A 57,671-nucleotide genomic window follows, 5' to 3' on the forward strand; every position below is an offset into this window, starting at 1 on the left:
CCCGGTAATTTGGGAACAATTATCCGCACAGCGGCGGCGGCTGGTGCATCGGGATTGTGGCTGAGTGACGATAGTGTAGATTTAGATAACCCAAAAGTTCTGCGTGCTAGTGCGGGACAATGGTTTCGCTTAGATATGGCGGTAAGCGAAGATTTAACAGCGACAGTCCAACAAAGTCAGCAAGGGGGAATGCAAGTTATAGCTACCTTACCGACAGCAACTTTAACTTATTGGCAAATAGACTGGCGCAAACCCAGTTTGATTTTATTGGGAAATGAAGGGGCTGGTTTATCAGCAGACTTAGCAAAAATGGCAGATCAACAAGTCAACATTCCCCTAAGTCCAGGAGTGGAGTCTTTGAATGTGGCGATCGCAGCTGCTTTAATGTTGTATGAAGCTCGGCGGCAAATAACAGCAAGCTAAAGCAGTATTACTTGGTCTTTTCTTCTAGATATTTCTCAATATCAGCAACCGCGTCCTCAAAGGCTGCTAAGTCAATATCAGTCAAATCATCTGCTAGTTCGAGTTCAACTGGCTCCTCAATCTGGGTTTCAGCGTTCTCAGTCAGACTGTCTTGTAAAATACCTTCCAATTGGTTAAGCGATTGGTGAAACTCCTGATCCGCGGCGCGGCGCTGTTGATGCTGATTTTGCTCCATAATTCTGACTGAAAAATAGGATTTATTAAGTTAGTTTTAAATTGTAGTTCCTACGGATTTCTATTTTGCATATATCAGAGCTTGATGGCTATCTACTGTATTAACTTTACACACTCAACGGCTGAATAGCAAAATTAGCGAGAAAGGCATGAAATCATTTGTGAATAACTAAAGATCCCCGACTTTTTTGAAAAGTCGGGGATCTGAGCAAGGGGGATTTTCACAAGATTTTTTGACGCTTACTCAAACAGATGCTATTGTGCGATCGCTATAAGTAAATGGTGATTTCATTTAATTTAACGGCTCAATAACAGTTCGTAAACCATTACCTGTAAGAGTTTTTAACATTTCATCGGCGTTAAACCGATTGCTAAATACTCCTACTTGCATAACTTTACGCCCTTGCCGGATTGTCGAAAATGCACCAGGGGCAACAAATCGCACTAATTCCTGTTCTCTTTCGTTGGCTACTTCTACAATAACGCGGTAACGTGTGCCTCTGGCAGGCTGTACATAACTTACACTGTCAGCAGTTTTGTTAGTTTGTGGAACTGGTACTTTTTGCAGATTGCGAGTATTACCGAGGGGAACATTACCGTTGGGAACCGGTAAAGGTGCTGCACTGGGTATAGTCAATGCTGGTGCTTGATTTTGACTGGGTAGTGTTGTCACCGAATTGGGTGCGACAAATTCAATGGTATTAGTGTCAATCTGCACATAATTTAACTGTGGTGACGCTGGTTGTAAAACTGGTAGTGATGTGACTTTAGCTGTGGGAGTAACTTGAGTGTTTGTTGGTGGTTGTTTTGCTGCTAAACTGCTGGGGATCGGGAATCCGCCAGTAGGAGGAGTGAGTGGTTGTTGATGAGATTTCGAGGGAATGGGGTTCTTGGGTAATGTTGCTACTGGTTTAGTAGGATTAGGAACTTCAGGTGCAGAAAAGGTGATTTCTTGATTAGCCAGAATTGCTGAGATTGTAGTAGGTGAAGAATTATCAGTAATAGAGACGGCTTGAGCGTTAAAATCTACTTTGCCTATGACACGATTGCCAGTCAAGTTATTCCCCGCAGCAGCAATGATTTCCTTGGCAGTACTGGCATTAATGTCATAGCGAGCATTATTGCGAAATTCGTTACCTCCTGATTCCGTAATAGTACCTAAATCTGGCATTGCTTGGGCGATCGCTACTAAACCATCTTCTTTACTACCTGCAATTAAATTATTTCGCAAAGTCGGACGCGCTTTGCCTTGGACGATAATTCCTGAGCGATTATTCTGAATTTGATTACCTACAACTACAGGAGCCGCATTTTGGGTGATATTTACCCCAAAACCTGTTTCTTGAAAAATATTTTCCTGCACCTGCGCCTGAGAAGTTCCGCTGAGAGTGATACCGTTAGCACCATTTCGATAAAAATAATTTTTATTAATTGTTGGTGCGCCGTTACCGCTAACAGCAACACCATCTTGGGTATTTCCGGTAAATGTATTCTCAGAAATTACGGGATGGCTCGATTCAATCCACAAACCATAACCACGGGGATTGGAATTGGTGAGCGTCACTCCTGTTAACACAGCCTGAGTTGCTCCAACAATCGTAACATTCTGCCCACCAAAGCTGCGACTGAGGTATGTACCACCTCCTTGAATCGTAATCCCACTGCCTTTGTTACTTGCATCTCCTTGGATGGAAATGCCTGGTCGCAGTATTAATGGAAATATTTCTCCAGTGTCTGTACTGTAATTACCCGGAGCCAACATAATCACTGTATTATCTACGGCAACTTGCAAAGCTTGGGTAATGGTTTTTAAAGGCGTGCGATCGCTTCCATTACCCGTGGTGTCATCTCCGATACTTGGGTTGACAAACAGTACATTAACCTGAGAGAGTGTTCTGTCACCCAGGGGCATCTGAGCAACGGCGCTACTGTTGATCGCCAGGAAAGTTAAACCTGCCACTCCCATACCAAGCGTACAAAGCAAAAGTGAGTAACCAAAAGCTATGGGCCTAGCTAAATCCAGAGATGGATATAGTGGATTAAAGGCTATTAGCTTAAGCGCCAGTCTACGATTTTGACTAGACACAATGGGGGAAATCATTTTTACAACACTCCTGAGAAATAACAATAAAGTCTTATACCCTTAGACACTAATATGTCGATAATGTTACCCACAATATTGACCTATTGGCTATTTTGAAGACAAAGTAATTAATAAGGATGAAGAGTAAAGGCTGAAAGATGAAATTACCCTCCGGGAAGCCACCCAAAGGGTGTCTACATACTTCACACTTTTCTCTTCTCGATATCTCTTGCCTAGTAAATTAACGATGCTAAAAACATTGCACATATGAAAGAGGCTGGCTGTTACGATGAAAGCACTAATGGAGTTGTGGTAATGGTCGAGCCGTATAGCCAAAAAGAGCAAATACAGCAAGTGGTTTACCGCATATTGGATGCTAATTTAGACCGCGCTCGTGAAGGTTTGCGAATTATCGAGGAGTGGTGTCGCTTTGGTTTGAATAATCTCCAGTTAGCTGGGGAATGTAAATATCTGCGACAAGAGCTTGCTAAATGGCATACGGCGGAAATACGAGCGGCACGAGATACACTAGGGGATGTTGGCACTGATTTGTCGCACCCTCAAGAAGAACAACGCTCTAGCATTAAGTTGTTGTTACAAGCTAACTTTTGCCGTGTTCAAGAAGCATTGCGGGTGCTGGAAGAATACGGTAAGCTGTATCACCCAAATATGGGAAAAGCTTTTAAGCAAATGCGCTATCGGGTTTACACCCTAGAAAGTAATTTGATGGGTTATCAGCGTCATCAATTGTTGTGGCGATCGCATTTATATTTAGTAACATCCTCAGCAGAAAATTTGTTGGGTACTGTAGAATCTGCACTTAAAGGCGGATTGACTCTAGTGCAGTATCGCGATAAAAATGCTGATGATACTGTGCGGCTAGAACAAGCAACAAAACTACGGCAGTTATGTCATGCTTACGGCGCTCTGTTTATGATGAATGATCGCGTAGACTTAGCCTTAGCTGTGGATGCTGACGGCGTACATCTAGGACAACAGGATATGCCAATTGCTGCTGCTCGGCAATTATTGGGGACACAGCGCATAATTGGTCGTTCTACCACTAATGCGGAAGAAATGCAAAAGGCCATTACCGAAGGAGCAGACTACATAGGTGTTGGCCCTGTTTACGAAACTCCAACAAAAGTAGGTAAACCTGCTGCTGGCTTAGAATATGTCCGGTACGCCGCCCAAAATAGTGCTGTACCCTGGTTTGCTATTGGCGGCATTGATGCCAATAATATCAATGATGTCATAGATGCAGGAGCAGAACGGGTGGCGGTGGTGCGATCGCTGATGCAAGCGGAACAACCTACTCTCGTCACCCAATACCTACTGTCGCAACTCAAACGCGTCAAACCTCAAGCAGAGACAATACAAAATTAAGTGCTGAGTCATTTGTCATTTGACAAAATGCAGGAGGATAAGACTTCAGACTAGCCTGCGGCAAGCCGCTGCGCGTCTACACATTTCACACTTCATACTTTATTTTATGTCCGAACAAATTACCCTTCAGGTGAATGGGGAACCCCGCAATTGCTCATCCCCATCTTTGTTACCCGATTTACTGCAACAATTGGGTTTCAATCCGCGCTTAGTGGCGGTGGAGTATAACGGGGAAATTTTACATCGCCAATTTTGGTCACAAACTATAGTACAACCAGGCGATCGCTTGGAAGTAGTCACTATTGTCGGCGGTGGTTAATTTTCTTGATAAAGCATCCGGTGAAGAGTTTTGCGCCTAGCTAATTCTTTACCTTTGCGACCAAGTTGTTCACGCAATTGCTGGTTTTGACACAAGCGCTTAAAGGCTTGAAAAACTTCGTACCCAGATTTAGGATTCACTAGTATGCCATTTTCTTCATGGCTTACTACCTCAATAACAGAACCTAAACGCGAGGCAATTACGGGTTTACCAAAGTAACTTGCTTCTAAATATGCAACACTAAAACCATCGATAAATCTAGCGCTGGTATTGTTCAAGGTCAGCATAGCAAAGATATCACAAGCAGCATAGTAGCCTGCTAACTCACTATCAGGTATGTAGCCAGCAAAGTGTACCCTCTGGTTTACTCGTAAGCGCTGCGCTAGAGTTTGCAGTTCTGATTCACAATCACCTTGACCACAAAGTATGTAGTGAACGTCTATCCCAATAGTCAGCAATAATGGGAGATTTTCAATGATGCGTTCAAAGCTTTTATGCTTTACCAATTGTCCTACAGAAAGAATAACAACTGCTGTTTCTGGGATATTGTAAGCCTGACGCACCTGCACCCTTAAATCATCGAGATTAATGTGGTTTGTACCTAAACTAAATTTCTCTGGTCTGACTACAGGATGAATTACATGGGTAGGGGTTTGTAAGCGGAAAGAATTTCTGAGATAATCTCTTGTAAAGGAACTGTTACAAACAATGCCTGTGGCGCGTGTCAGTGTTAATTTAAATAGTGATCGCCACACCGGGTTGCCTAACGCACTACGAATATCATTACCGTGCAAATAAATAAAAAAGCGGATGGGTAACAGATAGCTCAATAATAACAAGGAAGGAAATTCGTAGCCGTGTCCCCATTCAATATAACGATAGTGATAGCGAAAATAGAGTTTGATCGCCAGCACAAATGACCAGACTAGATTAATTAACGGCTTGAGGAGATTGCCAAAAAAACCACCCAGCCAGTGTGGAGAACTTGGCCAGCGATAGATAGGAAACTGTTGAACTTGGTCAAATCTTTGATCACCTGCACAACTAGCAGCTAAAACAATTATCCGCTCTGGATCTTGAAGACAACGATTATAGAGATATTCGCCAATAACAGCCTCTTTTGGTAAAAAGAGACGCGATATCACTAAAATATCTGGACATGCGGTTTTTTCTCTAATATTTGTTGCTAATTGAGAAATATGTTCCATGTTAACTTCGGTCACTTTAACTCAAAAAATTTGTAATTGTGCATACTAAAGTTAAGTGAAAGTGCAGCTTGTAAGTTAGCTGTGATCAATCATCGTAACTAACTCGTTAGCGCCCTTGCTTTTTGATGTTGTTATCAGCCAAAGTTTGCCCTTAGTCTTAATATTCTAGCCGAATCGAATGATCACTTAATGGTAGTTCTCTCATCAATAAATTACTAAGATTTGATGAGGTAAATACCACTATTTTAAGTTGTTGTGGTAATAGATTTTCTTTTCTAGTTCTGGTTAATATTGGTGCTATTTCCACTATATGTTGAACAGCAATTTATTTCTATCTTGCCATTGGGTAATTTATGAGCTATGTATCTAAAGTTTTCCCTCTGAGAATATTTTAACTCATCGAGATTGTGAGAAAAGTGAAGCGGAATTTACATACAGCCAGTTTTACTTGGTGGTAGCTAAAAAAATTTTGGCATTCTAGAACAGAACTGTTGCTCATTTCTCATTCACACAAATTCAAAATTTGAATTTCACTCAACGTTAAAACGCTATATTTTTGTCAGATTTTTTCACAAACTGTAATTATTTTAGACCTAGGAAAGATATTTACATTCATAATTACCATTCTGTAGCAGTAGTCTGTGAGAAACATCATTCTCAATCCTTCAATTTAAATGAATGTATTACCAAGCTTTAAGAAATATTATAAAACATTAAAATTAGTGATTTGATGATTGTTTGTGTGAAGTGTTTATTAATTATATATTTTAGTAACAATTGACTCACTTTTAAAAATTTATGTAGAAAAATAATCAAAATTACAGTCTGGTAATTATAGCTAAAAAACTGATTGTAAAAGCTATAAAAAATCCTAAAAATGGCTAGATACTAAAGCTTAACTTCCATCATGCGGCATATGCCGCCAAAATGCCAAAAAATTTTCAATAAAGCTAAAGAACAGGTAGTGTTTGCTACAAGAATCTAAGTAAAAAAATAATAGCGATCGCTATAGTTTATCCTTTTGCCTTCCACCTTTCGCCTGATTTTACAGAAATCATTAATTTATCCCAAAGTTCCTACGCTCAAGCATAAGTTCCAAGGTACGGTTATCTACAACAGAAATCCCCCCTCCGTCCGCTGTTTACCTAAGATAAGACGCGGTACATTGAAGAAGTAGCAACAACAATTGATGTTACAAAAAGCTACTGCCAATTAAATACTCGCTTACTAGTCGCGGGCTGGCATCAGCTACATACCGCAAAAATCCTAACAGTATTAGGATGCAATCATCAGCAATACAATTTTTCAAGCGACTGTGTTATGCGTAAAAAACTACAACAAACAATCAAACCACTCTTAAAAACCTTTTTTGTACTGAGTCTGGTGTTAACTTTAGCACTGGGAAATGCTGACGGAGCATTAGCAGCCCGCAGTGGTGGTCGTATTGGTGGCGGTTCTTTTAGAGTACCTTCCAACCGCACCTACACACCACGAACTTACGCACCTCCCGGTGGTGGCGGATACTATGCTCCTTATCCTGGCGGTGGTTTTGGTTTTCCATTCCTGATTCCTTTTTGGGGAATTGGTGGAGGATTTGGCGGTCTGTTTACAATTTTGATTTTTATTGCGATCGCTAACTTTTTAGTTCAAAGTTTCCGCCGCGCCAGCAGTGGCGGAGTTGAAGAAGTCGGTTACAGCAGCAACCCAAACGTTTCTGTAACTCGTTTGCAAGTAGGTTTGTTAGCTCAAGCCCGTAATTTGCAACCAGAACTCAACAAAATTGCTGAAATTGCTGACACCAACTCTCCCGAAGGAAGAGCAGCCGTTTTACAAGAAACCAGCTTGGCTTTACTCCGCCATCCAGAATACTGGGTTTATGCAGGCGGTGGCACACAACAAGCTAAGTTAAATTCTGCTGAAGGTCAGTTCAACCGTTTAGCGTTAGCCGAACGCAGCAAATTTAGCGAAGAAACTCTTTCTAATGTCAATAACCAATTAAAAGAGGCTCTATCTCAAAAAGCCTTGCCTTCTACTGGTGAACTTGACAACCCAACTCGTCTAATTAGCGAAGGCCCTGGGGAATATATTATCGTTACCTTGTTAGCAGCAACCCTCGGCAAATTTGAAATCCCAGCTATCAATAATACAGATGATTTACGTCAAGCATTGCGCCAAATTGGTAGCATTCCGGGTGAGCAACTTTTAGCGATCGAAGTGCTATGGACTCCCCAAGCTGAAGGCGATACCCTAACTTCTGATGATTTGTTAGCAGAGTATCCCGATTTGAAACTTGTTTAACTCCCTTGGGTGGGTAATAGATGATCAGGCTTTTAAATACTATATTATCCACCCTACGGAATTAGATTTTTATACCCGCCGACGATGCGGGTTTTTCAATTTATTTAGCAGAACGGGTTTTGCCTGTGTAGATATTCCTCACAAAAAACTATGAGTCAAGCTTTAACCAAACCTGTAACATTTGATGAATTCATTGAATGGTATCCCGAAGATTCTGAAGTGCGCTACGAATTACACGATGGAGTGATTGTTGAGATGCCAAAACCAAGAGGGAAACATTCAAGAGTAACAGGCTTTGGGATTAACCATCTCAATATAGCTATTGGAAATTTGCAGAAGGAAGATATTTGGTTTATTCCTAGAGAATCGATAGTAAAAACTTCAGAAGGAAAATCTGGATATGAACCAGATATTATCGTTTTAGATGAAACATCTCTCGTCAACGAAACAAGATGGGAAAGTCAATCAATTATCGAACTCGCTGATTCAATCAAGTTAATTGTTGAAGTTGTCAGCACAAACTGGCGAGATGATTACTGTAAAAAATCTGCTGACTATGAACAGATGGGGATTCAGGAATATTGGATAATTGACCACGAAGCTCTAGGCGGAAAGCGGTTTATTGGCAACCCAAAGCAACCAACTATTTCAGTTTATCAACTCATTGATGACGAATATCAGATTAGTCAATTTAGAGATAATGACCAAATTATTTCACCAACATTCCCTACTTTTAATTTAACTGCCAAACAAATTTTTAATGCTCATTTATAATTGAAGCAAAATGTAGAATTCAGCATGAATGAGTGGGGATAAAGACCCGCGACTATCTTGATGAAATATCAAAGATTTTCTTGAAATACATCTAATATTCCCCGATCGCCATCTAAGATTACTTTTAAACCCACTGGTAAAGCGGCATTTTGTTCGCCGTGACCAAAAGGTAAATCTGAGACAATGGGAATTCCTAAATCACCCAAGCGATCGCGCAACACTTCCTCTACACTAAAGCTAAGTACGTTTGCTGGGGGTTCGCAACGGGTAAAACCTCCTAAAGCTATCCCTCGCACTTGTGATAAAATGCCACTCAAACGCCACTGCGTCAGCATCCTGTCAATTCGGTAAGGTGCTTCTGTCACATCTTCAAAAGCCAAAATCACATCTGCAAGATCAGGTTGCAGCGGTGTGCCTAAAAGATGAGTAGCTACCGTAAGATTACCGGGAAGCAAAATCCCAGTCCCAACACCACCTCCCCAGCCACAACCTTTGAGAGGTTCTACAAGCCGTCCTTCTACCAAATTGAATAATCGTGTAATTGACCAATCTGGCTCATTAGCAAAAGTCGTCAGCACAGGCCCATGAACACTAGCAATTCCCTCATTGTAAAGGCTCCACAACAGGGCAGTAATATCAGAAAAACCAATCAGCCACTTGGGATCTGTAGAATTGCTGTGCCAATCCCAACTTTCTAAAATGCGGGTGCTGCCAAAACCGCCTCTGGCACAGAGGATACCACGGCAATCGGAATCACGCCAGGCTGCGGCTAATTGATGGCGGCGAATTTCGTCTTTGTTGGCTAAATAGCCCCAGTTTTGTGCAATGTTAGGGCTAATCTCGACGCGATAACCGCGCGATCGCCAAATTTCTATACTCCGCTCAAAAGCATCAAATTCTCGCAAAGCACCACTGGGGGCGATGACTCGTAATAAATCTCCAGGTTTTAGGGGTGCAGGTAAAATTGTCGATTTCATCAATAAATTTTTTTGGCAGTCAAAATTCAATAATCAGCAGAACTCCAAATATATACTGTATTTTGACTTTCCCATCATTGCTTTTGCTAAAAAAGCGATCGCACTGCAACACCAGATGAAATTTATAACTTTGCCTAAGCTAAAATTTGTGACCTAGCTTTGGGAAAACTAAATATGACAATAAGTAGGTAGGTGTTAAAAATTGTCGTTATGACAAGGCAGGAGGCAGAGGGCAGAAGGCAGAAGGGAAGAGGTTTTCAACCTACTTTACTTTCCGTTACATAGTTCGGTTTATTTGCACCTTTCTACTTACTGTTGTTTTCCTACTTTACTTTGCAGCTATTGTCCAGAGCAAAGATTTCAAACATAACCTAGAACAAACAGGATTGATATTATGCTTGCGATGCCTAGCATGACACATGCTAATGAGCTTAACCTGCGATTAGAGTCAACTCTGCAAGAAATACCTATGTGGGAGATTCAGGTTGAGTTAGATTGTCCAGGCGGTGACTTAATTACACTCTTTGGTCGAGAACCTTTACTTCCAGGAATTATCTTGAATAGGAAAGAATGTTTTGTGGGGATGATTTCACGGCAAAAGTTTTTTGAACATATGAGTCGCCCCTATAGTTTTGGATTATTTTCTCGGCGACCTATTGAAAATATATATAACTTCCTCCAGTCAGATTTATTCATCCTTTCTGGAGAATTACCTATTATAGAAGCCACTCAGAAAGCATTACAAAGGTCATTCCATCTGGTTTACGAGCCAATTATAGTAGCAACTCAATCAGGAAAGTATGGGCTAGTTGATTTCCATCAATTACTTTTAGCTTACTCCCAAATTTATGCCTTCACCTTAGCTCATCTACAGCTGGTTGAGGAACAATCACAAATTGCTAAAGCAGGATTTCAAGATTTACAACACAACTATACCCGTTTAGTACAAAATGAAAAAATGGCTGCTTTAGGGCAATTAGTTGCTGGTATTGCCCACGAAATAAACAATCCGATCAATTTTATTGCAGGTAATCTTGTTCATGCTATTGATTACACTCAAAACTTACTTGAACTAATTAGTTTATATCAACAAAAGTATCCAACTCCGGGTAAAAAGATTAAAACTAAGAGTTCGGAGATTGAGCTAGATTATGTCACCTCCGATTTTCCTAATCTGCTGGCATCGATGAAGCTTGGTTGCGATCGCATTGAGCAGATTGTTCAATCCTTGCGAAATTTTTCTCGCCTCGATGAAGCAGAGAAAAAAATGGTTGATATCCATGAAGGTATTGATAGCACTCTGCTAATTTTACGCAGTCGTCTTCAAGAAAAAATCAACGGTAAAAGAATCACTATTATCAAAGAATATGGAAATATCCCGGCAATAGAGTGCTACGCTGGGCTACTAAATCAGGTATTTATGAACATTCTGGCAAATGCTATTGATGCGTTGGAAGAGTTCATCATCAAAAGTCAAGAATTAAATACTCTGAACTCGGAATTATTAACTAACCCAGAAATTCGGATTCGTACTGAACTCATTGATAACGAACAAGTCAATATTTGCATCAGGGATAATGGAGTGGGAATTCCAGAAAACATCCAAAAGCATTTATTTGACCCATTTTTTACTACTAAACCAGTCGGCAAAGGCACAGGATTAGGATTATCTATTAGCTATCAAATTATTGTTGAAAAACATGGTGGACAATTACAATGCTTATCTACTGTAGGAAAAGGAACTGAATTTATCATTAAAATTCCAGTAGAACTGCCTATTTTTTAATACAGTATGGCGGAAATAAAGGTAAAATTCCCAATAGAGAAAAAGTTTAAGATGTCAGTATTTTGTCTTTGATCTTTTGTCTTGCGTGCAGTTAAACTTTCTACTTTCACATAATACTTGCAAATCTTGACCAAATCATGTCAGGATAACTCTGCACCTACCAATCAAGTGCAAATTGAGTATCAACAATATTTGTTTTCGCCAATAGAAATTTTATGAGCAAAAGATTGAGAGTTAGCGTAATCCTGCTTGCAGCTTTAGGAAATTTTGCCTCGCCATTGATTGCTAGGGCTAATTTCGATGGGAACCTCACTGTAGAAATTGATGGCTTTAAAAATACAGAGGGACAAGTCTGTGCCAGCATATTTGGTAGCAGTCAAGGATTTCCGGCCGATCGCGATCGTGTATTAGAGAGGCAGTGTACTAAAATTACCGACATGCCTGTAAAACTTACCTTTAATAAATTAAAAGTAGGTAACTACGCCGTAGCCGTAATGCACGATGAAAATAATGACTTCACCGTTAATCGTACTGACCTAGGTTTTCCCCTTGAAGGCTTTGGATTTTCCCAAAACCCAGAAATTCGTGATAGAGCGCCTAAATTTGATGAGGCCGCTGTTCTAGTTGTAGGTGCGAATACAGAAATCAAAATTCAGCTGCAATATTTATAAGGCTGATTGTCCTGAATCTTGATTAATATCCTCTGGTAGATTTAGTTGAACTGGTAAGCCACGCATTTTCTTCATCTGAGTTAAAGCATACTTTGCTGTTGCCTGTACTTCTGCATCTGGGTCTTCTACTGCGTGGCCCAACATCTGGCTCATTTGTGCCATCATGTCATAGACACGAGTCAAGTCACGGATGGCATTTTGCCGTACTTGTGGACTCTCATCTTGCAAAGAGATTGCCAAAGCACGGTTGATGGGCTTAAGGGCGCGGGTACTAATTTCTGACAAAGCTGCCAAAATTAAACTGCGTTGTTGTGAATCAGCATCAATCATCAAGTCTACTAGAGGTTGAATTGCCCGCGAATCACCTTGCTGTCCTAAATCCCAAATCGCCTTGCGCCGCTTTGTTGAGTCGGCGCTGTGTAAATCTTTAATTAATTCATCAACGATATTGAGTTTAGCCAAGCGAGAAGTTTTTTCTAGTGGTAATACTGTAGTCGCCAGTGATGATTTTGGTGTTTGTGTACTGGTTTCTGATGCGGGAGTTTCTTGGTTGATTGATGTGTTGTCTAATTCTGGTAACGCTGGTGTAACTGAGTTTTCATCGGCTGCACTCAAAGCCAGAAAACTAGAATTTCGAGAGTGTTGTACTTGCTTAACTTGACGAAACCATTTTAATAAGAAAATAAGTGCGCCAATACTGCCAAAAAGTCCTAGTCCCAGTAATGACCACCAAATAAAGTCTTTTTGTTTTGGCCTGACTTTAGTGGTAGGTTGAATATCTGGGCTAGGTGAAGCCACAATTGGCGAGATAGGAAACTGATTTTTCAATAACAAAGCTGCTTGTATACTTGCCTGAGTGGTTTGGTCAGCAATGCCATCTGTTCTTTTTAAATTTTTGGCTTTTTGAAATTGAGATACAGCACTTTGCGTACTTGCGCCGTACTTTCCATCTAACGCCTGATTATAAAATCCTAAATCTTTCAATTTGGATTGTAATGTCTGCACATCCAGCCCTTGACTATTGGGTTTAAGAACAGCCTGTTTGCTTGGCTGCTGGGAATTGACTTGGGCAATTTTGAGGGACGTGGGGTTAGATGTGGCTGTACTTGGGTGATTAGGGTATAAACCTGGGCAAGTAAAACAGATAAATATCAGTACAGAGGAAGGACATAGCCTCATATTGCAAGTTTCAGCCTGAACGTGCTTTTGAAGTTATCCATATCACAGTAGCACAAACAACGTAAAACCAGCACTTCCAGCTTTCGAGTTAGCTTTTATGCTCATTTGATGTTTGGGAGTGATATGTAAGTATAAATTGATGCACAATGTTGATGCTCAATAAATTCTCACTTTATATTACCCCGTTCTCTATTAATCCTATACTCTTCTGGGCGATCGCTCGATAAGTTAGCTCACTCATGCAAATCCCTGATCTGACCAAAACTAGGGTGTAGGGTGTGGGGTGTAGTGAAAAATTAGCACCGAACTAAATATAAAACCAAGTGGAATTGTGGGCGTATCCCAATACCCAACACCCTTCTTTTTGACAGACAATCAAAACTCCTGCTCTTCTTCATAAAACCAAATTTCTGCTAACAAAGACAAGCCAATAAGCCAAACGAAGCAGAAAACAAAGAACCAAAATACTCCCATCATGGTTATTTCCTCCAAAGGGAATAGGTAAGAGATTCGGTTGCAAATTATTTAGGATATCAATAGAAAATTTGATCCTGTTTGATATCTTTAATCATGAGTAAATTATCACTTGAAACTTAGCTCAGGATATAAGTTATTTATAAAAATAAATTTTAGTAGTTGAAATATTAAGTAGTGCAAAATTTCCTTAGGCAGACTCTAGCATCTCTGCGCTAGACTAGAAGTATTAGGATAGTAATCTCTGGCAGTAAATTCTATAAGTAGTCAATTTTGAACACTCCAGGGAAAATGTCTCAAGAGCATGACGAATTGTTTCAAATTCAGCAGATATCTAACCTCAAACCACGACATTTTGCTGATTTAATTAGGGCTGCACAATTAATTTTTGATCCGGCTGCGGGAATTGTAGGAAGTCATATAATAGTAGACTGGCAAGAATTTGGTATTCCTTGTGACGTAGAGGAAAATCTCAAATCACTTGGTCAGCAATATCGATATGCGAATCCTGATATTCCAGGTGTAATTATTTGGAGCCAATTAACTCCAGCTACTCGTAATTGGTTCATCAAAAATAAAGATGAATTGTGGAAGTTTGAGGAAGCTTTTCCACCGTTGGATGAAGACTAATGATTATCTGCTGTCGCTCAAATCCAAAATAACTCGAAAAGACAATAAATGGTGAAAACCTGCTAGTTTCTACCATTTATTGTCTTAATAAGAAAATATTCAGTGGTAATCAGGATTAAAGCTATGTTTAAATTTTATTAAGATTGTTTTTATGTTATTGCCTTTGTACATCGAATTAAAAAGTTGAAAGTATTTGGCGATCGCATTAATTCAAGAGTATAGCGAAATTTAATTTAAAAACCCTGTATCAATGAATCACAGCATCAGTGTTGTTCCCACTCAGGAGGAACCCTTTCATAAAAATATTCTTGTTGCTAAACCACTAATTGTCTTGGGTTTAGAAATGCTACTAGCATTACTACTGAGTTTAGCTTTGGTAAAGTTTCATATTAGCGGTATTGCTTGGATATTTGGTGGTATCGCCGCGGGTACACTCATACTCCAAGGATGTCGCATCTTATACAGATACACTCCCAAACCTAACCGAATTGCGAGAAAAGTCGGGATGGGATTTGTTGGACTGACTGTTGGTTTATCTAATAGCAATAGCGACCTTATTAGTTTAGCTTCTGGGATTCCAATATTTATTATTCTCACCTTTTTTCTATTATTGTGTGGCAGTTGCATTGGCTATATTTACTCCCGATTGAGCAAAACCAACTTATTAACGGCGATGCTGGCGACAGTTCCCGGTGGCGTGGGAGTGATGTCATCTATTGCGGCTGATTACGATAAAAATGTTACCTTGGTAGCTTTAGTTCAGGCGATTCGGGTTACTTGTGTAGTTCTGCTGATTCCTTTCATTGCTAGAACAGCGGTTGGTAGTTACTGGAATTCGCCAATACTTCCAGTGAAACAGGCGTTGCTGAGTTTGGAACCTTCGCAACTCGGACTGTTGTTGGTATCGCTGCTAATTACTGGATTGATAATTTACTTGGCTATTTTCTTTAAAATTCCAGCAGGTGATTTTTTTGGTGCGTTGTTGCTTGGTATATTTTTTAACTCTTTACTAAATTGGCTACCTTTTATAGGAGAGATTCATCTGAGTCCGCAACCATTGATTAATATAGTAGGTCAAATGCTTTTGGGAATTACCATAGGGGAATATTGGGGAGAAAAACCCGCCTTTGGGAAACGAACTGTAGGTTGCGCTTTGCTTTCTGTAGCCTTGACTTTAGTTGCGGGCGCGATCGCTGCTATGCTGGCTATGCAATTAACTTCTTGGGACTGGTTAACTTGTCTGTTGGTTACAGCACCAGGCGGTTCCGCAGAAATGATCTTGGTTTCCCTGGCGTTGGATCATAATGTGGAAATTGTCACTACAGGACATTTAGTACGACTCATTGCTATCAACAGTTCCTTACCACTTTGGTTATTCTTATTTCGCCGTCTTGATAGTCAACTGAATGAAGTGTGAAGTATGAAGTATGAAGTGTAAAGTGTGAAATTTTTACTTCTACTTTTACAAAAAAAAACCTCGGTTGTTGTTTAAACCGAGGTGATTAGGAGAAGTCCAAATGTTGATGGGAGATACCAAAATCTGTTGTTTTTAAGTAACTGCAAAAGATATCAAATTTTGACAATATCCTTTCAGTTAGCAGCAGTGTTTTTAATTTGTTTTTTCATTTATTAATTTATGTAAATGAGTGTAACGAAATTGTTACGCCAAGTCAACACAGATTGACATACAAAAACAAATAACAGTAATAAGAAAAATTTATCAAGACGCGATATATCGCGTCTCTACTATTATTTTTTTACATATTCATTCACTACGTTTAGAGCTTCAGAAGGAATTTCCGTTATCAGGCGAAAGGGAAATGCTTGTGTTGAAGCAGCTATCGCATAATTTGGAGTTAAAAACACACTATATTTTTGAGCTTCTGGTGTTTGCTGTGCAGCCATTGCTAAGACTATCACTTTGACAAATTTGCGAACATCTGCGGCTTGTTCTCCAACAATTTCACCACCACTAAAAGGTGTATTTGCTTGTCCTGCCTGATCTAGAGTAGCGCTTGGGTCTTTTACACTGAGATGAGTACCCCCAAGTATACCAACCAACCATTTAGGCGCAGGAATTTTTTGAAATCCAACAATTTGTTCAGTTAAAGCTGGAGTTGTTTTATCTGCGGAACTAGCCAATATCATAGTTGGAACTTGCACTTTAGTTAAACCAGTGTCGCCAAACATCAAAGAACTTGTAGGATTAAGAGCGATCGCCTGTTTAATTCGAGCATCTCGTAGTTGATAGCTGTTTTCTGGTAAATCTTGAGCAACGCACTGAGCAGCTTCTCCCAAACTCAACACAGCCAAATTATTCTTACAACGTTGTTTGAGTTTATCAAATTGTAACTCACCACCAGCCAGCGCTAAAGTTGTACCGCCACCAAAAGAATAACCAAGCATCATCACATTATCAGTTGCTAGTTTCCCTGCTAAAGGGTTGTTAGCAGTTTGGTTAATTTTCGTAAGTTGATCTAAAGCAAAACTAATATCTTTGGGACGATCTAAAAATTCCTGCGGCTTGAGAAGTTTATTTTTGCCTTGTAAACCTGAATCAATATTTGTCTGGTTACTACCAGGATGTTCTACAGCTACAAACACATAACCGTGAGATGCTAGGTGTTCTGCAAGGTAGTGTAAATCAGTGCGAACAGAACCTAAACCGTGAGAATAAACAATTATTGGTTTATCAGCCGTCGCAGCTGTTGACGAGTAAATATCAACGGGAATATTGCGGTTGCGTTGTGGGTCATTCCAATTTAACTTGAGGACTTGTACTTGTGCTGTACCTGGTTGACTGGGGTCAAATGGTAAAGAAACTTGTAGCGATTGTTGATTAAGTTGAGGCGCGATCGCTAACATAAATTGTTGAGTCCGCCAAAACGCTGTATTGAAATTCCTAGCAAGTTTAAAAGTTTGTGGTAGATTGATTTCTAAGCGTTGACTAGGATAAGCAGCAATAAAGCTGAGTAGCGAAAGACCTTCAGGCGCAGTCGAACCTAACACTAATCCGGCTCTAATTGCTTGTACACCAGCTTTATCCTTACGTACAACAGCTGTTGAAAAATCGTTGAGAATTGTTGTACCAATCTGGGTATTGAGTAACCTATTAATAGTGACAACATTCAACGATAGTGGCATTTTCAGCGTATTTACTAAGAAGCGGCGCTGTTGTGTAGATAATCTTCGCCCATAAAGCTCAAACCCGCCAGGAAAATCCCCAAGTTCTGCGGCTTTTTGTAACTCAGCTAAAGAAACAGATTCTGCCAACAAACCATAACGCAACACAACTGTGTCAGCTGCCGTTGCAGTAGTATTTATACTTAAATACTTTGTACAAGCGATCGCACAAAAGCAACCTGCCAATAAATTTACAGCTTTCCAACTTATTCCCATAAAAATCATCGTTAATGAACCCTGACGGGAATATAACGGATATTTTGGGATTTGACGAATTTAGAGCTTAGGCAAAATGGTTAATAGTGCAAAACTTGCTGTCGTTAGGAAACAGTTTGATGTCGTTAAGAAACAGTTTGATGTCGTTAGGAAACAGTTTGATGTCGTTAGGAAACGGTTCGATGTCGTTAGGACACACTCCATTTAATCTCAAAGAGAAGGTTGAGTTGCTAAACTATCACTTTTTTCTAACAAGGCAGTGGTAGCATTAACTACAATCTGGGCTGCACCTGCAAAAAACGATCGCTCAATAGTACTCGGCTGATCACTAGATTGATGATAATGAGGAGTACGCAGATTAGCTGTATCTGTCACTAAAACTGCACCTATTCCTTGATACCAAAACGGCGCATGATCACTACGGAGGGTGTCAGGCGTCAGTAACCCTTTTAAAGGAATCGGTACTGTGAGAACGGACGGTAAATTAGCTGAGTTTTGAAAAGCACCCAGCAAAGGTAAATGTTCCGTATCACCTACAACTGCTAAAAAATCACCTTTCTCACTGGGTGGTGTCACAGGTAAACCCTGTGGATATTGTTGACAGCCAGCCGTGTAGCAAGCATAACCAACCATGTCCATGACAATTACACCGCGCAAATTTTCCAAGCGTTTCTTTTTGGAGACAAAAGCTTGACTACCTAAAAGTCCTGCTTCTTCTTTGTCAAAAAAAGCTAATTGCAAAGTTCGTGGTGTGGGTTGTGAACCAAGGAGTCGGGCAATTTCCAGTGCCACAGCTACCCCACTAGCATTATCATCAGCACCAGGAGAGCGCGCGACAGTATCGTAATGTGCGCCGACAAGAATTGCACCTGCTTTTTTGTCAGTACCTAAACGTTCGGCAAAGATATTCACACCGTCAGCAAATTTTTCTAGTCGTGGTTTCCAGCCAAATTTTCTTAATTCAGTTGTGATATATGTACGAGTACGCGATCGCTCTGCTGTTGTATAACGTTGAAAATTCAACTTTTGAATGTGGGCAAGTAAATTCTCAGCAGAAACTTGCGGTGTAATTTTCGGTACTGGAGACTCTGGCTTTGGTGCAGTGTTTTCTGTTGTGACTCTTTCCACAATTGCTGGTGAAGGACGCTGTGGAAAAAAAATGTTAAACGCATCGCTCTTACTACCTATGATGGCCACTACCAGCAGCGCCAACAGCCCTAGCCAAATCCGTTTTTTCATAGATTGAACCTTGCCTTTCAGACCTAGAGTAACGCAAACCCAAAGTTTGACGGCTTGTCTTTTGACAGAGGCTCAAATTTAACCTATTGTTCCATATTGGGAAGGTTCTGTGCCATTTGTTATTATTTTTTACTCCCATCATTTCCCTTTTTATGCGTAATCCTGCCTTCTGCTTCCTAGGAATATGTTGGATTTATTACTAATTGCGATCGTTGGATTCCTGGGCAGTTTTGGGCATTGCTTTGGGATGTGTGGCCCTTTAACAGTGGCGTTTTCACTGTCTGGTAAAGGTGAAGGACAAAAATCCCCTTGGCAACAGCAATTAAAATTTCACTTTTTGCTGAATCTAGGACGAATGTTAAGCTATGCCCTGGTTGGTGCTGGTATTGGGGCTTTGGGTTCAATATTATTTCAAGGTGGACAACTAGCGGGGATTGGCAGTGATTTTCGCCGCTTTATGGCAATTATTACTGGAGTAATGCTGATTTGGTTTGGGCTAGGACAAATTAAACCAAACTGGTTGCCACACATTCCTGTATTACACCCTTTACTAAAAAGCAGTTTACACGATCGCCTGAGTGCGGGAATGGTTAAACTTTCCTCTCAAACAAAATGGTGGACACCAATATTTTTGGGCATGACTTGGGGTTTAATGCCTTGTGGTTTTTTGTATGCTGCTCAGATTAAAGCCGCAGAAACTAGTAATCTCTGGATGGGTGCAGCAACAATGCTGGCTTTTGGTTCGGGAACTTTACCCACAATGCTGGGGGTTGGTGTTTCTACTTCTTTAATTAGTAAAAATCGGCGCAGTCAATTATTTCGCTTAGGCGGTTGGGTAACACTGGCTATTGGCGCGATTACCTTATTGCGGACTGGTGACACAATGGTAGATTACACCGGACACGCCGCTTTATGCTTGTTGATGTTAGCGCTGATTGCTCGCCCTATTAGCAACCTGTGGGCTGCACCCATGCGTTACCGTCGGGCTTTAGGGGTGGGAGCTTTTGTACTATCTGTGGTTCACACCACCCACATGATTGAACATTCCCTACAATGGAATTTTGCCGCTTTTTGGTTTTTTCCGGCAGAATTTCGCTGGGGTATGACTGCGGGTGCTGTAGCATTGATATTGATGACCCCCGCTGCTTTAACTAGTTGGGAATCGTTGCAGAAATCTTGGGGTAAGCGTTGGCGACAAATTCACTTATTAACTGTGCCAGCTTTACTCTTCAGTGCCTTTCATGCGGTGTTGATTGGTTCCCATTACCTGGGTTCTTTAGAATCAACTTGGGGGAATAAGTTAGCAACATTACTGCTGGGAATTGCCACCCTCGGCGTATTACTGTTGCGTTGGACAAAACCCTTGTCATAGGTATCGCATTTTTGGTCAAAGTTAACCAGAGAAAAGTTTTATGTTCCCCCAACTACCTCGCTTTGAAACGCAGCAAAATTACCAAAATCAAAAAAGCCTAACGCGCTTATTATTACTATTTTGTTTAGCGATCGCCATTACTACTATTCACCCTGTCTTAGCCCACAAAGTGCAAGTATCCGCAGATGTCGGCGCGACTCTACATCTTGAACCTAATGATAATCCTCGTTCTGGCGAACCTACACAAACTTGGTTTGCCCTTACCCGCAAAGGTGGACAAGTAATACCTCTGGCTCAATGTAATTGTCAGTTAACAGTTTATGCCGAACCCCATACTCCTGGAGAGCCAGCACTACTGGAACCATCTTTACAACCAGTAACCGCCGAACGTTTCCAAGGTATTCCCGGAGCCGAAATTACCTTCCCTAAGCCAGGAATTTATCAATTACAGCTAAATGGTAAACCAGCAAAAGGGTCAAGTTTCAAACCCTTCAAGCTGGCGTTTGAAGTCACTGTAGCCGCTGGAAGTGTAAACACACAAAATATCAATAGTGAAGTTGCCGAGGAAAACACTAGAACTTTACCACTGTGGGCGATCGCTATTCCAGGTCTAGCATTGATAGCGATCGTCTTTGCCGTCTTTCAAAAGACAAGAAGAAGTTAGTTACATAATAATTGATCCAAATGGGCTGCAAGGGCGCGCCTCGATGCGCTCGGCGACCACTGAGCGCAGTCGAGGTGGATCAGAAGTCTCAATTTTTAAATTAGTGCCATTTCCTCTATTCCTTAGTCTCATCCTCTTGATTGATCATTGGCACAACCAGCACCTTATCCACTCGATTACCGTCCATGTCCATCACTTCCACCCGCATCCCTTGCCATTCAAAATGATCTGCTGCTGTGGGGATGCGCCCTAGATGGGTGATGACAAAGCCCCCCAATGTTTGATAGCTACCGCGTTCTTCCGATTCCCACTCTTCTATCTCAAAAAGTTCAAAGAACTCGTCTACGGATAACATCCCATCCAACAGCCAAGAACCATCTTCTCTTTGTACAGCTTGGGGTTCATCCTCTCCAGGTTCAGCGGGAACATCGCCGACAATTTCGCTCATAATGTCGTTTAGGGTGACCAGTCCTTGAATTACGCCGTATTCATCCACTACCAGCGCCATATGAGTAATGGTTTGCTTGAATAACTCCAACACTTTCAAGCCACGGGTGCTTTCTGGTACAAACACAGGCTGTCGCAATCCTACTGTTAAGTCGAGGGATTCATTACGAAAACTTCGGGCGAGTAAGTCAGTGACAGGGATAATACCCAGCACATTATCAAGTCCTCCCTGACAAACTGGATATCGAGAATAGCCATTTTCACTCATTTTCTGGCGGTTTTCTTCGGCAGTATCTTCTAAATCTAGCCAGACAATATCAGGGCGGGGTGTCATAAAAGAACTAACAGGCCGATCGCCTAAACGAAAAACTCGCTCTACCATATCCTGTTCCGCTTCCTCAAAAGTTCCGGCTTCTGTTCCTTGCTCAATCAGGATTTTAATTTCTTCTTGGGTGACTTGCGGCTCTTGTGAGGCTGTAATTCCCAAAATCCGTAACACCATATCTGTGGAAGCACTTAACAAATGTACAGCCGGGGAAGCCAAAGCCGCTAAAGCCCGCATGGGAATAGCGACAAAGGCTGCAATTTTTTCTGGGTTGCTTAATGCCAGACGCTTCGGCACTAATTCCCCGATAATTAAAGATAGGTAAGTGATTATCAAAACTACTATCCCGAAGGATACTGCTTCGCTGTAAGTCGCTAAAACAGGTATAAGTTTTACATATACTGCCAGCCGATTAGCGATCGTGGCTCCGCCAAAAGCACCAGTCAAAATACCGATTAAGGAAATTCCGACTTGAACGGTAGACAGGAAATTATTGGGAGACTCTGCTAATTTCAATGCTGCCTTAGCCTTGGGATCTCCTTGATTGGCAAGCTGCTGTAGCCTAACCTTACGCGCCGAGACAATTGCCATCTCAGACATCGAAAAGATCCCGTTGGCAATAATTAGTACCAAAATGATTAAAATTTCAGAAGTGATGGAGGACATGTTTGGATTTGCCGCTATAGGGAGCGAACTCTGCTTAACCCCTAGTATCTAGTATTAAATTAAAGTGCTGTCATAAATTCTTTGACTATACACAAAGTCGTAGTTTAGCTTTGAAAGTTATATATTTATATTTCAATCATCATTCTTCCACAGAAGTAATAACAGAGGTATTAACACTTTTAAAATGGTGAACATAAACCACCCATAAATTTTCTGATCACCGAAGAGGCAGAGGGGAAGGGGGCAGGGAGCAGGGGGAGCAAGCCCTTCCTCTCTGCGCGGAGTGTTCGCGTAGCGTGCCGTTAGGCAAGCGGAGCATGGGTAAGAAGCCCCGCCCTTCCAGGGCGCTCGGCTGGGGCGGGGTACAAGCTTTGTCCCAGTCTCTCCCCCCTGCTCCCCGCTCCCTGCTCCCCTGCTTCTTTTGACCAACGACTTCCACCTCTAGTAGAACTTATGGCATTTTCTTCCATTGTGCGTGCCTTGGCGCGATCGCCACTCACCACAGAACTGCTTTCCAAGCTCAATCGGCAACAAAATTTACGATTAAATGGGATTTCTCGCCTACCCAAGGGCTTGGTAGCGTCGGCACTAGCACAAAATTCAGGCAGGAATTTATTTGTTGTCTGTGCCACGCTGGAGGAAGCTGGACGCGCCTATGCACAGTTAGAAGCGATGGGATGGCAAACAGTACATTTTTACCCCACTTCTGAGGCATCCCCTTACGAACCCTTTGATCCCGAAACAGAAATGACTTGGGGACAAATGCAAGTGTTAGCAGATTTGGTGAAGAGTCAAGATTTAATGACGAATGGCAACGAACAACAGGCGAAAATCGCAGTTGTTGCCACTACAGGAGCATTACAACCCCATTTACCACCACCAGCAGCTTTCACACCTTTGAGCTTCACCCTGAAGAAGGGAATGGAATTTGACCTTAATACCTTCAGTACCAAAATTACGACTTTGGGTTACGAACGAGTACCTCTAGTAGAAACAGAAGGACAGTGGAGCCGACGCGGTGATATTGTCGATATTTTCCCCGTTTCTTCAGAATTACCAGTGCGTTTGGAGTGGTTTGGCGACGAAATCGAAAAACTCCGAGAATTTGATCCGACAACTCAACGTTCTGCCCTTGACAAAATTGAACAAGTCGTGCTTACTCCGACTAGCTTTACTCCGATCATCCTGGATGCACTCAAGGGTAATGTTGAGTTCCAAACTTTTCTTAAAGAAGAACCAAACTCAGACTCAGCACTCAGCACTCACACTTCGACTTCGCTCAGTGACCAGGACTCAGCACTCCTAGAAGGAAGTCGGCGATTTTTGGGGTTAGCTTTTGAAAAACCAGCATCGATTCTGGATTACTTACCCGAAAATACTTTAATTGCTATTGATGAACCAGAACAGTGTCATGCACATAGCGATCGCTGGGTGGAAAATGCAGAGGAACAATGGTCGCTAGGAACTGGAGAATTAGATTTGGGTTCCCTACAATTGCCCAAAATCCATCGTTCTTTTGAAGACTGTCTGGGGGAAGTTACCCAATTTCCGACTATATATTTATCAGAACTAGCAGAGGAAAATAACGGGATTAATTTAGCTAGTCGCGCTGTACCAGTTACACCGCATCAATTTGGTAAACTTGCCGAAACATTACGCCAAGAACGCGATCGCAATTTCTCAATCTGGCTAATTTCTGCCCAACCTTCCCGTTCTGTATCTCTTCTCCAAGAACACGATTGTCCGGCGCAGTTTATCCCCAATCCCCGCGATTACCAAGCCATTGAAAAGCAGCAAATCAACCATGTTCCCGTCGCCCTCAAATATTCTGGGTTGGCGGAACTAGAAGGTTTTATCTTACCGACATATCGCTTGGTAGTTGTCACCGACCGCGAATTTTATGGTCAGCACTCCCTAGCTACACCAGGGTATATCCGCAAACGTCGCAAAGCTGCTTCTAAGCAAGTTGACCCCAATAAACTGCGTCCAGGGGATTATGTAGTTCACAGAAGCCACGGAATTGGGAAATTTGTCAAGTTAGAAAGTTTGACATTTAACGACGAAACCCGTGATTACATAGTTGTGCAGTATGCTGACGGTCTTTTGAGAGTGGCGGCTGATCAAGTAGGTTCCTTGTCTCGCTTCCGCAGCAGTGGCGATAAAGCCCCAGAACTGCACAAAATGACTGGGAAAGCTTGGGATAATACTAAGAACCGTGTCCGCAAAGCCATCAAGAAATTAGCGGTAGATTTGCTGAAACTATACGCCGCGCGATCGCAACAACAAGGTTTTGCCTATCCTCAAGATATGCCTTGGCAAGAGGAAATGGAAGATTCCTTTCCCTACCAACCTACCACCGACCAACTTAAAGCCGTCCAAGATGTGAAACGAGACATGGAAAGCGATCGCCCAATGGATCGTTTAGTTTGTGGTGACGTTGGTTTCGGTAAAACTGAAGTTGCAATCCGCGCCATATTCAAAGCCGTGACTTCTGGTAAACAAGTCGCACTCCTCGCACCTACCACAATCTTGACTCAGCAACACTACCACACCCTCAAAGAACGTTTTGCTCCTTATCCTGTTAATGTCGGCTTACTCAACCGCTTCCGCAGTGCAGAAGAACGCCGCAATATTCAAAAACGCCTGGCCACGGGTGAGTTAGATATAGTTGTGGGAACACACCAACTCTTAGGGAAAGGCGTGTCATTCCGCGACTTAGGTTTGTTAGTGGTAGATGAAGAACAACGGTTTGGGGTGAACCAAAAAGAAAAAATTAAATCTTTAAAAACTCAGGTGGACGTACTGACTCTTTCCGCCACACCCATTCCCCGCACTTTGTATATGTCCTTGTCAGGAATTCGGGAAATGAGTTTGATTACCACACCACCCCCAACCCGAAGACCAATTCAAACCCATCTTTCACCCTTGAACCCGGAAAGTGTCCGCAGTGCAATTCGCCAAGAACTCGATCGCGGCGGACAGGTTTTTTATGTTGTCCCGCGAGTTGAAGGGATTGAAGAGACTACAGCACAATTGCGGGAAATGATACCGGGAGGCAGATTTGCGATCGCTCACGGGCAGATGGACGAAAGCGAGTTAGAATCAACCATGCTCACTTTCAGCAATGGCGACGCAGATATTTTGGTGTGTACGACAATTATTGAATCTGGGTTAGATATTCCCCGCGTTAACACCATCTTAATTGAAGACGCTCACCGCTTTGGTTTAGCGCAACTATATCAATTGCGTGGTCGTGTCGGACGTGCAGGTATTCAAGCCCATGCTTGGTTATTTTATCCCAAGCAGCGAACATTATCTGATGCGGCGCGGCAACGGTTACGGGCAATTCAAGAATTTACTCAACTCGGTTCAGGATATCAACTAGCCATGCGCGACATGGAAATCCGCGGAGTGGGTAACTTGCTGGGTGCAGAACAATCTGGTCAAATGGAGGCGATCGGTTTTGATTTGTACATGGAAATGTTAGAGGAAGCAATTCGAGAAATTCGCGGTCAAGAAATTCCCCAAGTTGACGATACGCAAATCGACCTCAACCTCACCGCATTTATCCCCACCGATTACATCCCTGATATTGACCAAAAGATGAGTGCGTACCGTGCAGTAGCAGCGGCGAAATCCAAAGAAGAAATAACACAGATTGCAGCTGAATGGAGCGATCGCTATGGTACTTTACCCGTACCAGCTAATCAACTGTTGCGGGTCATGGAACTCAAACAGTTAGCGAAAAAATTAGGATTTAGCCGCATCAAACCAGAAAACAAACAACACGTAATTTTAGAAACACCAATGGAAGAACCTGCATGGAATTTACTTGCAGCCAACTTACCAGAACATCTCAAAACCCGCTTTGTTTACTCTCCTGGTAAAGTCACAGTCCGCGGTTTAGCTGTGATGAAAGCCGACCAACAATTGCAAAGTTTAATTGATGCGATGGGAAGAATGCAGGGAGCGATCGCCGAAGCGGCTGTTGTTTAAATAGTAAATTAGGATTAATCATCAATTGGAGCTATATGTCAAACTTACTGAGCAGAATTACAATTAATCCCAAACAATGCGGTGGTCGCCCATGTATTCGAGGCATGAGAATTAGGGTGTCAGATGTATTAGACTTATTTGCTGTTGGACTTAATGCAGAACAAATATTAGAAGAAATGCCTGATCTAGAAGCAGATGACCTCAAAGCAGCACTACTATATGCTTCGCGGAAGCTGAATCATCCAGTGTTAGTAGCATGACAATCTGGATAGATGCACATTTATCGCCTGCCATTGCGACTTGGATCAGCAACACTTTTGGTATAACAGCTTTAGCTTTACGCGATGTTGGTCTGAGAGATGCTGAAGACCTTGAGATTTTTGAGGCAGCAAAAACTCAAGGAGTTATCTTTGTAACTAAGGATAGCGACTTTGTTGACTTGGTTGAGTGTCTGGGAACACCACCGCAAATTATCTGGTTGACGTGCGGAAATACCTCAAATTCTCGGTTACAAGAGATTTTAATTGCTACTTTGCCAAAAGCGTTAGAGCTTTTGCGAACAGGTGAAACGTTAGTCGAAATCAGTGGAGAATAGGAAAGGTAGTCGCCAATGGTACAGACACCAGCAAAAAATTTGACATTAGAGGAGTTTCTCAAACTACCAGAAACTAAACCCGCTAGTGAGTATATTGATGGACAGATTATTCAGAAATCCATACCAAAAGGTGAACACAGTACAATTCAAGGTGAACTAATTATTACCATCAATGGAGTTACTAAGCCGCAGAAAATCGCGCGAGCATTTCCAGAGTTGTGCTGCATTTTTGCCGGACGTGCGATCGTTCCAGATGTATCTGTGTTTCTTTGGGAGAGAATTCCGCGAAATGAGAACGGAGGTGTGGCAAATATTTTTGCACTAGCACCCGATTGGATAATTGAAATCCTTTCCCCTGAGCAAAGCCAAAGTAAGGTCATTGCTAAAATTCTGCACTCTTTGAAGCATGGAACTCAAATGGGTTGGCTCATTGACCCAACTGAAAGAGTAGTATTTGTATATTTCTCAAACCGGCCACCAGAGTTATTTGATAAACCAGAACAGGTAATTCCTGTGCCATCTTTTGCAAGTGAGTTACAGCTTACAGTAGGTGATTTATTCGGTTGGCTATTAGAGTAAAAGCGAAAATTTATACAATAGTTTAAGTAATATTTGTAGTTAAAATTTTTTCTAATAATTTATTTAGGTGAAACCATGCCAAAGCCATTTGTTGAAAGATTTCGCAAATATTTAATAGATATCACCCAAGTCTTGCGAGGAGAAGCTTCTGTTTCCAGTATTTTTCCCAATACAACTGATAATGGGCAAAGTAAAGAACGCATTTTTCTTGAGGTACTTAAGCAGCATATACCAAGCTCATGTAATATATTTTTGGGTGGGTTTTTATTTAACTTGGATGGAGAGGAATCCAAGCAAATTGATATTATTATATCCGACTATCACAGTCTAAAGTTTGATGCTCTTAATAAAGATGGGGAAGGAAAATCGTTTGCTTGTATAGACGGTACAGTTGGAATTGTTTCAGTGAAGTCCTCTTTAAATAAAAAAGATATGTTCGATGCACTAGACAACATTGCATCCATTCCAAGAGGTACTTCTCTAAATCCAAACAATGCAGATCCTTCCATTGATATGGAGGGCATGAGCGATGGCTTGTTAAAGGTTATATTTGCGCTAGATGGTGCCAGTTCTGACACTACTAGTGAGTATATTGAAGAGTTTTACACACAGTACCCGGAAATACCACTGGATAGAAGACCAGATTATATACATATATTAGGAAAATATTCGTGGGTAAGGTTAATAAGACCTTTAAACACTGATGACGGTATACTCATGCCCAAAGGTACTTTTTATTTACGTGAGTATGATGCGGATCTATTCTTTATTTCTTCGCTAATAATTAGCATAGAACAAATAGGAAGGTTGCATCGACATATTTTTTACGACTACACAAAGATATTTGAACTAGCAGTTCCTCCTGCTAATGCTAAAATCTAGCTCTACTTACTTTGTTATTTATACTTCATTTTAAACAGTGGTAAGTACATCAATTCGCGGAGGTAAATTAGTTTGATGCCTTATTTATAAAAATTCCAAAATCATCACGCATTCATGCAACGCATAAAAATGGGAAGTAACATCAATTACTTCCCTCATCTTTTCTGAATTATCTGCAATTAATTTTTAGTATTCTGGAACTGACGCATCTACTTCCCGACTCCACGCAGTAATCCCGCCTTTGACATTTGTTCCTGTAATTCCCGCTTCCTTGAGGATGCTGAGGGCTTTGGCAGAGCGTCCACCCATCTTACAATGGGCAATTAAGCGGTGGCCGTTGAGTAATTCTTTCACCTTAGCTACGCCATCGCCGTTTTCAATATCTGGTAGTGGTACTAACACTGAACCAGGAATTTTAGCAATATCGTATTCGTGCGGGTTGCGGACATCTAGCAATACAAAATCTTTTGCACCGCTATCTAGCAAAGCTTTCAATTCCGTAACATTCATTTCCGCAATTTCTTGCTGTTGTTTCGCTTCTTCAGCCATAGCTTGAGGAATACCGCAGAATTGTTCGTAGTCTATCAACTTTTCAATAACTGGACGGATGGGGTTGGGACGCAGTTTCAACTCCCGGAATTTCATTTCTAAGGCGTTGTATAGCAAAAGTCGTCCACTTAAAGTATTGCCATTTCCGAGGATGATTTTGACAGTTTCCGTTGCTTGGATAACACCAATCATTCCTGGCAAAATTCCCAAAACTCCGCCTTCTGCACAGGAAGGAACCATTCCTGGTGGTGGTGGTTCGGGGTATAAGTCACGGTAGTTCGGCCCGTCTTCGTAGTTAAATACTGTTGCTTGGCCTTCAAAGCGGAAAATTGAACCGTAAACATTTGGCTTGTTCAGCAACACACAAGCGTCGTTGACTAAATATCTAGTGGGGAAGTTATCAGTACCATCCACCACGATATCGTAAGGTCTAATGATATCTAAGGCATTCTCGGAACTCAGGCGAGTTTCGTATAAATCAACCTGACAATGGGGGTTAATTTCGTGAATGCGGTTTTTTGCAGATTCAATTTTAGGTTTACCTACCCAAGAAGTCCCGTGAATAACTTGGCGTTGCAGGTTAGAAGTATCAACAACATCAAAATCAACAATACCAATGCGTCCGATACCTGCTGCTGCTAAATATAGCAGTAGTGGTGAACCGAGTCCGCCTGTACCGATACACAGTACACTAGCCGCTTTCAGGCGTTTTTGTCCCTCTAGCCCGACTTCTGGCAAAATCAGGTGGCGGGAGTAACGTTCGTAGTCGTCTTTAGTCAGCTGGATTTGATCCAGATTGGGATTTAACATAGCAGTTTTGCTGTGGACGAGCGGATTCTTAATCCTATCGAAAAATGATGTCTTTATTTAACTAAGTAGTTAAATTTAACGTGAGTTCGACGGAGATCGCAGAAGCAAAAAGCTTGCTACGAAAGGAAAAAGAACAATTTGAACGTTAAATATTTTACCAAAATAATTGTTATATGCAGAGAGATCATTTTGATAGTGTTAATGAACACACTTGTAATTGCTATTTTTCAAAAATGCTCGATCAGTATCAATTCTGTTGCATATGAGTTGTAATTGAGGATCAATCAGTTTATTGTTTATGCAAATAACTTAAGTTGCCGTTTAAAGGTTGTGTAGTGTAAACATAACCTGTATTTCAAAAATAAAATATGATTTCTATATGAGGTCAAACGATCCTTTTCAAACATACTCTGATATTAGGGTTATTGTTCTTGAACTCATACTCATATCTGTCTTGAAAGTAATACCGTTAGTGTAGCGAGGCATTATCTCATGCTAAGTGTTGTTATGGTATGACTTATGTAATTGTTAGAAAATTGATTATTTTGTGTCTCTTCAAAACAACAGAAGTTAGTATTAGCGATGAATAAGCAACACCTTCGCATTGCAATTATTACGGGAGCATACGCCCCCTTTTTATCTGGGATTTCTATAGGAGTACACCAACGGGTTTGTTGGTTGCTACAACAGGGTCATGAAGTTTTTCTTATCCACCCTGAAGTTAATGAATACTATCCTAAAGAGATTTTTAATCGTCCTATACCGGGTATTGAAGAAATTAAGTCATTCCCCAATTTTTCTTCTTATGCTTATCCAACTAAACCACTAATTTTTTATAAATCTCTTCCCGTACCATTGCACTATCGATATTGGAATGATACAAAATTATTATTAGATTTTAAGCCAGATATTGTAGTGCTTGAAGAAGCACCAGCCATGATTGGTTATTATTCACTTTTCTTACAAGGTTATGGTCGTCTTATTGGTCGTGAATATGCAAAGTTAACTGATACTCCAGTCATAACTCTCTTCCATACAGATATCATTGCCTATATTAGATATTACTTAGGCAATCTATCGTTTTGCCTGATTCGTCCTATTATTCCGCTCCTAGTCAGGCATTTTAGTGAAGCTTATGATGCCAATTACTTTTCTTCTCAAGAACAGCTGAATGAATACAAAAAGATGAAACTTCAGCGTGGAGAATATCTTGCTTATCAAGGGGTGGATTGCAACAAATTTCATCCCCAAAACATTTGTTATGATCCGATTTCTCATGACCATCGACCAACTTTGTTGTTTGTTGGCCGCATTAGTGCAGAAAAAAATGTCGACCAGCTTTTACAAGCATATCCACTCATTGCTGCCAAAATTCCTGATGTTCATTTAGTTATAGTCGGTAGTGGTTCCCTATACTCCGAAATGCAGCGACGCGCTCAAATATTGGGTTCTGGTATTACTATGTGGGGTGAGTCCCACGGTAAAGAACTGTTAGGTTGGTTTGCTCGTGCTGATGTCTTTGTAAATCCGTCTGTGAGCGAAAACTTCTGCACTACAAATAACGAAGCACTGGCTTCTGGTACTCCTGTAGTTGCAGCACTTGCCCCTTCAACCGCAGAACAAGTGTCTTCTGGTTATAATGGTTTTTTAGCTGAACCTAACAACCCAGCAGATTTTGCTCAAAAGGTAATTACTATTCTGGAAAATCCTCACTTGAAGGCAAACATGGGTGAGCAAGCTCGTCACTCTATTCTCAAGTTTGATTGGTCAGTATGTATGAAAAAGTTTGAACGCAAGCTTTACCAGCATATTAACAATCAACGTGAGTTTGATGGAGATCGCAAAACCAAAAAGCTTGCCATGAAAGGAAAAAGAACTATTGGCTGATTGATAAAATCTTGTTGGGCAAGCGAGCAGGAATTGAGTTAGTTAATATGTCAAACAGAACATTCAGCACACCGTAGCTCATTGAACTTTTTGGTTAATTTAGTAGCAGGTTTGGTTGCTTATACTTACTTATCTAACAAACTATCTATTAATGTGTACCCGAAAGATTTGCCTGTACTACATCCTGCCCTTTTCTAGTCTCGTTGAACTCACGTTAAATTGATAATATCGATTAACTCTGGTTGAAACTGATGATTGTCGTCAAGACTCCAACTTAAGAGTTCATCAGCTTGGCCATTTTGAATGGAAACTATTATATATGAGTATTCTGGCCAAGCATACTGACGATCGCATTCGGAAGGAATAGCCGGATAGTCAGGATGAGAGTGATAAATACCAATGATATTTAACAATTTATCCCGTGCTGCTTTTTGTACTTGTAACATAACTTGGGGTGCGATCGCATATCGTTGTTTTTCGTTGTGTTCTGCATGGTTGCTGTCGAAGTTGACAGACTCAGCACTCCAGGCGTTTTCCGTGGGGATGATTTCTACTACAGTTTTGGTTTGATTATCTAGATAGCCAAGCATTAAACCGCAGCATTCGTTGGGGTAAGTGCTTTCGGCGTGACTGCGGATGGTTTGGATGTGTTCTGATTTGAGATTCATGGAAAGATTAACCGCAGATAAACGCGGATATAGACGCGTAATACCAATTCACGAAAATCTTGATACAAATTAATGGTTTTTAATTCTTTCCCCCTGCGACCTGCGACCTGCCCCCTGCTCCCTGCTCCCTGCTCCCTGCCCCCCTGCGACCTACTTGTATCAAACTTAAAGTGAAACGGTATAAGCGGCTAGACGCAGGCTACGCAGATGAATGGGGATGTATTTTTAAGTAATTACGGTAATTTTGCCAGTATCAATATTATAATAAGCACTCACAATTTTGAGTTTGCCTGTGTCCACTAATTGAGCTAATATTGCGGAACTTTGTTGTAATTTGTTTGCCTGATATTGAATGTTGGCAATAACCGCATCTGTGGAATTTAAATTGCTTAAAGCTGGTTTGATGCCTTCAACGACATAGCCAATTCTACCGGGAAGCGGTTCATTTTTGATGGCGGCTGCTACAGCACCGCAGTTTTTATGACCCAAGACGACAATTAGTTGCGTCCCTAAAACAGCTGTGGTATATTCCAAGCTACCTATAGCCATATCACTGGCAACATTACCAGCGACTCGCACAACAAATAAATCGCCTAGCCCTTGGTCAAAAATAATTTCTGTTGGTACTCTAGAATCTGCACAACCTAAAATTGCGGCAAAAGGATATTGTGCTTTGGCTAGTAATTGCAAATGCGCCAACGATTGATGAGGGTATTGGCGTTTTTGTTGGATAAATCGTTGATTACCATCTAGTAAAAGTTTTAAAGCCTGATTTGGGTTAACTGGATTTGGGTTAGCTGGACTAACATCAGCGATCGCAGTTTTCGATGTATTTGTTATCAGGCTACCACTAATAGTCGTAGCAGCGATCGCTAAGGAGCCTGTACCTGCTAACTTCAAAAAATCACGACGACCGATAAATCCATTAATTCGAGCCATTAATCTTCCTGACAACATTTTTGTTGTTGGCAAGAAGATATCAGACTTTAGCTAGATGCTGTAGTACTCTCTTACACTGTTTCAGACTGATTTAACTTAGCACCCTGCTCAACACACCGTTACAGCTAACGGCATTCAGTTGGAAAAATACTTTGATGCTTGTGAGCGATTGATGTTCTCCATCAACGAGGTAGGGTTAATAAGAAACCTTACCTCGTTGGTCGCAAACGAGTTAAGGTTCTCTATGGATGAGGTAGGGTTAGCAACGAAAGCTAATTTTGATAGGGCGTAGACGCAAAGCATCTGTCGTAGGTATTGCTTGTTCTAAAATCATGACAGCGATCGCATTTTGTGTAGCTGCGTAGGCGATCGCACATCAGTAAATAATGGAGAAACGTCACAACCCATTGTCTTAGTTTAGATATGCTGAAAGGAAATGCGATCGCACTTAGCGTTTCATAAAAGATAAATTTAGGAGCATCAGCTTTGGCAACTATTACCGATATTGGCACACTCATCAATCATAATTCTGAAATACACGGAGGTTGCCCAATTATTGCTGGTACAGGGGTAACAGTCCGGCGTATAGCTATCTGGTATAAACAAGGTTACAGTGCAGAAAAAATTGCTGATGAGATTAGTCACCTAACTTTAGCGCAGATTTATGCAGCTTTAGCTTATTATCATGCTAACCGCCATGAAATTGATGCCGATATTGCGGCAGAAGCAGCCGAGGCTGAGAGATTAGAGACATTACACAAAGCTCAAAAACGTTCATGAGCCAGATTCGATTGTACATGGATGAAGATTCTACCGCACGTTCTTGAGTTCTGGCTCTACAAAATCGTGGTGTAGAAGTAATTACAAGTTTAAGTGTAAATAGACTTGGTTATTCTGATGAAGAACAACTGAAATGGGCAACAGAACAAAATCTAGTTTTATATAGCTCTAATATTAGAGATTTCTACCGTTTGCACAGTGATTTTTTGAGCAAAGAACAATCTCATACAGGAATGATTTTAGTACAGCAGCAGCGTTACTCAGTGGGCGAATTAATGCGCGGGATGTTGAGGCTAATTGCAGCTAAGTCAACGTGAATTCGATGAACCTCTCCCCAACCCCTCTCCGACGCGGAGAGGGGCAGAAATATTACTCATTGTTCACGAAAAAACTAGGCTTTCAAAGCCTATCTCCTTTTAGGGGAGAGGTTTGGAGAGGGGTTTTTTCAATCCGTCGAACTCACGTTAAGTCAGCAGAAGAAATGCAAAACCAAGTGGAATTTCTGACTGCTTGGATTGAGGAATAATTTTCAATGAGTATGCGATAATCACCTAGCATTTTATAGGAAAGATAAATTATGAACTTTACCAGTCTTCATCGAGGTCTCCCTACTCGTCGGCTCAATTCATTCTTTCATCAATCTCTTTAAGAGCGATCGCATTATGTCACAGCATTAAAATAACAGAAATCTTGAACAGTTATAATCTCAATACCTCTCCAGGGATTTAGCACTAGCAGATCACGATCTCCAGTCACAATACATTCTGCTTTTCCACTGACGGCTAATTCCAGATATTTGTTATCTTTTGGATCTCGACATTCATTAATCTGCTCAGTTACTTTAATGAACCGTACAGTTTCGGACAAATCTAGCAAGAAATTGTTTCGTTCTTCTGGCGTGATGTACCGATTAAAATTAGGTCGAGCAAGTACCTGTTCTAACTCCAGCCAAATGGACTCGGATACCAATAATTCTCCTAAATCTTGAGCCTTTCTAAGTGCGCGATCTGGTTTACTTCCTGGGAATAACAACGCACTAACAATGACATTGACATCAAGCACAAACCGTCTTTCATTCGTCATTATTCAAGATTGACTCCAACATTTCTGGTGTTAAGCCCCTTTGAACGGCTTTTGTACCAATTTCATCCATTGTTTGTCTGAGCTTGGCAATGGCTTCCTGTTTGCTTGTCATTGAGGACTTGAGTAACACTGTGATGCGGGCTGCAATTTGTTCCTGTTCTTCTTCTGTAGCATTGCGGTATGCTTCTGCTACTTCAGACGGGACTTTGATGGTAATTTCTTCTTTAGCAATCATGTTTTGTTTGCTTCTATAGTCTTTCATAATTTTAATAAAAAAATCAGGTGGGAAATTCTCACCTGATTTCTTAGTTCATACCAATCCTGCGGGTGTTGGGTTTCGTTCCTTAACCCAACTTACTTGCGAATTGCAAATTGTTATTACTCCGCACCTTCGATGGGTGCAAAGCCTTGGCGCTGAATATTTTCTGTGATTGTGCGCGGTTCGAGGAATTGTAGCAAGTAGTCAGGGCCACCTGCTTTGGAACCGACACCAGAAAGTTTGAATCCGCCGAAGGGTTGCCGAGCCACGATCGCACCTGTAATATTGCGGTTAATGTACAAGTTGCCAACTTCAAACTCTTCTTGTGCTTGTTGAATATGGGAAGGTGTACGCGAATATAACCCGCCAGTTAAGGCGTAATTTGTGCCGTTAGCAACCTTTAATGCTTGGGCAAAATCCTTGACTTTAATGACAGCTAACACAGGCCCGAATATTTCTTGTTGGGCAACTATGCCATCGGGTGGTACTTCACTAAAAATCACTGGGCCGATAAAATATCCTTGTTCGGGTGCAGCTAACTCTAAAGCTAACTTGGCTTCAGCCTTACCCTTTTCAATATACTCGCGGATGCGATCGCGGGCATTAGCATCAATCACTGGCCCTACTTGGGTACTGGGTAACTCGGTTTCCCCAATGTTCAAGGATTTTGTCGCTTCAACCAACCTTGTGACAAAAGCATCGTAGATTGATTCTACAACCATTACCCGCGAACAAGCCGAGCATTTCTGCCCACTGTAACCAAATGCTGACTGCACAACCCCTACAACAGCTTGGTCTAAATCAGCACTTTCATCAACGATGATGCCATTCTTGCCGCCCATCTCCGCAATTACCCGTTTCATATGCCTTTGCAAAGGCTTCAAGGTTGCTGCTTCTGAGTAAATTCTACAACCCACTTCTTGAGAACCAGTAAAAGCAATCACATGAGTATCAGGGTGACTGACTAAATACGCTCCAACTTGGGAACCCTTACCGGGAACGTATTGAAAAACACCATTGGGAATCCCAGCTTCAACCAGAATTTCTGTGAGTTTGGCAGTAATTACAGAAGATGTTTCCGCAGGTTTGAGCAGCGTACAGTTACCCGTAACCAAAGCAGCAACAGTCATCCCACAGGCGATCGCTAACGGGAAATTCCACGGCGAAATCACCACCGCAATTCCTCGCGGCTGGTAGATATAACGGTTTGTTTCTCCAGGCACGTCATAATTAATACCTTGATAAAGCCGTTCCATCTCTTCAGCGTAGTAGCGACAAAAATCGATCGCCTCCGAAACCTCTGCGTCTGCTTCCTTAACTGGTTTCCCAACCTCCAAAACTATCCAAGCCGACAATTCCGCCCGGCGTTGTTCCATCAAATCAGCAGCTTTGCGTAAAATATCAGCGCGTTGCTTCACAGGTGTTTTCTTCCACCCAGGAAATGCAGCCTTAGCCGCTTGCATCGCCTGTTCCGCTTGTTCCACACTAATCAATCCAACCTTGCCAATTACCTGACTAAAATTAGAAGGATTAACAGAGTCAATCACATCCTGAGTCTTGACATACTCCCCATTAATCAACGGTAAATAAGTCTTACCAAACTGCTGACGCACATTCTCAAAAGCCTGCGCCGCCTTCTTTCTTCTCTCCTCTTCCGCATAATCAGTATCCGCCGCACCAGAGAATCTTCCATCTTCCTCGTGCTTCCGCGTCTGGGCGTGAGAGTTTAAAACCGGAGGTGCAAGCAGTTCCTCCATTGGCTTATTCTCCAAATTCTGCCGCAAGAACGAACTATTAGCTGTATTTTCCAACAACCGCCGAATTAGATAAGCCATCCCCGGCAATAATTCACCGTAAGGACAATAAACCCTTACCCGATAACCCTGATCAACCAAAGCCTTAGCTAATTTATCCCCCATCCCATACAGCACTTGCATTTCAAAACAACGACGGGGAACTTTAAGACTTTCCGCTATGGCAATTGCTCGTGCTTGCGATCGCACATTATGACTACCAATGGCAGCATATACATATTGGTGATTTTCGAGCAACAACTGAGTTATCGCTTCAAAATTCGCATCTGTCGCCATTTTGTCATTGTAAACAGGCTGCGGCCAATGCTTCTGGGCTGCTTTGATAGTTTCCTGATCCCAATACGCACCCTTCACTAACCGAATTGTTAGCGGATAACCACGCTGCTTCAACCAAGCAATTACATTTCTGGCATCTTGCTCGCTATCACGCAAGTATGCTTGGATTGTCATACCTATATCTGTGCGTTGCCGGAATTCATCTTCTAACAATAATTTTTGTAAGATATTCAGAGTCAAGTCTTTATAGGCATACTGTTCCATATCAAAATGGATAGCTGCGCCTAACTCTTGAGCGTGACGTAATAAGTTGCGAATGCGATCGCTAACTTTTGCCTCGCTACCTTCAGCATTTAATGGGTCAAATTGGGAATAAAACGCCGTTAATTTAACAGAAACTTGGACTTTTGGTAGCTTTTCACCATCGGCTTCATCAATAGCCGGAATATGATTCCAATTCTTAGATGCTTCTACCAATTGTGCAATTAATTCTTGATAGCGTTCTAGATAAGACTGCGCTTCTACTTCTGTAATTACAGCTTCACCAAGTAAATCAATAGTGAAAGCCATTTTTTCTTTACGCAGTCGTTCTACAGTTTTGATGATTTGTTTAATATTTTCGCCAGCAATATATTTATGAGCTAATGTCTCAACCGCCGTCGAGACAGTTGTTGCAGCCACTTGTCCCGGCATAGAATCAGGGTTAGCAAAATTGAGCATCCCCTTGAGGGCTGCTGGCAATTCTACTGTTTCATCTCCTAAATATTCTTGTAAATGGGCAGCAATTTCTGGTTTACTGCGTAACGCCGGGAGAGTATCAATAAAGCGAAAGAGTTGCACCCGCAAACCAGGATTGCTCATCGCCCAAGCTAGTAATTTATCATCCCAGCGCATTTGGTCACGCAAGGAAGCCAAAAATGAACGATTTTCTTGGGTAGCTGTTAGGAGTTGTTTAGCAATTTCTTGAGTTTTAGGTTCGTAGATGCTGGTTTGTACTTGTAACACCACAGATAATAATCTCCTTAATTTAAGGCATAGCGTCTTCTATTGTGACTCTTGAATTTTGCTACTACCACATTCTTAAGTGCTGAGTATTGAGTATAAACCTGGTTTCTTTAAGTCTTTGAGTAATCAATGAATGTTGTCCTAACATAATGGCTGTCTGACTTTGGTAACAGAATCAGTGATTAAGAGCTTATTTCAACCAGAATTGTTGGCGTTGACCTTGGTAGATAACGCTGTAAAGTTAAAAGGAAAGGATGAAGCGATCGCTTCGCAATTTACAAACTTCTTTTGGTTGCGCTGACTGTTTTGATCTGATGTTCTCTGCTTAAACACTGCCTTCCTCTGGTAGTAATGAACAGGCAAAGCTCTCCCTTTGGAGGAAGCGTAGCCGTGGAGATTCAGAGTTTAGGGATTGATAGGACTGCCCACCCAACAGACTGCTTCACTAGCAGTTTTCATCAATCTGCCATTCTAATCTTATGACTCGGAAAGAGGCGGTATAATTTGGATTAAAGTCAGTAGCCTAATTATAATTAACGAAATTAACCTTATAACCACAGTGCGACTAGGCTAGTAATTTTTAGCCAAAATTAATTCTGAATTCAAACAGATAACCTTGCTGCGCTATCCCCACCCAGAAATGAAGCGGCCTAACGGTGAAGTTGTGCTGCGGCAGATCCCATCAGACTCTCACCGATAGCTTCTGTACCGTCCGCACCAACGCAGTGTTAGGTAGCTGTTAGTCTTTAAGGTATTAGCAATATCCTGTTTTGGGATATTCCGTATTGGGATATTACACTTTCTTCTATTGAGAGAGGAAAGCATGACTGCATCGATATTCACAGAACAATATGGACGATTCCGAGAGCTACTTGTGCAGTATCGTCAAGCAAGAGCAATCACACAAACACAACTTGCGGAAGTTCTAAACCGTCCACAATCTTTTGTATCTAAGTATGAAAATGGTGAACGCAGACTTGATCTTGTTGAATTTCTTGAAATTTCAACGGCTCTTCGGTTTGATCCTTGTGAGCCAATCAGGATAATTCTCAGTGAAATATTACCTGAGCCAACCATCATGGATGAGTGGAAAGTAACCGCTAATGAAATGACAATTCTATTGCGAGAGAATCCAAGTCTTAGAGGAATGCTCTTTGGATATGTAGCAGAACTGAAACTAAGAGAGTTAATATCTGCTTTCCCTGGGGTTGGATCAATGAAAAAGTTTGATGATCATGACAGAAAGAAAAAAGGTGATTTACATATTATCTATCATCATCAAGTTTTTAGTGTTGAATCCAAATCTCTACAAACAAGCCAAATTAAATTTGACGCAGAAAATCAGATCTGGTCTGGCAAAGCCCAAGTAGATGCAAGCGATAGCCGCATTGTCACACTTCCAAGCGGGAGGACTTTAAAGACTACACTGCTATTACGTGGAGAGTTTGATATTCTAGCTGTCAACTGCTACGAATTTAATAAAAGTTGGCAGTTTCAGTTTGCTAGAAATAGAGACTTGCCATTTTCATCATATAAAAAATACACTCCTGAGGAGCAGTCTGCCTTAATTTCGAGCCTCATACCAGTTACATGGCCTCCACAGCCTCCCTTCCATAGTGATTTAAGGTTGCTATTGGATGAAATGTTAGAGGCTGGTGAAGGTTCCGACCCTTCAGAAATTGGACTGGAGTGAAAGGTAAACATTATCCCTTTTTGATGAAGACCAGAAAGTATGAGTGGTTTTTTCTGGCGTGTACTTGTTTTTTCAATCTACTAACTGAAGGTTTATTCGTTCTCATTACTATGAATAAATCTTTTGAGTAGTAGCCTTGCTTCTCATATTCATTGATAATTTCAACGTGAGTTAGCCATTGTTTCCCAGCACTCACTTCATCCTGACATTTAACGATGAATATTCCATTCTTTCTCAAAACTCTATAGGCTTCATTGCCAGCCTTAAAGTACATATCCGTGACTGCGGCGTGCCACTTCTTAGTACCAACATTTTCGGTGTCACCATTAACCTCATCACCGTTTGAGTAAGCATGTGAAAATGCTGAGTGTGTTCCGGAACCAGCTTTAAGTGAGCCTTCTTTTCTGTAAAAACCTTCCATGTAAGGAGGATCTAGAACCACGCAGTCAATTGACTCACCCTCATAAGGTAATTTACGGCAATCTACCCCCATTGATATGTCAGTGGCTAGAACTTTATATCTATCATCTGATACATTCCGCCAAAAAACCCCTTTCCCCCAAGTAACATCTGCAACAATTGAGCCTTCAGGAACGTGCAACTTGAGGATCTCAGGAAATACGTCAGCATTGCCTGCTGAATAAGCAGACATAACAAGGTCTGAAGTGGATTCACCTCCTTGCTTTCGCTTTTTAGTGAACTCCCCTTCACTATTGGAATTGGACAAAATAGATGACTGTATGTACTGCATGAGATGAATAATATCCTATTTTGGGATATTATTCAAGCAGTTTGGGTCAAACCTAACTTACAGACAAACTCTCAACCAAGCACCTCACAGCAATGCCTCAGCATGTAACCTGAAGCTACCTAACGTTCGTGTTCAGCGGCGGCAGATAATTTTTCGGTTCTTACAAATAACTTCTATTCTGTCCGCTGTAATATGGTTGTTAGACAGCGGTAGACTTAGCAATCTTTGCAAGTAAAAAATCAGTTTTTCCTAGTCTTGCCGCTAAAGTTGTTAGACAGCGGTAGACTTAGCAATCTTTGCAAGCAATAGCATTATATAGGAAGGGCGATCGCTGTTATCTTGCTCATAAAAAACCTCATGAATGGAGTAATGGCGCTCTTGGCAATCAAGGAACTCTGTAACTGTTAGTTTTTTACTCAGCTTCAGGTAGAGTCAGAATTTCTACACCATCTTCTGTGACAGCTATTGTATGCTCAAATTGCGCCGATAATTTGCGATCGCGGGTCACAGCCGTCCAACCATCACCTAACATTTCTACTTCCCAAGTCCCTTCGTTAATCATCGGCTCGATAGTAAACACCATTCCCGGCCTAATGCGCTTACCTTTACCTCGAACGCCATAGTGCGGCACATCTGGTGCAGTGTGAAAAATATTACTAACGCCGTGTCCGACAAAATCTCGCACCACAGAAAAACCTTGAGACTCAGCATACTCTTGAATTGCTGCCCCAATATCACCAATTTTTGCCCCTGGTTTGACTTCCGCAATACCACGATAGAGACACTCTTGGGTTACTTCCACCAATTTTTTCGCTTTCTCTGAAGGTTCACCCACAATAAATGTCTTTGATGTATCACCGTGATAACCATCTACAATCGGCGTAACATCAATGTTGATGATGTCACCTTCTTTGAGAATCTGTTTAGCATTAGGGATGCCATGACAGATAACTTCATTGACACTGGTACAGATTGACTTGGGAAAACCTTTGTAACCCAGAGGTGCGCTTTTTGCACCATGCGCCTGTGTCCAACGTTCCGCTTCATCATTGAGTTCTAGTGTACTCACCCCTGGTTTGACTAGTGGTTCAAGATGCTCTAGGAGTTTAGCAGCCAAGCGTCCAGCCCGACGCATTTTTTCGATTTCTCTTGAAGATAAAATAACGATTAGTTCGGTTTTCATGGACATTAATCTAAAGCATCATGCAAAAATATAGTTAATCCTGTTTGTGCTGCTCTTTTAGCAGCATCAGCCACTTTTAACGTGTATAAACTTTCTTCTGGGGTGACGTACAACGGAGTTCCATCAAATAAATGGTCTAGCACCATAGTTGTGTCTTTGGCAAATAAACCCCGACGTGTGCCAACATCAATGGGTGTAGTTTCTTCTGCCTGGATCAAGTATCCTGTATTGCCATCAAAAATCAAACCGCCTTTTTTGCCGTGAACTTCAAATTTGCGCTCTGGCTGCCAAATTGTTTCGCCTTTGCCATAAACGATTTGTGCTAATAGTCCACTACTAAAGCACAGTTGACTCATGCAAAAACAGGTCTGGTAGTATTCCGATTCTATTGACCAATATCGTTGATGACAGTTAACTGTAAAGACTTTACCAAATAAATCAACCAGACGATGCAATCGAGAAATCGCCCCAATTAAGGGAAAGCCAAATAGTTCATGGTTATAAGTCCACTTGCGTGGTGCGGGATTTTGCGGGTTGATGGTGCTGTAGCGGACATAAAATACATCGCCAATTTTGGCTAAGTTTTGCTTCAAAGCTTGGTGTAAGCCACCCAAAAGTTCTATGTGTTCCACATGCAGCAATTTATTTTGGGTTTTGGCTAAGGCAATGAGTTCCTCCGCTTCTGCCAGATCCACCGATAGAGGGTATTCTACAACTACATGTTTGCCGTGAGAGAGGGCAGCACGAGCGATCGCCCCATGATCTCGATTAACTGTGGATATCACTACCATATCCACATCTTCCCGTTCTACTAATTCTTGCCAAGAATTTAAAGCTGTGGTTTGGTATTCTTTGGCAAAACTTTCTGTTGTTTCTGTGTTATGACCAACTACTGCAACCAGATGCGATCGCTCATCTTGTAGCAGTGCTTCTGCCCTGAGTTTTGCTGCATACCCAGTACCTACCAAGCCGACGCGCACTTGTGCTTGTCCTCAAACTGCTTCTGAATTATACATGATTGTTAATGGTCAATCGTCATTATTTCTCCTCCCTCCTACCGCGCAATTCGACCCGTCGAAGTATAAACTAAACTTATTGTTTCCAAGTAACTAAATTTCATTACTAATCGCGGTCGATTTCCAGTTACATCATCTAATTTTTCTCGTAGTATCAGAATTGAAGTAAATTTACATGAGCGGTTGATCCTATAAGTTAAGCCATTGGTCATGCTTTAGGATAACTTATACTGCCGTTTACCAAAGAGAGGAATACTGAAATGGCAACTTTCAAAGTTACACTGGTCAACGAAGCTGAAGGTCTAAACACAACAATTGACGTTGATGATGATGTATATATTCTAGACGCTGCTGAAGAAGCTGGTCTGGATCTACCCTTCTCCTGCCGTGCTGGTGCTTGCTCCACCTGTGCAGGTAAAATCAAGGCTGGTACTGTTGATCAGTCCGATCAGTCCTTTTTAGATGACGATCAAATCGAAGCTGGATATGTGCTAACTTGTGTAGCTTATCCAACCTCTGACTGTACAATCGAAACTCACAGAGAAGAAGAACTCTACTAAGAGTTTAGGTGTCCGACCAATAAATCTCTTGCAAGAGTTATTGAAGTTTAAAAAGCGAAAATAGCACATCTAGGGAAAATTTTCTCTTTCCTACGTGTGCTTTTTTAAATTGAGTTGACAAAGAATTTAGTATTTTCACGCTTAAGCAGGAACACACATGAGTTTTGTGTTCCTGCTATATCAGTGTGAGTTTACAGCTTGATTTTGTCGTTGAAGATTTGAATTTTCGTACCAGGATAGTAAAACTGGAGAATTTTCGGATTTTCCCAGCCAAGCTTGGCTAAATTTTGAGCGCCAGTCTGACTCAAGCCAACACCGTGTCCCAGTCCACCTCCAATAAAGGCATATCCCCATAATTCTGCTTTGCCCTTATTTAAAGGTTGCAAATAGAACAGCGTACTTCTGGGTGCAGCAAAAGCACTACGTACTTCGTCTTTGTGTAAAGTAAATATGCCAATATCGGTTTTCACAGCCAAGTCGAGAATGCGTCCACTCTGACTGCGCTTAGTGACCGCGATCGCCTCAATTGTTTTAAATTTGGCATAGGGACTGTTTTTGACACGCAAGAATTTCTGCAAATCCTTGGCAATATCTTCGATGGAAGTTTCTTTGTTCCAGCGAAACACGTCCCAAGTGCTTTCATTAAAGCCTTGCTTCATGTTGATAAATTTACGGAAGTTGTTTTCATCTGCCAAACTCTGTTGAGACAAGTTCCAAAAATTAATCGGCGCATCGACTACTGGCCGCAAATAGGGACGATCTTCCCCATTCCATACATCACTAAAGAAGGCGGTGACACCACCAGTGGTGGAAGAATATAAGGCATCGACTAGCTGATTATCATAAGTCAGCACCATACCTCTAGTGGCGGCGATCGCTTGATCTGTTTTACTAGTTGCCCCACTCAGCCCATAATAAACTTGGCAGTGGGTATCAGCACACAATTGGTAGTTATCCACAGCAAATCTCCGCAAATTCCTTAAAGCGTAGGTGCGGGCAAGAATTGCTTGGGCTTCTAAGGCTGCTTTTGGCGCATTTGTCCCAATTTCGTTAGGTACTACACCACGTAAATAAGTTTCTAAGGGGACTTCATTTACTAATGTATATGTACCGTAAGCATTGGGTTGTAATGCCATGCGCCCTGCATACAAACGGCCAGTTCCAGGTTTTTCACCTTGACTAACGCGAATTAAGTTTTTGTCGGCACTGATTGCTAAATCCTTTGGACTGTAACGGTTGCCATTTACTACCCAACTCACCCGTGGCACTTCTTTCAGGATTTTAGTATCAATATATGCCATTTTTGCGCCAGAGGCTTGCAAATTCTGGAATAGCAATCGACGCAATAAAGGCGTACTGTAAACATCTCGCTTCGCCCAGACTTGCCAGCGTTCGGGCTGGGAGATTTCTACCTCTATCCCTTGAGAACGCCATTTTTTGGCACTATCTTCCGCCGTTTCAAAGGTGCGGTATATTCCTAAAACCACTACCTCCTCAACCACGGGTTTTGGTAAAGCTTGCATGACTGTCTCTAGCTTGACAGGCTTTTCGCTGACGATAGTTTGTTGCTTGTTACCTGCTTGAAATTTTAGCCGCAAGCGATCGCCTTTTGTTGGTTCTAGTTGCAGCTTGGCTGTTGATTTTTCTCCAAATCTCTGTACAATTCCTACTCTCAATTCCACGTCATTGCCGTTGCTACCAGGCCCTGATGCGGCTGTCAGCCCCAACAAGCAAAATGCCGTCACTACAGTGTAAGACAAACGCCAAAACGAAAATTTTATCGTGACTAGATTCTGCCTTTTCGTACTGCGTTGGGGCAGAGTTACCATATGCTTCGTAGCGTAGTGGTTTTGTCGCATGAACGCTCCAATAGTACCATTACCAATTTAGCTACCAAAATCACTTGCAAATCATAGTCATAACGACTATGATTTATCTATAGGCACAAAACAGAATTCGTTGGATCAACTCCTTATGGCTAAAGTCCAAGAAATTCCATTAAATCAAATTAAACGTCCCCTGCCCCGTGCCAACGATCCAAACAAGGTTAAAGCCTTAATGGAATCCATAGCGGAAATTGGGCAGCAAGAACCCATCGAAGTTCTAGAAGTAGACGGACAGTATTATGGCTTTTCTGGTTGCCATCGTTATGAAGCTTGCCAGCGTTTAGGCAAACAAACCATACTGGCCAAAGTCCGTAAAGCTCCTCACAGCGTTCTCAAGATGCACTTGGCGTAAAAAAGTCTGAAGTAAGAAGTATGTTCGCCCTTGGCGTTCCCGAAGGGTAGTCTGAAATTTCATCCCTGATTAAACTTCATCCTTTTTAGCACTAATGCTCAAATAATAAGTTTAGGAGAAAATTATGTCATCTAAAGCAACAGTAAAAAATGTAAATATTGGCATCGACGAAGAAAATAGAGCAAAAATTGCCGAAGGATTATCTCGTCTGTTGGCTGATACCTATACACTTTATCTAAAAACTCATAACTTTCACTGGAATGTGACTGGGCCAATGTTCCAAACATTGCATCTGATGTTTGAAACACAGTATACAGAACTATCTTTAGCGGTAGATTTAGTTGCTGAACGAATTAGAGCTTTGGGTTATCCCGCACCTGGAACTTATAGCGAATATGCCAAGCTCAGTTCGATTCCCGAAACTCCTGGAGTTCCTAAAGCTAAGGAGATGATTAAGTTACTAGTAGAAGGACAAGAAGCCGTCGTGCGAACGGCTCGCTCGATTTTTCCTGTGGTGGATGAAGTTAACGACGAACCCACCGCCGATTTATTAACTCAGCGGATGCAGGTTCACGAAAAGACAGCTTGGATGTTGAGAAGTTTACTGGAAGAATAAGGAATGAAGGATGAAGTATGAAATGTCATGTTTCAACCTTGATTCTTCATCCTTTATAGTTTTTAACCGATGCCAAATCCCGATTTCACTCCAAAGCTGCAAGATTTAAGCCAAAAATTTGAAATTAAGAGTTTCAAAGCTTTGAGTAAAGCTGCTGGTGTCTCAGAGCGACAAATTTTACGGTTGCGGCGGGGGGAGGTAGAGCAGATGCGAGTAGATGTGCTGTTAAAGTTGTCTTCGGTTCTACAGATATCTTTGAGCGAATTAGTGACAACTTTTTCATCACTAAAGTTGAGTCGAGACAATGAAGTATCTACTCAGCAAATGTTACAAGAGATTGCGGATTTAAAAACAGAATACCAGCGATCGCAACTAAAAATAGAACAACAGCGAGAGTTATTACTCCAAGAATTCCAGCAGTCGAGTTTACAACTGCTGGAATCTTTATTATTGCAATTTCCTACCGCAGCCCAGAAAGCGCGGGAAAATCCGCAGTTAGAAGCGGTGAAGATAGTACCATTGGTGGAAAACCCACTGCAAAAACTTTTACAAGCGTGGGGGGTAGAGGCGATCGCACCTGTAGGAGCAGAAATACCCTACAATCCCCAACAGCATCAATTAATCACAGGAGATGCACAGCCAGGTGAATCAGTCAAAGTCCGCTACATAGGCTACCTCCAAGGTGATAAGCTACTCTATCGAGCTAAAGTCAGTCCAATTGAGCGAGTTTGAAAAAATTGAGAATTGTATCTAAAGTTCTAATTTTTAGCCGCACTAATTTTTGTTAGGAAAATCATAGATATTGGGAATAATAAAAAAATGGAGGTGATCACCTCTTAAAACCTGCATAAATTCATTAATGGATTAACCATCTTGCTAACTATATTCTGGTGTAGTTGATACAAAAATTGCTTTTGGTTCTCAGGGATGTTGATATCTCTGAGTCTTTCATCCTAATTGTGAAAAAACTTAATTGCAAAAACTTAATTTTGTAAGTAAGATTACGGCAATTTGAGCAAAGCAAATTTTGAGTATTTATCAAGTCTTTCAAATGAATTTATTGATACTGATTGGTTTGTCTTTAGGATTTATTATCTACAGACTTATCTGGAAAATATTGCCAGAAGTCTAGCGAATACTAGCAATAATTAATGAATTTTATTTTGCTAGATTTTTTGCTAAAAATGACTGTTGGTATATAATACTAGCAAAATCTGCATCTTTTTTGACAGCAATGGGAGACAAAATCTTATGAATCAGCAAGTTAAAGTTGTTAAGCTCAACGGCATTATCGACACTACAAATTCACAAAATCTCAGAGAAAATATTACTTATCTTCAAGAAAGTGGTGCAAAAATTGTGCTAGTCGATTGTCAAGATGTAACATTTATGGACAGTTCAGCCTTGGGGGCTTTGGTATTAGCCTTCAAAACATTAAGAGCAGCCGGTACAAAATTAGTTCTTTGTTCGATTAATGAACAAGTCAGAATTTTATTTGAATTGACTGGTATGGATAAAGTTTTTGAAATCTTTCCTAGCCAAGATGAGTTTCATCAAGTTGTAATTTCTAACAATTAATTAATCAAATTTAATTTGTAAGATTGATAGATCATCATCAAAAGCCTCTTTGGAGTTTAAAGCAATCAGGTAATTTAATACTTGTTCGAGTGGGCAATCAATAGTATTTTGTAAGCTCGTCAATATTTGAATTAAACCATCTAAACTCCAAAGAGTTCCATCTGATTTTGTAATCTCGTAAGCACCATCACTAAAAATATACAGGTTGCTAAATTTTTCAATTTTACAACAGGCATCAACGTATTTTGCTTCAGGAAACATGCCAACTGGCATCCCAGGAGTTCTCAATAGTTGAACTTCTGTCTTTTTTGCAAATTGACCAGATCCAGATACTAATATTGCTGGTGGATGGCCAGCACTAGCGTAAATTAACTGCCGCGTAACTCGGTTATAAACTCCGTACCAAATAGTAAAATATTTATCATTTTGATAACTCATTTGAAAGGTTTCATTTAAAGCCTTGAGTACATCACTCGGTTGATAGTAATTCAGACTTTTTATAGCACGGGAACGTAACAAATTTAGTACAGAAATAGAAGGGAGAGTGGCTTTAAGTCCATGTCCGGCTGTATCTAATAAGTAAATTGCCAAATAATCAGAATCTAACCAATAATAATCAAAACAATCACCACCAAGTTGCTGTGAAGGAATGAAACAGGAGTTGATCAGTAATGGTTCAGTTGTAGGTAAAGGTAAAAGCGATCGCACATACTCGGCGGCTTGTGCCAATTCTGTTTCTAAAAGCTGCTTTTGGGTTTGTAAATCTCGACTCAATTGATGTAGACGTAATCCGGCTCTTACCCTAGCTTTTAATTCATTCTGCTCGATAGGTTTAGTGATAAAATCATCAGCACCAGCATCTAATCCTTGAACGCGATCGGCAACAGAATCTAAAGATGTTAATAAAATAAAAAAACTAGTAGATAAATTAGGATTTTTTTTAATGTAATTACATACTTCTAGCCCATTTAAGATAGGCATAATCCAATCACAAATAATCAGTGCTGGATGACAAGCGATCGCCTTAGTAATTCCCTCCTCTCCATCGCTGGCAGTAACTACCTTATATCCTTGTTTTTCTAACAGCCTTTTGAGAAATATTTGGATTGTAGTATCATCATCAATTACTAATATTTGAAACATAAAAAGGTTAAAAAATAATTAATAATTATTTGACATCATAAAAAATGACCCAGGTATAAGCGATTTCTCAACCTTTCTATCTGTATTTAAAAATTAGTATGCCCTATGTCCCATTAACTATGAATTTTATAGTTTTTCGACAGTGATCAACAATTATGGTGGTGAGAGAGGATTCATCCATAAGAGGATGGCACGTTTGAGTTGAGTTAAATCGCGGTATACTTCTTGCTTAAACCATTGTCCAAAAGCATCAAAAGGAGTAAATGAAGTTCCTGTTTGCCATTTGATATCTTGTCCTAAAGGTGTTGTATGAGTTCCAGGTAAAGTTTGTATCGTCACCATTTCTGGAAAGCGTTGTTGTAAAATTTTGGTTAAAACTGCTGATTGATCGAGGGTATCGTTATTGAATTTGATTAATAAATTACGGCGGACTTTATAACTTTCTTGGACAATTTTATTGGTTTCTAATGGCGAGGGGGTAAACTCAATCGCCAAAGTAGAATTTAATTGCTCTACTAAAGGAATAGCATCCCTAGCAGCATAGTTATTAAAGGATATTAAAATATTACCTGCTCTTTCTACAGCGCACAGGCTACCTATAAGTAAGTGGAGTTTGCAACCCATGCTGTGTCCAATACCATAGGTAGGGAGATAAAGCTTACGCAATAAAGCTGCGTCGTGTAAGCGTTCTAGAGTGCGTTCAAAGTTAAGTAAAACAGATTTAGCGATCGCTATATGATCTAAAGTATTGACAAAAGGGGTAGCTATGACAACATATCCCTTACTCGCCAACTGTTCGAGTAACCAACGATAAGTTAGGTGCGGTGCAGTAGCAACAAACGCACCTCCTAAGAAATGGATAATACCTATGGGATTTTGGGGAATCAGAACCCAGTTACCTCTAATTTCTTTCCAGTCCATGCCTGTAGGCGATCGCTTGATTTACACTTCTTTATATTAGACCGGGAATTGCAACGATGGGGTAATCTCAGTTAGTTAATTTCTCCGTGTGCGCTAGTTATTCCAACGCAGGGAACCCGTGCAACACAATCTCTTCGTTGATTTGTTGAGGGGTTGAATACATGAAGACGATCGCCATTTAACCTGTAGAATGCAAGCAGCGATCGCCTGGAACAAATTTGTCAGTTAAAATCTCAAACCCACACCACCTTGCACCGCAACAGCAGCACCGCCGCCATCACGATAGGCATCAAAGGCAATAATAGCGTTGCCAAAAATCACAGTATTGCTATTGGGAACGACGTAATCAATTCCTGGTTGTAGGGCAAAACTAATCTTGTTACCAACAGGAGAAGCGCTATCACCCCCGGTTAACACCAAACCGGCTCCCAAATAAGCATCTGTTTGCCAGTTGAGTGGCAAGTCGTAAGATACAGTAGGCACAACAGCAGTGTTTTGACCAATTAATGCTTGAGCGCGAAAAGAAATTGGTGCTTCCAGAAGCTTGTAGCGAAAAGCCAAAACTCCACCAACTTGAATACCATCAGTCAATCCGACAGTCGGGCCGATACCAACATAGCTCCCGTATGCGACTTGAGCTTGTGCTGATTGAGAGCCGATCATCAGACTGAAAACAGTACTAGCTACAAAAATTGAACCTAAATAAGGAAGATACCTCATCACCCGACTCCTCACACCATAATAGGATGTTGTCATTTGTTATTAGTGAGGAGGTAGGATTAAGTATTCTCCTTTCTCCCCATCTAAATTTTACGGGCAGCGAGGATGAATGCCACCTTGAGTACAAATGTAAGCTAGTTGCTTTGCATCTAAGTTCTTCGCTTGGGAAAAATCAACTCCTGTTACTACAGCAGATACTGTACCAATATCTGGCGTTTGAACAAATTGATCTGCTGGATCTTGTCTGCTAGGTGCAAGAATTGTATCTTTAAAATCTGCTCCGGTAACATTTGCACCTCTTAAATCTGCAAGACTCAGATCAGCGTTGCGTAAGTCAGCGTTTTCTAATTGGGCTGAACGTAAAACAGCACCAGTTAGACGACTAGCACTCAGACTAGCATTGCTAAGATTTGCATGATCTAAATAAGCTCCAGATAAATCTGAACCTTGCCAATCAGTCTTAGTTAAGTTGGCAAATGACAATTGTGTCCCGATCGCAATCACACGGCCTAAACGAGCCGCGTAGAGATTGGCTTCGTTTAATTTAGCATCGCCTAAATCGGCTCCAGTCAAGCTGGAATTTTCTAAAACTGCACCTCGTAAATCGGCTCCCACAAGTTGGGCGCTGCTGAGGTTAGCGCCAATTAAACGTGCATTTGCTAAATTAGCGCGGTTGAGAGTCGCCCGACTTAAATCACTACCAGTCAACAACACCCGACTGAGGTTAGCATCGGTGAGATTAGCCTGTTTCATCTGCACTTGAGTTAAGTCAGCGATCGCATCATCGAAAGTATCCCAACGTCCATCTTCACCGACACTGCGAAAACGGCTACCCTTAAAACTGGCTTGGTTGAGATCCGCAGATTTTAACTTGACTCCTGACAAATCAATATCATCTAAAACCAAGTTGAAAAAAGAACTTCCTGCACTACTGCTTTGACTCAAAGTAGTTCGACTCAGATCAAGACCGTTGATTTTGCCACCGTAAACATTCAAAATTTTGTTAATCGTCTGCTGGTTCAGTTGCAACCGCTTTTGCCACAATTCTCGCTCTTGAGATGCGCTACTAGAAGCAGATTGCAGTTCGTTAGCCAAAAACTGATTCTTATTTTTTAATTCTGGGATGGCAGAAATCCCAACGGTTGTCAAAGCTTGTTGAATAGAATTCAAAAGTACGGGGTTACTTTCGTTAACCAACAGATCAGTTAAAAATTGGATGGATTGCGGATCATTGAGACTACCCATTGCCAGAATCGTGCTTTGGCGCTCTTCCAGACTAGCCGCAGAGTTGGGACTAACTTGTTTGACGAGTTCCAAAAACTTTTGGCTGTTAATTTGTTTGGTTTCCCGCTGATTTTGCTGCTTTTGGATATAAATTTGAGTACCGATTAAAGTAGCCAGCACCGTAGTCATACTTCCCAGTGTGACCAAAAATAGAGCTAGGTTCGAGTTTTGCCGCACCCGTCGCCACAATGTGGGCAAATTAGTTTCCGCGGTGCTACCTATGAGTGCAGGGGCTGTTTCAGTTGCTGCTTGGGCTTCCGGTTCATTGGTTTTGACTAATCCATTTCGCCCATTTGGACGTTTACCATCAATAGCATCAGTACCTGCTAACCAATCGTGCAAGGCGCGACGACCTTGGCGGGATGACAAAGATATGCTTTCGCCTAGCACCATCAACACGGCCAAAAATGTAAATAAACCTAAATTGGGAAAAGCAAAGCTGTACCGCCAGAGTATATAAGCGATGGAAACTGGCACAGACCATCTGCCAATTCCTTCTCGTATTACAGATGCTCCTAAACCAGGGGGTTTACCTTGCTCGTTGACAATCCGCACACCAAACCAACGTTTAGGCAGAGTGCTGCCAGTTTTTGCCAGTAAATACAATTGCCACCACGACAGCGTTACAGGCGCAATTAAAGCCAACATCCATAAATAATTAGTCGGCCAAGTAACATTCCGAATCCCATAGCTTACAGGCAAAGCTAGAGGCCGAGCGATCGCTCTTTCTGTAACTACCAATACAGGATGAAGCGGTACGCGGTTGATATCGCTTCTCGAATTGGCATAGGCTCCCAATCCAAAAGGAACCAACCCACTGGTAGTCACCAGCGCAATTTCAGCTGTCCACGCGGCAAAGCGTCTGGTAATTAACGGTAGTGAATTGGCTTTTGTCGGTGCTTTTGACTTACTAGGTTGACTATCATTTCTCCTCACAATTGGGGTCGTCATTGAATAATTCCCTTTAACTTTAATCGTTTTGCCTTTACTGGCGTGGTTAATATAGAGTGTTATTGCTTATTGGAAAAGCTACCAGAGACAAAAAATTTGTATCCAAGATACACTAACCCTGCCAACACTGCCAGACTAATTGCAGAGGTAACGAGTTTTAGTACTGCTTGCAACACTGCCAAACCTAATAACACCATTACGCCCACAACTACCAGCTTGCCCGTCCCAGATAAACTTTTAAACCAGAGTTGTGAGCGTGTGAAGTGCAGTTTAAAATTAAGCAAATTAAACTGAGATTGCTGTCTTGCTTCTTTTGTTTTTTCTGCCTCCACACTTCCAGAATTAATCTCTGCCTCTAGCTTTCGGAGGCGTTGCTGCAAATCGTCTTCAGGTTGAGGATTCATCAATCTTTTCTACCTCTGCTAAGACACTTGTTCAACAGGTGATCAACCACATCCGCACTTTTAAGGGTTATGTTTGTGATTTTAACTAATGTTTTGTTTTTACAAGACTTATATTGGCAGAAAAAATAAATCTTTTTTGCTGACTAGTTATTAGGCATAGATTAAAAGTATTTATGGGGCATTAAGAGAATATTGGTTTAAAGTTTTGAACTCGTACAGAATTCAGAATGACTCCTGACTCCTTAATTCTGTTTGATAAAATTTTATACGGCGTTTTCAGGAACACTGAGGTATTGGCATCGTCTATTAGCTCAGACTATTTATATCAATATCGCTCTAGAAATAGTCGGGAGCATTAATTAATATGAAGACTTTGAGGCTATTGAAAGTTGTTCCCGTTGCCGTAGTACTGAGTATGGTAATTATCAAGCCTAACTGGGCGGAAGTACCGACAGTCCCAATTTCACCAAAACTACAATCAGACCCGCTAGTTTTAAGTGGCAAATCTGGAGGGACTGTCCACAGTAACTGCGGTAATATTTCTGCTACACCCAATCAAATTATCCAGGTGAAAGAGTCAATGCCCTACATGCGATTAACGGTTGAGAGCCTTGGACAGTCAACACTTCTAATCGATGGGCCAGGAGGGCGCTTTTGCGTTTTAGCAGATAGATACTCTGGAAATAAACCAGAGTTATCCGGTTACTGGCAAGCTGGATATTACTCGTTATATGTAGGTGAATTGTCTCAGGGACAATATAACTATACTCTCTCGATTTCGCAACAAAAAAAGCCTAAATAGTCTGAATTTACCTCGTTGCAAACGCATCATAGCAGGGGACAGGTTAGAGGTGACACTTCGGCATGGTTCGACTGCGCTTACCAGCCGCTCAGTGACCGCATGTGACAGGGTTAAAAGTCTTTTGTGATCTGGGTTTGAGCATCTGAATCATGTCCTAATCATCTTGGCTGTTCCTATAAATAGCCTTAAAGCCTTGCTAGGTCAGATCCACAAACTTCTTGGACAATAGACCTCTTGCATGAACTTAGATTATGTCTACTAAAGAGGTGAATTTTCCGTAACTCCTTGCGTTTACTCTGAGAGTTTTGCCTTAGCAGTATGCGTGAGGCGGAAAATTCTTGTTATCCAATATTCGTGCAAGAAGTCTAATTTGTACCTAGTAAGAGTGATTCCAAAAAGCTTAAAAATCCCTTGTTTGCTTGGGGAAGTTCAGTTGAAGATTTAGAAAGTGAATGTGGTTCTTATTGTCCCAATCACAATATCATCGTTGTTATTGTTGTGGTCTGGAGCAGTTAACCAGACGACTCCTGGAGTAATGGTGATATTATCTGTCAGTTTGTACTGGTAGAAACCTTCAATGTGCAGTGAAGTATCAGGATCTGTGCCGATCGCATTTCTCAGTCCACTACTAGCACCAGTTACTTTTGGTTCCATCCCCACAATAATGCCACCAACACTACCTTTTTTACCTAAATCTGGGAAGGCCAGCGTAACAGCATAATTCCAAATGTCTAGTTCACCACGAGGTAATGTTCCGGCTTCTGTGGTAACTTCCGAGAGTGTGCGCGTGTTAGTATAACCAACCCAACCACCAATCACAAACTTCGGACTAAGTTGAAAGGATGCTTGAAAACCGTAGGAATTGCTGGAAATTGGCAAATCTGAACCTGCAAATTGACTCAAAGAACCTGGCAAAGAAGGACTATCTGCCAAAACAGTACGCAGGTTTGCGCGGTTGCTACCAGTAGTCAAGTCAGCGTTATAAGAATTAACGTATGTAAAACCGAGAGTTAAACTTTCAACAGGTTGGACGGTTAATTGTCCAATAGCACCGTAAGGCCCGTTAAACAAACCACTACCAGAAGAAGGATCGTTAGGGCTGCTGGCTAGATAACCCAAAGTTAATTCTAGTTTGTCATTGAATTGATGTCTAATGCCAATCCCCGCACCGTCAACCGGATAATAAATGGGGTTGCGTGTACCAAAACTAGACAGCGCCCCAAAATCACCATCACCATCAAAAAATGGGTTGACTGTGTTGGTAAAGTCATCAGCTGCACCAGCGTTGGCTTCTAATATAACGGTCGTTTTGTCACCTAGCGGGAAGCTATATAACAGTGCATCTATTTCTACATCATTATTACTTCCCGAACTGAAAGTGTCATTGGTAAACCGCAAATCCCCTTCTGGTGTGAGGGTAGAAGCAGACAAAGCATCTAAGTTTGTGGCTTGGAGTCGAGTTCTTAACAAGTCTTGACCTGTAAAACTAGTGTCTAGGTCAAGACGGATTCTATTTCCAAAGGAAGTGACTCTATCGATTCTCTCACCATTGGCATTACTGCCTGCAAAAATGCTGATGGGTGCAATCACAACAATACCATTGAGTTTGGTTGTGGTTGAGAATTGATTAGCTTCCAATTCAGCGGTGCGTGCTTCTACTGCGTCTACACGACCTCGTAATGTGGCCAGTTCGGCGGCAAATTCTTCTTGGAGTTTTTGTAGTTGAGCTAAATCTTGTTTGGTGACTAAATCAGCTGTGGCGGTAGCCAATAGTTCGTTAACTCTATCCAAACAAGCATTTAAACCCGCAGCAAACTCATAGCGAGTTAGTGCGCGATTACCACGATAAGTGCTGTTTGGATAACCTGCAATACAACCATAACGCTCTACGAGCGATTGCAAAGCTTGAAATGCCCAGTCTGTGGGTTGCACATCTGACAATTGAGACACAGAGGTAACTTGTGCCATGACATTTTCTTGAGTTAAATTCTCAACTGTTTGTTCTGGAGTAGCAACAACTTTATCTTCTGATGTTGTGGATATTTCCACTGCTAATGCAATAGGAGTGACTGATAGTATTGTGCTGCAAACGGCTGGAATAGACAGTAAATACGGCAATCTCTTCAGCATTTTCCCTCACACTTCTTTATTATCGGTAGCGCTAAATACTGCGCTTTTTAACTAGCACTTTTAAAAAGTATTCTCAAAATATTATCAGTAGCAAGCAACTTTTTTAACAAACTAATTTAAGAAATGTTTAATTCTTCAAGTCATTAAAAAAGACAGCCAAAACTGTCACAACCCACAAAAATTAAATGTGATTGCTTATACAAAAATAATACTGACTTTATTGCATGAGAATGAGAATTATTATAGAATATTTTTGAAAATAAGTATTATTGTCATAGTGGCAAAAATAAAACAAGATTCTTTTCCTGGGAGAAACGTTGTGAATAGGACTCATACAACATATGTAAAAAGCAAAGCAAGAAGCGGTATTTTATCCTTGATTGCGTTGCTAACGTTACTAGTGAGTGTTGGTTGTAACCAATCAAATCCAAATCAAGAAACAAATGTGGAAAAGTCACCACAGGTACAAGAAGCTGCTTCTACTCCATCAACGCAATTAGTAAAAACCAAGGTTGTGACGACATTTTTACCGATTTATTTGTTTACCAAAGCGGTGGCTGGCGATGCAGCAGATGTAGAAATTTTAGTGCCACCTGGTACTGAGGTGCATGAGTACCAAGCGACACCAAGTAATGTAAAAGCGATCGCCACAGCTAATGTTTTGGTTAAAAATGGTTTGGGGTTAGAAGAATTTCTGGAAAATACCATCAAAAATGCCCAAAATTCCCAATTAGTTGAAGTCGATTCTAGCAAAGGTATTAAACCTTTAAACGAAATTTCGCCAGTTGTTTCAACTGTAAAAAAAGAAAAAAGCCACAACCATGATCACACAACAGGTAATCCTCATGTTTGGTTAGATCCAGTATTAGCAAAACAGCAGGTAATGAATATTCGAGATGGATTAATTGCTGCTGATCCAAAAAATCAAGCTACTTACACAGCTAATGCTGGGGCTTATATTCAGGAATTAGAAAAGTTAAATAGTGAATTTCAGCAAGCCTTACA

General features: G+C 41.2%; 52 protein-coding genes and 1 pseudogene (2 of these 53 cut by a window edge). 28 read left to right on the forward strand and 25 right to left on the reverse strand.

Translation table 11 applies throughout. The features are described 5' to 3' along the window. Nucleotides 1-423: the 3' portion of an RNA methyltransferase gene (locus IQ259_RS05025; RefSeq protein ID WP_193881791.1), read on the forward strand. The gene continues 360 nt to the left of window position 1, outside the view; 423 of the gene's 783 nt are visible here — the last part of the coding sequence; the start codon falls outside the window, past its left edge; its stop codon occupies nt 421-423. A gap of 7 nt (nt 424-430) precedes the next feature. Here IQ259_RS05025 and IQ259_RS05030 read toward each other — a convergent pair whose 3' ends face one another. After that, nucleotides 431-658 carry a hypothetical protein gene (locus IQ259_RS05030; RefSeq protein WP_193881794.1) on the reverse strand — a complete coding sequence of 76 codons (228 nt, stop codon included), beginning with the start codon at nt 656-658 and terminating at the stop codon, nt 431-433. 291 nt (nt 659-949) lie between these two features. Beyond that, nucleotides 950-2,758 carry a DUF1565 domain-containing protein gene (locus IQ259_RS05035; RefSeq protein ID WP_193881798.1) on the reverse strand — a complete coding sequence of 603 codons (1,809 nt, stop codon included), beginning with the start codon at nt 2,756-2,758 and terminating at the stop codon, nt 950-952. Nucleotides 2,759-3,007: 249 nt separating this feature from the next. On the opposite strand from IQ259_RS05035, the gene IQ259_RS05040 reads away from it, so the two are divergent. Together IQ259_RS05040 and thiS are read left to right on the forward strand one after the other, a co-directional pair. Continuing rightward, nucleotides 3,008-4,126 (forward strand): thiamine phosphate synthase, encoded by a 1,119-nt coding sequence (locus IQ259_RS05040; RefSeq protein ID WP_193881801.1) that lies wholly within the window; start codon nt 3,008-3,010, stop codon nt 4,124-4,126. A 106-nt stretch (nt 4,127-4,232) separates the two neighbouring features. Continuing rightward, nucleotides 4,233-4,445, forward strand: coding sequence for a sulfur carrier protein ThiS (thiS, locus tag IQ259_RS05045; protein WP_193881804.1), 213 nt, complete (start codon nt 4,233-4,235; stop codon nt 4,443-4,445). Here the strand turns inward: thiS and IQ259_RS05050 are convergent. After that, a complete protein-coding gene (locus tag IQ259_RS05050) occupies nt 4,442-5,653 on the reverse strand; it encodes a glycosyltransferase family 4 protein (protein WP_193881807.1) in 1,212 nt (403 codons plus the stop codon). The genes thiS and IQ259_RS05050 overlap by 4 nt on opposite strands. A gap of 1,320 nt (nt 5,654-6,973) precedes the next feature. Here IQ259_RS05050 and IQ259_RS05055 point away from each other — a divergent pair. Together IQ259_RS05055 and IQ259_RS05060 are read left to right on the forward strand one after the other, a co-directional pair. Beyond that, the gene (locus tag IQ259_RS05055; protein ID WP_193881810.1) at nt 6,974-7,951 is read left to right on the forward strand and encodes a DUF1517 domain-containing protein; all 978 of its coding nucleotides are present in this window, start codon (nt 6,974-6,976) and stop codon (nt 7,949-7,951) included. A gap of 150 nt (nt 7,952-8,101) precedes the next feature. Beyond that, a complete protein-coding gene (locus tag IQ259_RS05060) occupies nt 8,102-8,725 on the forward strand; it encodes a Uma2 family endonuclease (RefSeq protein WP_193881813.1) in 624 nt (207 codons plus the stop codon). A gap of 68 nt (nt 8,726-8,793) precedes the next feature. Here the strand turns inward: IQ259_RS05060 and IQ259_RS05065 are convergent, their stop codons facing one another. Then, entirely contained in the window at nt 8,794-9,702 is a 909-nt protein-coding gene (locus tag IQ259_RS05065; protein WP_193881816.1) for an LD-carboxypeptidase, read from the reverse strand. A 403-nt stretch (nt 9,703-10,105) separates the two neighbouring features. Between IQ259_RS05065 and IQ259_RS05070 the strand changes: the two genes are divergently transcribed. Together IQ259_RS05070 and IQ259_RS05075 are read left to right on the forward strand one after the other, a co-directional pair. Further along, nucleotides 10,106-11,488, forward strand: coding sequence for an ATP-binding protein (locus IQ259_RS05070; RefSeq protein ID WP_370568000.1), 1,383 nt, complete (start codon nt 10,106-10,108; stop codon nt 11,486-11,488). Between the two features lie 215 nt (nt 11,489-11,703). Then, entirely contained in the window at nt 11,704-12,159 is a 456-nt protein-coding gene (locus IQ259_RS05075) for a DUF2141 domain-containing protein (RefSeq protein WP_193881822.1), read from the forward strand. Here the strand turns inward: IQ259_RS05075 and IQ259_RS05080 are convergent. Then, nucleotides 12,154-13,338 carry a peptidoglycan-binding protein gene (locus IQ259_RS05080; protein WP_193881825.1) on the reverse strand — a complete coding sequence of 395 codons (1,185 nt, stop codon included), beginning with the start codon at nt 13,336-13,338 and terminating at the stop codon, nt 12,154-12,156. The two genes, IQ259_RS05075 and IQ259_RS05080, sit on opposite strands and share 6 nt — an antisense overlap. Nucleotides 13,339-14,103: 765 nt before the next feature. Here IQ259_RS05080 and IQ259_RS05085 point away from each other — a divergent pair. Both IQ259_RS05085 and IQ259_RS05090 read left to right on the forward strand, forming a co-directional pair. After that, a complete protein-coding gene (locus IQ259_RS05085) occupies nt 14,104-14,442 on the forward strand; it encodes a hypothetical protein (protein ID WP_193881828.1) in 339 nt (112 codons plus the stop codon). A 250-nt stretch (nt 14,443-14,692) separates the two neighbouring features. After that, nucleotides 14,693-15,859, forward strand: coding sequence for an AbrB family transcriptional regulator (locus IQ259_RS05090; RefSeq protein WP_193881831.1), 1,167 nt, complete (start codon nt 14,693-14,695; stop codon nt 15,857-15,859). A 332-nt stretch (nt 15,860-16,191) separates the two neighbouring features. Here the strand turns inward: IQ259_RS05090 and IQ259_RS05095 are convergent, their stop codons facing one another. Further along, on the reverse strand, nt 16,192-17,841 hold the full coding sequence (locus IQ259_RS05095) for an alpha/beta hydrolase (RefSeq protein WP_193881834.1): 1,650 nt from the start codon (nt 17,839-17,841) through the stop codon (nt 16,192-16,194). Between the two features lie 210 nt (nt 17,842-18,051). Continuing rightward, nucleotides 18,052-19,080, reverse strand: coding sequence for a M20/M25/M40 family metallo-hydrolase (locus IQ259_RS05100; protein ID WP_193881837.1), 1,029 nt, complete (start codon nt 19,078-19,080; stop codon nt 18,052-18,054). Between the two features lie 184 nt (nt 19,081-19,264). Here IQ259_RS05100 and IQ259_RS05105 point away from each other — a divergent pair. Together IQ259_RS05105 and IQ259_RS05110 are read left to right on the forward strand one after the other, a co-directional pair. Then, nucleotides 19,265-20,518 (forward strand): annotated as a pseudogene (locus tag IQ259_RS05105) (sulfite exporter TauE/SafE family protein). After that, nucleotides 20,493-21,116, forward strand: a complete 624-nt coding sequence (locus tag IQ259_RS05110; RefSeq protein WP_228014368.1) for a FixH family protein — start codon at nt 20,493-20,495, stop codon at nt 21,114-21,116. The pseudogene IQ259_RS05105 and the gene IQ259_RS05110 overlap by 26 nt, the downstream one beginning before the upstream one ends. Nucleotides 21,117-21,231: 115 nt before the next feature. Here IQ259_RS05110 and IQ259_RS05115 read toward each other — a convergent pair whose 3' ends face one another. Continuing rightward, nucleotides 21,232-22,554, reverse strand: a complete 1,323-nt coding sequence (locus IQ259_RS05115) for a hemolysin family protein (protein ID WP_193881843.1) — start codon at nt 22,552-22,554, stop codon at nt 21,232-21,234. 453 nt (nt 22,555-23,007) lie between these two features. Here IQ259_RS05115 and mfd point away from each other — a divergent pair, with 453 nt between their 5' ends. The 5 genes from mfd to IQ259_RS05140 all read left to right on the forward strand — a co-directional run bounded on the left by mfd (nt 23,008) and on the right by IQ259_RS05140 (nt 28,606). Then, nucleotides 23,008-26,550 carry a transcription-repair coupling factor gene (gene mfd, locus IQ259_RS05120; protein ID WP_193881846.1) on the forward strand — a complete coding sequence of 1,181 codons (3,543 nt, stop codon included), beginning with the start codon at nt 23,008-23,010 and terminating at the stop codon, nt 26,548-26,550. 35 nt (nt 26,551-26,585) lie between these two features. Beyond that, complete coding sequence (locus tag IQ259_RS05125; RefSeq protein WP_193881850.1) at nt 26,586-26,810, forward strand: DUF433 domain-containing protein; 225 nt, start codon at nt 26,586-26,588, stop codon at nt 26,808-26,810. Beyond that, nucleotides 26,807-27,145 (forward strand): DUF5615 family PIN-like protein, encoded by a 339-nt coding sequence (locus IQ259_RS05130; protein WP_193881853.1) that lies wholly within the window; start codon nt 26,807-26,809, stop codon nt 27,143-27,145. The genes IQ259_RS05125 and IQ259_RS05130 overlap by 4 nt, the downstream gene beginning before the upstream one ends. A gap of 15 nt (nt 27,146-27,160) precedes the next feature. Next, nucleotides 27,161-27,724, forward strand: coding sequence for a Uma2 family endonuclease (locus IQ259_RS05135; RefSeq protein WP_193881856.1), 564 nt, complete (start codon nt 27,161-27,163; stop codon nt 27,722-27,724). A 75-nt stretch (nt 27,725-27,799) separates the two neighbouring features. Beyond that, entirely contained in the window at nt 27,800-28,606 is an 807-nt protein-coding gene (locus IQ259_RS05140; protein WP_193881859.1) for a DUF6602 domain-containing protein, read from the forward strand. A gap of 186 nt (nt 28,607-28,792) precedes the next feature. Here IQ259_RS05140 and moeB read toward each other — a convergent pair whose 3' ends face one another. Further along, the gene (gene moeB / locus IQ259_RS05145; RefSeq protein ID WP_193881863.1) at nt 28,793-29,965 is read right to left on the reverse strand and encodes a molybdopterin-synthase adenylyltransferase MoeB; all 1,173 of its coding nucleotides are present in this window, start codon (nt 29,963-29,965) and stop codon (nt 28,793-28,795) included. Between the two features lie 582 nt (nt 29,966-30,547). Between moeB and IQ259_RS05150 the strand changes: the two genes are divergently transcribed. After that, the gene (locus tag IQ259_RS05150; protein WP_193881865.1) at nt 30,548-31,852 is read left to right on the forward strand and encodes a glycosyltransferase; all 1,305 of its coding nucleotides are present in this window, start codon (nt 30,548-30,550) and stop codon (nt 31,850-31,852) included. A 209-nt stretch (nt 31,853-32,061) separates the two neighbouring features. On the opposite strand, the gene IQ259_RS05155 is transcribed toward IQ259_RS05150, so the two are convergent. From IQ259_RS05155 to IQ259_RS05165, 3 genes are all read right to left on the reverse strand, one after another. Continuing rightward, nucleotides 32,062-32,520, reverse strand: coding sequence for a Mov34/MPN/PAD-1 family protein (locus tag IQ259_RS05155; protein ID WP_193881867.1), 459 nt, complete (start codon nt 32,518-32,520; stop codon nt 32,062-32,064). 225 nt (nt 32,521-32,745) lie between these two features. Next, nucleotides 32,746-33,459 (reverse strand): carbonic anhydrase, encoded by a 714-nt coding sequence (locus IQ259_RS05160; RefSeq protein ID WP_193881869.1) that lies wholly within the window; start codon nt 33,457-33,459, stop codon nt 32,746-32,748. A 272-nt stretch (nt 33,460-33,731) separates the two neighbouring features. Continuing rightward, complete coding sequence (locus tag IQ259_RS05165; RefSeq protein ID WP_228014369.1) at nt 33,732-33,977, reverse strand: hypothetical protein; 246 nt, start codon at nt 33,975-33,977, stop codon at nt 33,732-33,734. On the opposite strand from IQ259_RS05165, the gene IQ259_RS05170 reads away from it, so the two are divergent. Both IQ259_RS05170 and IQ259_RS05175 read left to right on the forward strand, forming a co-directional pair. Continuing rightward, nucleotides 33,946-34,239 carry a DUF433 domain-containing protein gene (locus IQ259_RS05170; protein WP_193881873.1) on the forward strand — a complete coding sequence of 98 codons (294 nt, stop codon included), beginning with the start codon at nt 33,946-33,948 and terminating at the stop codon, nt 34,237-34,239. The genes IQ259_RS05165 and IQ259_RS05170 overlap by 32 nt on opposite strands. A gap of 50 nt (nt 34,240-34,289) precedes the next feature. After that, complete coding sequence (locus IQ259_RS05175) at nt 34,290-34,556, forward strand: DUF5615 family PIN-like protein (RefSeq protein ID WP_228014374.1); 267 nt, start codon at nt 34,290-34,292, stop codon at nt 34,554-34,556. A gap of 343 nt (nt 34,557-34,899) precedes the next feature. Here IQ259_RS05175 and IQ259_RS05180 read toward each other — a convergent pair whose 3' ends face one another. From IQ259_RS05180 to pruA, 3 genes are all read right to left on the reverse strand, one after another. Next, entirely contained in the window at nt 34,900-35,322 is a 423-nt protein-coding gene (locus tag IQ259_RS05180) for a putative toxin-antitoxin system toxin component, PIN family (protein ID WP_193881875.1), read from the reverse strand. Next, nucleotides 35,312-35,557, reverse strand: a complete 246-nt coding sequence (locus tag IQ259_RS05185; RefSeq protein WP_193881877.1) for a hypothetical protein — start codon at nt 35,555-35,557, stop codon at nt 35,312-35,314. Before IQ259_RS05185 ends, IQ259_RS05180 begins: the two co-directional genes overlap by 11 nt. Nucleotides 35,558-35,700: 143 nt before the next feature. Further along, the gene (gene pruA / locus IQ259_RS05190; RefSeq protein WP_193881879.1) at nt 35,701-38,679 is read right to left on the reverse strand and encodes an L-glutamate gamma-semialdehyde dehydrogenase; all 2,979 of its coding nucleotides are present in this window, start codon (nt 38,677-38,679) and stop codon (nt 35,701-35,703) included. Between the two features lie 160 nt (nt 38,680-38,839). On the opposite strand from pruA, the gene IQ259_RS05195 reads away from it, so the two are divergent. Both IQ259_RS05195 and IQ259_RS05200 read left to right on the forward strand, forming a co-directional pair. After that, the gene (locus IQ259_RS05195) at nt 38,840-38,977 is read left to right on the forward strand and encodes a hypothetical protein (RefSeq protein WP_193881882.1); all 138 of its coding nucleotides are present in this window, start codon (nt 38,840-38,842) and stop codon (nt 38,975-38,977) included. Nucleotides 38,978-39,499: 522 nt separating this feature from the next. Continuing rightward, nucleotides 39,500-40,369, forward strand: a complete 870-nt coding sequence (locus IQ259_RS05200) for a helix-turn-helix transcriptional regulator (RefSeq protein ID WP_193881885.1) — start codon at nt 39,500-39,502, stop codon at nt 40,367-40,369. Nucleotides 40,370-40,379: 10 nt separating this feature from the next. Here IQ259_RS05200 and IQ259_RS05205 read toward each other — a convergent pair whose 3' ends face one another. From IQ259_RS05205 to IQ259_RS05215, 3 genes are all read right to left on the reverse strand, one after another. Then, the gene (locus IQ259_RS05205; protein WP_228014370.1) at nt 40,380-41,021 is read right to left on the reverse strand and encodes a DNA methyltransferase; all 642 of its coding nucleotides are present in this window, start codon (nt 41,019-41,021) and stop codon (nt 40,380-40,382) included. Nucleotides 41,022-41,532: 511 nt separating this feature from the next. Beyond that, nucleotides 41,533-42,303, reverse strand: coding sequence for a type I methionyl aminopeptidase (gene map, locus IQ259_RS05210; protein WP_193881891.1), 771 nt, complete (start codon nt 42,301-42,303; stop codon nt 41,533-41,535). Nucleotides 42,304-42,308: 5 nt separating this feature from the next. After that, entirely contained in the window at nt 42,309-43,283 is a 975-nt protein-coding gene (locus IQ259_RS05215) for a Gfo/Idh/MocA family protein (protein ID WP_193881894.1), read from the reverse strand. A gap of 296 nt (nt 43,284-43,579) precedes the next feature. On the opposite strand from IQ259_RS05215, the gene IQ259_RS05220 reads away from it, so the two are divergent. Beyond that, nucleotides 43,580-43,879: a ferredoxin gene (locus IQ259_RS05220; RefSeq protein WP_193881897.1), complete on the forward strand. Its 300-nt coding sequence runs from the start codon at nt 43,580-43,582 to the stop codon at nt 43,877-43,879. 191 nt (nt 43,880-44,070) lie between these two features. On the opposite strand, the gene IQ259_RS05225 is transcribed toward IQ259_RS05220, so the two are convergent. Beyond that, a complete protein-coding gene (locus tag IQ259_RS05225) occupies nt 44,071-45,738 on the reverse strand; it encodes a SpoIID/LytB domain-containing protein (RefSeq protein ID WP_193881900.1) in 1,668 nt (555 codons plus the stop codon). 115 nt (nt 45,739-45,853) lie between these two features. On the opposite strand from IQ259_RS05225, the gene IQ259_RS05230 reads away from it, so the two are divergent. The 4 genes from IQ259_RS05230 to IQ259_RS05245 all read left to right on the forward strand — a co-directional run bounded on the left by IQ259_RS05230 (nt 45,854) and on the right by IQ259_RS05245 (nt 48,311). Further along, on the forward strand, nt 45,854-46,117 hold the full coding sequence (locus IQ259_RS05230; protein WP_193881903.1) for a ParB N-terminal domain-containing protein: 264 nt from the start codon (nt 45,854-45,856) through the stop codon (nt 46,115-46,117). A gap of 124 nt (nt 46,118-46,241) precedes the next feature. Continuing rightward, nucleotides 46,242-46,733: a Dps family protein gene (locus tag IQ259_RS05235; protein WP_193881905.1), complete on the forward strand. Its 492-nt coding sequence runs from the start codon at nt 46,242-46,244 to the stop codon at nt 46,731-46,733. Between the two features lie 69 nt (nt 46,734-46,802). Further along, the gene (gene grpE, locus IQ259_RS05240) at nt 46,803-47,465 is read left to right on the forward strand and encodes a nucleotide exchange factor GrpE (protein ID WP_193881908.1); all 663 of its coding nucleotides are present in this window, start codon (nt 46,803-46,805) and stop codon (nt 47,463-47,465) included. A gap of 519 nt (nt 47,466-47,984) precedes the next feature. After that, on the forward strand, nt 47,985-48,311 hold the full coding sequence (locus IQ259_RS05245; RefSeq protein ID WP_193881910.1) for an STAS domain-containing protein: 327 nt from the start codon (nt 47,985-47,987) through the stop codon (nt 48,309-48,311). On the opposite strand, the gene IQ259_RS05250 is transcribed toward IQ259_RS05245, so the two are convergent. From IQ259_RS05250 to IQ259_RS05270, 5 genes are all read right to left on the reverse strand, one after another. Beyond that, nucleotides 48,312-49,454 (reverse strand): SpoIIE family protein phosphatase, encoded by a 1,143-nt coding sequence (locus tag IQ259_RS05250; protein WP_193881913.1) that lies wholly within the window; start codon nt 49,452-49,454, stop codon nt 48,312-48,314. Nucleotides 49,455-49,607: 153 nt separating this feature from the next. Then, nucleotides 49,608-50,375, reverse strand: a complete 768-nt coding sequence (locus IQ259_RS05255) for a DUF1350 family protein (RefSeq protein WP_193881916.1) — start codon at nt 50,373-50,375, stop codon at nt 49,608-49,610. Nucleotides 50,376-50,600: 225 nt separating this feature from the next. After that, entirely contained in the window at nt 50,601-51,095 is a 495-nt protein-coding gene (locus IQ259_RS05260) for a hypothetical protein (RefSeq protein WP_193881990.1), read from the reverse strand. Between the two features lie 90 nt (nt 51,096-51,185). Beyond that, entirely contained in the window at nt 51,186-53,330 is a 2,145-nt protein-coding gene (locus tag IQ259_RS05265; protein WP_193881919.1) for a pentapeptide repeat-containing protein, read from the reverse strand. A 59-nt stretch (nt 53,331-53,389) separates the two neighbouring features. After that, complete coding sequence (locus tag IQ259_RS05270; RefSeq protein ID WP_193881922.1) at nt 53,390-53,734, reverse strand: hypothetical protein; 345 nt, start codon at nt 53,732-53,734, stop codon at nt 53,390-53,392. 364 nt (nt 53,735-54,098) lie between these two features. Between IQ259_RS05270 and IQ259_RS05275 the strand changes: the two genes are divergently transcribed. After that, entirely contained in the window at nt 54,099-54,536 is a 438-nt protein-coding gene (locus IQ259_RS05275; RefSeq protein ID WP_193881925.1) for a hypothetical protein, read from the forward strand. Between the two features lie 441 nt (nt 54,537-54,977). Here IQ259_RS05275 and IQ259_RS05280 read toward each other — a convergent pair whose 3' ends face one another. Continuing rightward, on the reverse strand, nt 54,978-56,666 hold the full coding sequence (locus IQ259_RS05280; RefSeq protein WP_193881939.1) for an iron uptake porin: 1,689 nt from the start codon (nt 56,664-56,666) through the stop codon (nt 54,978-54,980). Between the two features lie 319 nt (nt 56,667-56,985). Between IQ259_RS05280 and IQ259_RS05285 the strand changes: the two genes are divergently transcribed. Further along, a protein-coding gene (locus tag IQ259_RS05285) for a metal ABC transporter substrate-binding protein (RefSeq protein WP_370567999.1) crosses the window boundary here: on the forward strand, nt 56,986-57,671 show its 5' portion. It continues 334 nt past the right edge of the window; 686 of the gene's 1,020 nt are visible here — the first part of the coding sequence; its start codon is at nt 56,986-56,988; its stop codon lies off the right edge, out of view.

Source organism: Fortiea sp. LEGE XX443, from assembly GCF_015206815.1.
Taxonomy (GTDB): domain Bacteria; phylum Cyanobacteriota; class Cyanobacteriia; order Cyanobacteriales; family Nostocaceae; genus Nostoc_B.

Bases quoted from the DNA above. Each gene is read 5' to 3' on its own strand.
- IQ259_RS05050 (WP_193881807.1), bottom strand. From the start codon at position 5,653: ATGGAACATATTTCTCAATTAGCAACAAATATTAGAGAAAAAACCGCA.
- grpE (WP_193881908.1), top strand. From the start codon at position 46,803: ATGCCAAATCCCGATTTCACTCCAAAGCTGCAAGATTTAAGCCAAAAA.
- IQ259_RS05040 (WP_193881801.1), top strand. From the start codon at position 3,008: ATGAAAGAGGCTGGCTGTTACGATGAAAGCACTAATGGAGTTGTGGTA.
- IQ259_RS05110 (WP_228014368.1), top strand. From the start codon at position 20,493: ATGTTCCCCCAACTACCTCGCTTTGAAACGCAGCAAAATTACCAAAAT.
- IQ259_RS05095 (WP_193881834.1), bottom strand. From the start codon at position 17,841: ATGGGAATAAGTTGGAAAGCTGTAAATTTATTGGCAGGTTGCTTTTGT.
- IQ259_RS05260 (WP_193881990.1), bottom strand. From the start codon at position 51,095: ATGAGGTATCTTCCTTATTTAGGTTCAATTTTTGTAGCTAGTACTGTT.
- IQ259_RS05155 (WP_193881867.1), bottom strand. From the start codon at position 32,520: ATGAATCTCAAATCAGAACACATCCAAACCATCCGCAGTCACGCCGAA.
- IQ259_RS05075 (WP_193881822.1), top strand. From the start codon at position 11,704: ATGAGCAAAAGATTGAGAGTTAGCGTAATCCTGCTTGCAGCTTTAGGA.
- IQ259_RS05080 (WP_193881825.1), bottom strand. From the start codon at position 13,338: ATGAGGCTATGTCCTTCCTCTGTACTGATATTTATCTGTTTTACTTGC.
- IQ259_RS05205 (WP_228014370.1), bottom strand. From the start codon at position 41,021: ATGTCTGCTTATTCAGCAGGCAATGCTGACGTATTTCCTGAGATCCTC.
- IQ259_RS05135 (WP_193881856.1), top strand. From the start codon at position 27,161: ATGGTACAGACACCAGCAAAAAATTTGACATTAGAGGAGTTTCTCAAA.
- IQ259_RS05235 (WP_193881905.1), top strand. From the start codon at position 46,242: ATGTCATCTAAAGCAACAGTAAAAAATGTAAATATTGGCATCGACGAA.
- IQ259_RS05270 (WP_193881922.1), bottom strand. From the start codon at position 53,734: ATGAATCCTCAACCTGAAGACGATTTGCAGCAACGCCTCCGAAAGCTA.
- IQ259_RS05225 (WP_193881900.1), bottom strand. From the start codon at position 45,738: ATGCGACAAAACCACTACGCTACGAAGCATATGGTAACTCTGCCCCAA.
- IQ259_RS05265 (WP_193881919.1), bottom strand. From the start codon at position 53,330: ATGACGACCCCAATTGTGAGGAGAAATGATAGTCAACCTAGTAAGTCA.
- IQ259_RS05055 (WP_193881810.1), top strand. From the start codon at position 6,974: ATGCGTAAAAAACTACAACAAACAATCAAACCACTCTTAAAAACCTTT.
- IQ259_RS05160 (WP_193881869.1), bottom strand. From the start codon at position 33,459: ATGGCTCGAATTAATGGATTTATCGGTCGTCGTGATTTTTTGAAGTTA.
- IQ259_RS05090 (WP_193881831.1), top strand. From the start codon at position 14,693: ATGAATCACAGCATCAGTGTTGTTCCCACTCAGGAGGAACCCTTTCAT.
- IQ259_RS05220 (WP_193881897.1), top strand. From the start codon at position 43,580: ATGGCAACTTTCAAAGTTACACTGGTCAACGAAGCTGAAGGTCTAAAC.
- IQ259_RS05150 (WP_193881865.1), top strand. From the start codon at position 30,548: ATGAATAAGCAACACCTTCGCATTGCAATTATTACGGGAGCATACGCC.
- IQ259_RS05065 (WP_193881816.1), bottom strand. From the start codon at position 9,702: ATGAAATCGACAATTTTACCTGCACCCCTAAAACCTGGAGATTTATTA.
- map (WP_193881891.1), bottom strand. From the start codon at position 42,303: ATGAAAACCGAACTAATCGTTATTTTATCTTCAAGAGAAATCGAAAAA.
- IQ259_RS05130 (WP_193881853.1), top strand. From the start codon at position 26,807: ATGACAATCTGGATAGATGCACATTTATCGCCTGCCATTGCGACTTGG.
- IQ259_RS05030 (WP_193881794.1), bottom strand. From the start codon at position 658: ATGGAGCAAAATCAGCATCAACAGCGCCGCGCCGCGGATCAGGAGTTT.
- moeB (WP_193881863.1), bottom strand. From the start codon at position 29,965: ATGTTAAATCCCAATCTGGATCAAATCCAGCTGACTAAAGACGACTAC.
- IQ259_RS05180 (WP_193881875.1), bottom strand. From the start codon at position 35,322: ATGACGAATGAAAGACGGTTTGTGCTTGATGTCAATGTCATTGTTAGT.
- IQ259_RS05255 (WP_193881916.1), bottom strand. From the start codon at position 50,375: ATGGACTGGAAAGAAATTAGAGGTAACTGGGTTCTGATTCCCCAAAAT.
- IQ259_RS05245 (WP_193881910.1), top strand. From the start codon at position 47,985: ATGAATCAGCAAGTTAAAGTTGTTAAGCTCAACGGCATTATCGACACT.
- IQ259_RS05230 (WP_193881903.1), top strand. From the start codon at position 45,854: ATGGCTAAAGTCCAAGAAATTCCATTAAATCAAATTAAACGTCCCCTG.
- IQ259_RS05165 (WP_228014369.1), bottom strand. From the start codon at position 33,977: ATGAGTGTGCCAATATCGGTAATAGTTGCCAAAGCTGATGCTCCTAAA.
- IQ259_RS05125 (WP_193881850.1), top strand. From the start codon at position 26,586: ATGTCAAACTTACTGAGCAGAATTACAATTAATCCCAAACAATGCGGT.
- IQ259_RS05250 (WP_193881913.1), bottom strand. From the start codon at position 49,454: ATGTTTCAAATATTAGTAATTGATGATGATACTACAATCCAAATATTT.
- IQ259_RS05085 (WP_193881828.1), top strand. From the start codon at position 14,104: ATGTCTCAAGAGCATGACGAATTGTTTCAAATTCAGCAGATATCTAAC.
- IQ259_RS05275 (WP_193881925.1), top strand. From the start codon at position 54,099: ATGAAGACTTTGAGGCTATTGAAAGTTGTTCCCGTTGCCGTAGTACTG.
- IQ259_RS05280 (WP_193881939.1), bottom strand. From the start codon at position 56,666: ATGCTGAAGAGATTGCCGTATTTACTGTCTATTCCAGCCGTTTGCAGC.
- IQ259_RS05035 (WP_193881798.1), bottom strand. From the start codon at position 2,758: ATGATTTCCCCCATTGTGTCTAGTCAAAATCGTAGACTGGCGCTTAAG.
- IQ259_RS05060 (WP_193881813.1), top strand. From the start codon at position 8,102: ATGAGTCAAGCTTTAACCAAACCTGTAACATTTGATGAATTCATTGAA.
- thiS (WP_193881804.1), top strand. From the start codon at position 4,233: ATGTCCGAACAAATTACCCTTCAGGTGAATGGGGAACCCCGCAATTGC.
- IQ259_RS05200 (WP_193881885.1), top strand. From the start codon at position 39,500: ATGACTGCATCGATATTCACAGAACAATATGGACGATTCCGAGAGCTA.
- IQ259_RS05115 (WP_193881843.1), bottom strand. From the start codon at position 22,554: ATGTCCTCCATCACTTCTGAAATTTTAATCATTTTGGTACTAATTATT.
- mfd (WP_193881846.1), top strand. From the start codon at position 23,008: ATGGCATTTTCTTCCATTGTGCGTGCCTTGGCGCGATCGCCACTCACC.
- IQ259_RS05100 (WP_193881837.1), bottom strand. From the start codon at position 19,080: ATGAAAAAACGGATTTGGCTAGGGCTGTTGGCGCTGCTGGTAGTGGCC.
- IQ259_RS05140 (WP_193881859.1), top strand. From the start codon at position 27,800: ATGCCAAAGCCATTTGTTGAAAGATTTCGCAAATATTTAATAGATATC.
- IQ259_RS05185 (WP_193881877.1), bottom strand. From the start codon at position 35,557: ATGATTGCTAAAGAAGAAATTACCATCAAAGTCCCGTCTGAAGTAGCA.
- IQ259_RS05070 (WP_370568000.1), top strand. From the start codon at position 10,106: ATGCCTAGCATGACACATGCTAATGAGCTTAACCTGCGATTAGAGTCA.